A 56,179-nucleotide genomic window follows, 5' to 3' on the forward strand; every position below is an offset into this window, starting at 1 on the left:
ACGCACCTGCCGATTTCATGGAACTTGCCGAAAAGGCCAGAGACGGAAAAGTCGGCAAGTGGCAATCGGAATGGCTGAACGAGTTGCCGACGAGCGAACTGGAAACAGAAGTGCCGTCTGCCTTGCCAGGCCTTGAGGAACTTGCCCCGGAAATCATCGAATGGAGCCTGAGGACCGAACCGGAACAGCCGGGGGACGGTCAACCGGCAATCGAGGATTACCCGCAAGCAGATCGCCCCCTGCGCTGAAGCTGAATTCACGGACTGCTTGTCGGCACATTATGCATGTCCCAGGCGCGCTCATACCTTTGGCGAATAGGGTAAATACATAGAATTTCAGGCGCCTACGATTAGAACTATATTTACGCCCTTAAGGGAAAGTGGCTCAAACATTATCAGTCCGTGACGAGGACCAAAGAAATATGAGCGCACCTGCCCCCAAGAACACTGTCGAAACTGACAATATCGCAAAATATATCAAGTTCATGTCCAGTTCCGGAAGCAATACAGCTTCTGCGCAGACGGCTTGGAACACTCTTCAAAAACACCTTCCAGCCATTCTGGATCGCTTCTACGTAGAGCTCCTTTCGCAAGAAGAGCTGCGCCAGAAAATGGGAACGCATGAGAAGAACACCGTTCCTCTCAAAAACGCGCAAACCAAACACTGGGAATACATCTTCAATCACGACCCGGACCTGGAGTTCATCGGACAGGCTGCGCGTATCGGTCAAGCTCACGTAAAGATCGGGCTGAAGGCCGAATGGCTGATGTCCGCGTTTGGCCGGCTGTTGAACGAAATCCTTCCTGTCATCGTCAAGAAGCACCGGTTCTCGCAAAAGGCCATGGTTTCCGAGATGCAGGCCGTGGTGACACGGTTCTTTCTGGACATGATCCTTGCACAACGCGCGTTCGAAACTGAACAGCGCCGTATTGAAGACGCTGAAATGCGGGATACGATCGGGCTGGAGAACCTTCGCACGACCGCAAACACCATCAGCGAGCTGAATGAAATCGTGATGTCGATGGCGTTGTTGTCGCGCAATACCCAGGAAGCCAACGCGAACGGCCAGTCGATTTCCGCCGCGGCGGACCAGCTTGTCGCCTCCATCGGCCAGATTTCCGAAAACAGCGAAGGCGCGGCCAACGAAGCCGTTCAAACAAACAACGCCGCCAAGGATGGTCTGGACAAGATGTCGGCCGTATCGAGTGCTATCGGCGATATTTCCTCAACGTCCCGGCAAACCGCGCAGAGCCTGTCAGACCTCAGCGAAGCTGCTTCGCAGATCGGCGAATTCCTGTCAGTCATTCAATCCATCGCAGACCAGACCAATCTTCTGGCGCTGAATGCCACCATTGAAGCCGCCCGTGCAGGAGAAGCCGGCAAAGGCTTTGCCGTTGTTGCATCGGAAGTCAAAACCCTCGCCTCGCAGACCGGCAAGGCGACGGAAGACATCGCACAGCGGATCGAAGCACTGACCGCTGGCATGGAAACAATCCAGACAGCCATCCAGAGCTCCGAAGGCGCCATCCAGAATGGCGAGGATGCCATCGCGGCCGCCAATGAACTCATGCAATCCATCGACGGGATGGTTGGCAATGTCTCCGAACGGGTCACCCAGATAACGGGCATCCTGCACCAGCAGAAAGAAGCCAGTCACGAAATTGCACGCAATGTCGCCAATGTCGCTGAATCGAACCGGAATACGGATCAGCAACTCGGTGCCATGCAGCGCGTTCTGAAGCAGAGCAACGACAGTTTCAGCGGAGCAGCGAAAAACTTCTTTGATGCCAACTCTGACAAGTCCTTGCTGGAAATGGCTCGGATCGACCACGTCCTGTTCAAGAAACGTGTCGTCGATACGGTGACCGGCCACGACGACTGGGCAACTTCCGGCATGCCCGACCATCATCATTGCCGTCTTGGCAAGTGGTACGACTCGATCAAGAACGAGAAGATCAAATCACATCCAGCGTTCCGCAACCTGATCGCTCCTCACAAGGCGGTTCACGAAGCGGGTCACCGGGCGCTGCATGCCACTGAACAAGGCAATACCACGGAAGCTTTCGCGGCACTCGTTGACCTAGACAAGGCCAGCAAGGAAGTTCTCAAGGGCCTTACAGTTCTTGCCGCCGCCATGGAAACCGATCTGGCGGATGCCGAACCCCGCAAGTCGCCAAGACAGGACGTCGGCAAGAAGGCCGAAGTTCTGCTGGACGGGGGAGCCCAGACGGTGGAGCTGGAAAACGTGTCCGTGACCGGTGTGGGCTTGAAGGGCATAAGGGATGCCAAGGCAGGCAAGACCGTTTGCATCCGATGCGATGGCAAGGAGCGCCTTGGCCATATCATCTGGGTGGACGGCACCAGGGCGGGCGTCCAGTTCTTCGACGAAAACAAATGATCTTCGCGGGACACGCCTGCTGACAACTAGGATAAGGTGCACCCTTGGGCACCTTATCCAGCTTTATCGCCATGCACGTTTGAATGAACGGCTGCTACAGCCATTCACACCACTGGATGCAGGCAGACCTGCTGACAGACCTCTGCTCAATTGCGATCAGCCGGTTTCTTATTTTTCCTGATTGGTATTAGGCTTCGGAGTTCGGAAGTCCCGGAGCTGGAGTATTCATGACTGGAGAAATCAAGGTCGGCATCATCGGTGGAACCGGGCAACTCGGCAGCGCCATCGCAACGGCTTGGCTGGAAAGCGGCTGTGTCGAACCTCGCCAGCTCTGGATATCCAATCGCTCCGGAACCGCCGCGGGCTTCGAAAGCTGGCCGGAGATCACCTTCACCGCATCCAATCAGCTTCTGGCTGACGGCTGTGATGTCATCCTTCTGTCGGTTCCACCAGCGCTTGTCGATACGGTCAGGATTTCGGCGCCCGGCAAACTGATCCTATCGGTCATGGCGGGTGTCTCGCGTGAGAGGCTCAAAGCCCTCACAGGCTCGGAAAAGGTCGTTCGTGCCATGTCGAGCCCGGCGGCGGGCAAGCAGCTGGCCTACTCCCCCTGGTGTGCGGCTTCGTCGCTTTCGCAGGAAGACAGGGACCTCGTCCAGTCGCTGTTGTCGGCCTGTGGCCCGAGTGATGAAGTCCAGGACGAACAGCAGATCGAGGTCTTCACCGCCATAACCGGTCCGGTACCGGGATTTGCGGCCTTCTTCGCCGACTGCATTGTTGACTATGCAAGGTCAAACGGTATCGACAGGCATATTGCCGAACGCGCCGCAAAACAGCTGATCCTGTCGGCCGGGCAAATCATGGCCGGTGACACCAGATCTCCGGCGGAACATGTTCAGGAGATGGTCGACTACGCCGGAACGACCGCCGCCGGTCTCATCAAGCTGAAGGAACTGGGTGTTTCGGATCTGATCAGTGAAGGGCTGGATGCCAGCACGGAGCGCGTCAGAACGATTGCCGGCAAAGACTGATACCGCGCTTCTTCCGCCGGAGAGCAAAACTGAAAACAAAAAAAGCGGCGCTGGTGCGCCGCTTTTCCTGAAGTCTGATAATCAGGCTGTCAGTTCGCCAGCCAGTGCCTTGCGGATCATCTCACGCGTTTCGGCAATGCCGTAAAGAGCAACGAAAGACCCGAAGCGCGGTCCCTTTTCCTGCCCGAGCAGAAGCTGGTAAAGCGCAGAGAACCAGACGACGGATACGCCAGGACCACCATCGGGACCCTTTTTGGACGGGTCCTGATAACGCTCGATGGACCGGGCAACGTCCAGCACCGCATCCTGGATGGCACCGCCATCCGCATCGGCCGGCAGGGCTGCCAGGGTTTCGTCCAGCTTTTCCAGCGCGGTACGCTCGACATCGTCCGGCACCTTGAACGACTTGGCGGGTTTGACGAAATCGTCGAAGTAGCGGATCGCATAGCCGACAAGCGCATCCAGTTCCGGATGGGTCGACGCCGTCACGCCCGGAGCGTAGCGGGAGATGAATGCCCACAGCACGTCCTTGTTTTCCGCGTTGGAGGCGGACACAAGGTTCAACAGCATGGCGAAGGGCACCGGCATGTCGATCTTCGGAATGTTGCCCGAATGAATGTGCCAGGCCGGGTTCTGCAGCTTCTGCTCCACCGGCATCTGCTCGTACTTCTGGACGAAGGTGTAATACTCGTCCACCGCCTTCGGAATGACGTCGAAATAGAGCTTCTTGGCCGTCTTCGGCTTCTGGAAATTGTAGAGCGCAAGGCTTTCCGGTGCAGCGTAGGTCAGCCACTCGTCGATGGTCAGACCGTTGCCCTTGGATTTGGAGATCTTCTCGCCCTTTTCGTCCAGGAACAGTTCGTAGACGAAGTGTTCCGGAGCGGTCCCGCCCAGGATGTTGCAGATCTTGTCGTAGATCGGCGCATTGGTCATATGATCCTTGCCGAACATCTCGAAATCGACGTCAAGCGCAGCCCAGCGCATGCCGAAGTCGGGCTTCCACTGCAGCTTCACCTTGCCGCCGGTAACCGGCAGCGTGATGTCCTCGCCCGTCTCGTCCGCAAAGGTGATTGTGCCGTCCTTCGAGTTGACGTCCTTCATGGGCACGTAGAGCACACGGCCGGACGTCGGCGAGATCGGCAGGAAGGGCGAATAGGTCGCCTGACGTTCCGCGCCGAGCGTCGGCAGCATCACGTCCATGATCTTCTGGTACTTCTCGGTCGCCCGGAGCAGCACGTCATCGAACTTGCCGGCCTTGTAGTATTCGGTCGCGCTGGCGAATTCATAATCGAAGCCGAAGGTATCCAGGAACCGGCGCAGCATGGCGTTGTTGTGCTCGGCAAAGCTTTCATAGTCGCCGCCGAAGGGGTTCGGCACCGCCGTCAGAGGCATCTGCAGATATGGCTCAAGCGCTGCGCGGTCCGGCACGTTTTCCGGGATCTTGCGCATGCCGTCCATGTCGTCGGAGAAGCACAGCAGCCGCGTCGGAATCTTGTCTTCGGTCAGCAGCCGAAACGCCGTGCGCACCATGGTGGTGCGCAGAACTTCGCCGAAGGTGCCGATGTGCGGCAGGCCGGACGGGCCATAGCCCGTTTCGAACAGAACCGGTTTGTCCGTTCCCCGTTTCTCGATCCGTTTGACCAGTTTTCGCGCTTCTTCGAACGGCCACGCTTTCGATTTCGTGGCCGCCTCGACAAACTCTTGCGAAAGGTCAAGCGGAGGCAGGGATTGATCGGTCATTTTTCAAGTCGTTCTGTTCATGAGAATGGATGGAATGCAACCGGGTCGGTTTTTTGACTTTTCGGCCGGTTGCTGCGGCGCGACACTAGATCAACGCGCCTCTATGTGCAATCACATGAACACAGCTAAGTTGACCGAAATCTCGGGCTTTGCGAACTCTTTCCGCCCGCGGAGATATCGCGCCGGAAAAAAGCGGTTAACTCCGGTCAATCGATTGTCTCGTAGCGGTGACTTGAAGCTTGTCTTCCAACCCGTTACATCGGGCGCACGATCAAGAAGAAATTTTCCGTCTTTTGGCGCTACGGGAGAATGAATAGTGTCTATGAACGAGCCGATCAGCGTACAGGAAGCCCTTATCTACGTGATGGTTATCGTCTCGGCGTCGGACAACCAGATGACCGACAACGAACTGGCCACCATCGGCGACATGATCAAGATGCTGCCCGTTTTCAATGGCTATGACGGCAACCGGATCATCCCGGCAGCCCAGCGCTGCGGCGACATCCTGCAGGAAGACAACGGCTTGCAGCTGGTGCTGGAGCTGGTTGGCGACGTCCTGCCGGCAAGGCTTTACGACACCGCATATGCGCTTGGGGTTGAAGTCGCGGCTGCCGATCTCCACGTCGAGAAGGAAGAATTGCGCATCCTTCAGCTTCTGCGCGACCGCTTCAAACTCGACAAACTCACCGTTGCCGCAATCGAGCGCGGTGCGATTGCCCGTCACCGGACCATCTGATCCTCTCGGAGCAGGTATTTGAAAGCAACGAAGGCCCTCGCCTGGGCCGGGGCGGTATCGATTACCGTCCTGGCAGGTGTTTTCCTGATTTTCCAGGGCCTTCAGGATTTCGATCTTTCTGAATACGAAACCCGGCCGATAGCCTTTTCCTTCGACGGATATTCCGTCGCCGGAACGTTGCATCTGCCCCGCCTGCAAGATCCTCGACCCGCAAACCCGCCTCTGGTCCTGATCGTTCACGGGGACGGGCCCGCCGACCGCTATTCCGGCGGTGGGTACATGCCTCTCATCAGCCGTCTTCTGGACAGTGGTCTTGCCGTCTATTCCTGGGACAAGCCGGGCGTCGGCGAAAGCCAGGGCGACTGGCTGTCCTTTTCCATGGAAGAGCGAGCCCGCCTTGCGGCAACGGCCCTTGCGACCGCAAAAGAACAGCCCGAATTGAAGACGTCTCCAGCCGGATTTCTCGGCTTTTCCCAGGCGGGGTGGGTTTTGCCCATTCTGGCGGAAGAGCCAGCGCAGGGCGATTTCTTCGTGATTGTCGGCGGAGCCGTCAATTGGCTGCGGCAGGCTGTGTATTATACTCGGCGCAGGCTGGAGCTTGCAGGTGCGGACAGCAAGACGATCGACAAGGCCCTCGCGCAGGACGCAAAAGACGGACAAAAGTTTCTAGACAGGGATTTTTCCTATCAGGACTATCTCGACAGCGGCATGGACAGGGTTCCGATGTCGGAAGATCGCTTCACATTTGCGCGCCGGAATGCGGCTTCCGACTCGACCGCCTCCCTTGTCCGTATCTCCTCGCCCGTTCTGACACTGCACGGAGCAGAGGACCTCAATGTCGATCCTCGTTTCAATTCCGGCATCTATCGAAAGATCCTGACGGACAACAATCCCGCCAACCGCTTCGTGATCGTCCCGGAAGCAACCCATGCGCTGCTGCGGGCGGAAGCCTTCAACTACCAGCTCGAGGGGCAAATGCCATCCTGGTCAAAGGCCTTGTTCATGGTCCTGGGGCGCCGTGCCTACGCACCGGGCGCGCTGGACACCATGACAATCTGGATCAAGGAACAGGCCTCAACAGCAAACACCCTTTCAACTTCACCAGATCGTTCAAATTGAACCCTTTTTGTTTTCGGTCCTTCAATCCGCCGCACCTTATCACCGGTGCGGGGACAGCACGCTTGTGGGCTGCCGGGACCTGTAGGTCCTTCAGTGCGGAGACGGGGACATGAGCAATCAGGCAATCGGAGAGCGGACAAGTGTGCGCTATCCACTGAGGCGGCGCCGCCAGAGGCTGCGCGTACAGCGCCCCATGCCTTATGCTGTCCGGTACGTGCAGGTTCGCACCGCTCCAAAGCAGGCGAACTGGGGCACGCGAATGATGATTGCCTTTGCAGGTTTCATCTGCGGCCTTGCAGCTGACGCGCTGGTGATGTTTGCCGAAGACCATTTCCATCTGGCAAAGAACCGGGATCCGGATCTTTTCGCATGGGTGCTCGGCACCGGCTTTGCCGGCCATATCCTCTATCTGATCTTCGGAATACTCGCGGTCACGTTGCTGACGGCCTTCAACCGCCGCAAGTGGATCTTGTGGCTGCTGATCGGCTTTGTCGGCGGACTTCTCAGTATCTGATCGGTTGATAGCCTCAATTCAGGCTGTGGATCGCATCCGGCAGATCGAGTGAAAACGCCGGAATGACGACGTCGAACATGGAGCCGTCCGGACGTTCCATCGAGTAGGACCCGGCCATGATGCCGCTGTCGGTCGAAAGCGGGCAGTGCGACGAATATTCATAGGTCTCGCCGGGCTCTATCACCGGCTGTTCACCGACTACGCCCTCGCCGCTGACTTCTTCCTGGCGCCCCCTGGCATCGGTTATCTGCCAGTAACGCGTCTTCAGCTGCACCGGTTCGCTGCCACCGTTGTGGATCTCGACCATATACGCCCAGATATACTCGCTCTCTTCCGGACGCGATTCATCGTCCAGATAAAACGGCTCGACGGAGACTTCGATCCCTTGGGTGATGGCGGTGTAACTGCCAGACACGGCTTTTCCTTAATTTCAGAACTGCGAACCTTGAAATAGACCGGTCCGAAGCGACTTCCACGGGTGGTGCCCGCTCGTTCAGGAGGGGCTTATAGGGCGAATGACGCAAGCGTGAAAGAGGGTTGTGACATATGAGGCCGGAATTGCTTGAGATTTGAGGCCGGATTTTGCAAGAACACCATCTGTCAGACCCAAAACAGTGATCTCTACATGTTCGATGCCCACCTGCGCCCGCTGATCGATCCGCCGCTGAACCGGTTGGGCCTGATCCTTGCCGGCACGGGGCTTACTGCCAACAGCGTGACCTTGGCGGGCTTTGCTGCCGGCATGGGGGCAGCCATCGCTATCGCAACGGGTCATACCCTGATCGGCTTGTTCCTGATCGTGGTCAACCGATTTGCAGACGGTCTCGATGGCGCATTGGCCCGGGCAACGGCCAAGACGGATCTTGGCGGCTACCTCGACATCACACTGGATTTCTTCTTCTACAGCGCAATCCCTCTGGCCTTTGCCATACAGGACCCGGCCAGCAACGCGTTGCCGGCGGTGGCACTTCTTGCCAGCTTCTACGCCAACGGATCGGCCTTTCTGGCCTTTGCCATCATGGCGGAGAAGAACAAGCTGACCACCGACGCTCAGGGCTCCAAATCGCTCTATTACATAGGCGGGCTGGCCGAAGGCACCGAGACCATCGCGCTATTCCTGCTGATGGCCCTGGTTCCCGCCTGGTTTCCTGCGCTTGCCTACGGTTTTGCCGCGATATGCTTCGTGTCCGCCGGCGCCCGGGTGCTCATTGGCGTGAAGGCGTTGCGGCAGACAGGCCGTTAGATCGCCTGGAGTGCCTTCTCGATATCTTCCAGCAGATCCTGCGGATCCTCCAGACCGATTGAAAGCCGCAGGATACCATCGGTGATGCCGAGTTCCTCCCGGGCTTCCTCGCCGATCGACTGGTGCGTGGTCGTCGCCGGATGGGTGATCAGGCTCTTGGCGTCGCCCAGGTTATTGGAGATCTTGACGATTTCCAGCGCGTTTGTGAAACGGAACGCCGCTTCCTTGCCGCCTTCGATTTCCATCGCCAACATGGTGGACCCACCGCTCATCTGGCGTTTGGCGACATCGGCCTGCGGGTGGTCGTCCCGGCCCGGATAGATCAGCCGCGCGACCTTGGACTGGCTTGCCAGATAGTCGGCAATCCTGCCCGCCGTTTCCGTCTGGCGCGCAACGCGCAGCGGTAGCGTTTCCAGGCCCTTCAACAGGACCCAGGCACTGAAGGGGCTCATGTGCGGACCGGTATGCTTGATGAAGGGCATGACCTCGTCGTTGATCCATTCCTCGTCCGACAGGATCACACCGCCGAGGCACCGGCCCTGGCCATCGATGTGCTTGGTGGCCGAATAGACGACCACGTCGGCACCGAGCTGAAACGGCGACTGATAAAGCGGGGTCGCAAACACGTTGTCGACGATCAGACGGGCACCGGCTTCCTTGGCGATCTGTGCCACGGCCTCGATGTCGATGACTTCCAGCGTCGGGTTGGTCGGGCTTTCCAGGAACAGGGCCTTGGTGTTCGGCCGTACAGCCGCCTTCCACTGCTCGATGTCCGTTCCGTCTACCAGCGTGCTTTCAACGCCGAAGCGCGGCAGCAGTGTTTCGCAAATATAGCGGCAGGAGCCGAACAGGGCCTTGGCGGCAATCACGTGATCGCCTGCCCTTACCGCTGCCATCAGCGCCAGATTGACGGCCGCCATGCCGCTGGCGGTTGCCCGCGCAGCCTCAGCCCCTTCCAGTGCCTTGATGCGGTCCTCGAACATGGTGACGGTCGGGTTGGCATAGCGGGAATAGACATAACCCGGATCCTCGCCATTGAACCTGGCCTCGGCAGCTTCGGCACCGCTGTAGGTGAAGCCCTGGGTCAGGTAGATGGTCTCCGAGGTCTCACCAAACGGTGACCGCATGGTGCCGCCATGAACCAGGGTGGTTGCAGGGCGCCAGTTCTTGTTTCCGGTCTTGGTGGTCTCAGTCATGTCTTTCATTCGCTCCAAACGCAAAAAACCCCAGCCTCAAGACCGGGGTTCTCACCTCCGGCCTTTTTAGCAACTTGTTTAACGTGGCTGCAAGCCGGCCGGCCCAAATCACCACGAAGTGAGCCTGTCCTACGGGAAAAGCAGGCACAGGTCAATTGTCTTGCGCACGTTCGCCTCAAAAGCCCCGTTCTGCCAGAATGCCTGTTGGCGCGGGCGGCCCGATCCTTTAATGACCATAGACCAGCATAATGCGGAACATCTTCATGAACGTCACAGCGGGTCAGGTCTTGAACGGAAGCGCACTTCTCACAGCAAACGGCATTCTGCCGGAACGGGTAATCCAGGCCATGTTCGCCGCCGGAGAGATTTCAGCGGACGCACCGCCTGTCACCGGTCAGATACAGCCTGCCAGCCTCGACCTGCGCCTGGGCAAGGAAGCCTACCGGGTGCGTGCCAGCTTCCTGCCGGGCCCCGACATCCAGGTAGCGGCTCGGCTTGAGCAGATGAAACTGCACACGGTCGACCTGAGCGAAGGTGCCGTCCTTGAAACTGGCTGCGTCTATATCGTGCCGCTGCAGGAAAGCCTCGCCCTGGCTCCCGACATTTCCGCAACTGCCAACCCGAAAAGCTCGACCGGTCGCCTGGACGTCTTCACGCGTGTCATCACAGACAACGGTCTTGCCTTCGACACCATTCCGGCCGGCTACACCGGTCCGCTTTATGCCGAAATCTCGCCGCTGACCTTTCCGATCCTCGTGCGGTCCGGGTCCCGCCTCAGCCAGATCCGCTTCCGGCGCGGTCAATCGCTCATTCCCGATGCGGAACTGGAAGAGGTCCACAAGGCCCACACGCTGATGAGCGGCGGCAACGAGCGCATCGGCAATGGTGTGCAGCTCTCCATCGATCTGGAAGGGACCGGACCCGACAGCCTGATCGGATATCGCGCCAAGCAACACTCCGGACTGATCGATGTGGATGTCGTCGGCGCGCAGGACGTCCTCGATTTCTGGGAGCCTATCTATCGCCGCCAACGGGCGGAGCTGATCCTCGATCCGGATGCATTCTATATTCTGGTCAGCCAGGAAGCGGTGCATGTGCCGCCGGACTATGCCGCCGAAATGGTGCCGTTCGATCCGCTCGTCGGCGAATTCCGCGTCCATTACGCTGGCTTCTTCGACCCCGGTTTTGGCCACGCCAGCGCCGGTGGTGTCGGCTCGCGTGCGGTTCTCGAAGTCCGCTCGCATGATGTCCCGTTCATCGTGGAACATGGCCAGACCATTGGCCGTCTGGTCTATGAGCACATGGCGGAGCGCCCGGCGACGCTCTACGGTGAAGGCATCGGCTCCAACTATCAGGGCCAGGCACTCAAGCTGTCCAAGCACTTCAAGGCACCCGCCTGACCGCCGATGGCCCTGAATACCGTCACCCGTGAGTTTGAAGGATTTCTGGAAGACCGGAAGTCCCGCTTTCTGGCGCATCTGGTGCCGGTGGACATGTTCGACCAGCGGATGGAAGAGCTGCGCAAGGAGCACAAGAAAGCCAATCACATCGTCACGGCGCACCGGAGACTTCTGGAGGACGACCGGATTGAGGAGAGCGGCAAGGACGACGGCGAACCCGCTGGCACCTCCGGCATGCCAACATTGCGCGTGCTGCAAGGCGCCGAACTGATCAACTGCGCTGTTCTGATCGTGCGTTATTTCGGCGGAACGAAACTCGGCGGTGGGGGCCTCGCCCGGGCCTATTCCGGCGCGGCGCAGGATGCGATCAACAACGCCGACCTGATACCGTTTCGAAAGATACTGTCGAAAACAGTTCGCGCAGATTTTGCTTCCGGATCGGAACTGGAACGGCGGATCGAGACCCTCGGCCTGACGGTGATGACCCGCGACTACACCGAAGACGGAGTGACGCTGACGGTCGAAGGGCCCGAAGAGGTTCTGGCAGAGCTATAAGGTCTCCAAGTCGGGAAGTTCTTTCCAACTTTTCCGAATGAGGCTGATTGCCCCCCTCAAATAGCCGACAGTCGCTTACGTCATCCCATGGCGAGACCATGGGATCCATGCCGTTTCCTCACCAAACAGCCTTGTGCCGTTCGACCGAAATCACGGCTTGGATTGCCGGATCAAGTTCGGCAATGACGAACGGATGGTTGGATATCCCGGGCCGACGTCGCATCAGCGGGAGTTGAGAGCCGGATCTGTTAGACAAAGCAATTGCACTACTCGCCAAGTAGCCGACCGACTACGGCTCTCCTCACCCATGCGGGATGCACGCCCCCTCCTGCCCGTTGCTGGAGAGCAAAACCGCGCCGATAGGTCACCCGAATGATCACCAGCATCAAGCGTCGCAGGTCTTACGTCCGCGTCTTGCCGGCTTCCGCCTTCAGCTCTTTCAGTTCTGCTCGAAGCGCCCTGACCTCTTCCAGGATCAGGCCTGTGTCGTCATGGATCGCCTGGCGGTTGGCGTCTGCTTCGGCCTCGTGCTCCTCCTGCATGGCAGAGACGATAATACCGATGAAGAGGTTCAGAACCGTGAAGGCCGTGCACAGGATGAAGGGGACAAAGAACAGCCAGGAATAGGGATAGACATCCATGACCGGACGCACGATGCCCATGGACCAGCTTTCCAGTGTCATGACCTGGAACAGCGTGTAGAGCGATGCGCCGAGATTGCCGAACCATTCCGGAAAGGCTTCGCCATAGAGCTTGGTCGCCATGACGGCGAAGACGTAAAAGACCAGCGCCATCAGCACGACGATGGAGCCCATACCCGGCAGGGCGGCCACCAGCCCGCCGATAACACGGCGCAGGGACGGTACGACGGAAATGAGGCGCAGAGCCCTCAGGATTCGCAGCGACCGCAGAACGGACAGGTTGCCTGTTGCCGGCATCAGCGAGATTGCAACGATGCTGAAGTCGAAGAGGCTCCAGGGGTCCTTGAAGAACTTCAGGCCATGGGCATAGAGCCGCAGAGCCAGTTCAACGACGAAAATGCCCAGGATCACCTGATCGACCAGCCTGAGGAAACTGCCTACCTCTGCCATGACAGCAGGACTGGTCTCCAGACCGAGCGTCACCGCGTTCAAAACGATAACGCCGATGATGCAGACTTCCCAGTTGCGTGAGGTGACCAGCGCCCTGACCTGATTTCGCATATATATGACCCGGTTTGATGTCTTTTCGTGCGTACCGCACTGCCCGGGCCGGAACATGGCGATTTCAGCGTCGCAGCGCAAGATCGCAGCGCTTTGGAAAAGCATCTACCCATCAGAGAAGCGTGCTTGACAGGTCGGGCAAGTCGGCGCAGAAAGCTCATCAGGTTCGGCGGGTGTAGCTCAATGGTAGAGCAGAAGCTTCCCAAGCTTAAGACGGGGGTTCGATTCCCCTCACCCGCTCCAAACAACCAATCCAATTCCCGAATTTTTCAGTGACTTTTCTTCAGCGCAGCGTTTCGCCGACCTGTGGGGGGGTCCGGACATCTGCACGGCTGAGGCCAACATCCTTCAGGAGGTAGTCGGGCAGATCCGCCAGGTGGGCCATATCGCGCCGACGGCGCAGGCACTTCAGCGCAAAGTGCAAGACGGCAGCACCGAGACCGGCTCTACGGACGCGTGCCAGGTGCAGGGGTACAAGGTGATCGGTCATCTGTTTTGCTCCTTTCCAACGGGACAGGTGCAAGCTTAGAAAAAGTCCTCGACGGACAGTGCGCGAAATTCTCGAACTTCAGCGATAGTTTCGCGAAAATTCAGATTTTTTGATAAACTTCCGCACAATTGTACCGAACAGGACTTCTCATCATGGATCTGGACGATTTCGATCATCAGCTGCTGCATCTCCTCAGTCTCGATGCCCGCCAGACCGGCAAGGAGCTTTCCGAGAAGGTTGGCCTGTCGTCTGCCGCCTGCCTGCGCAGGGTGCAACGCCTGAGAGAAGTCGGGGCAATCGAGCGGGAAGTGGCCATCGTGTCACCGGAGGCAACTGGCGCTTCCGTCACCTTGCTCGTGATGCTCATGCTGTCGCGTGGACAGCCGGAGCGTATGGCGAAGTTGCGACAGAAGTTACTGAAGCTTCGGGAAGTGAAAAAGATCTACCACGTCACAGGTCCGGCCGATCTGGTACTAACCGTGCAGTGCTCTTCCATGGAAGCCTATGCAACTTTCACCGAAGCGCATTTCTATGAAGACGACATCAAGGGTTTCGACACGATCGTCGTCCTGCGCTCCTATGATCCGGAACCGGAAACCTGACCGCACTTCGCGGAATTCAGCCGACGCTGTGCCTGTCAGAGTTCACGCGTTTGTTTTCAGGAATGCCTCGTGCCATCTTCGACGGAGCGGGCTGACAAGCGCTGCCGGTTCGCGATATTCTGTCTGCACGATTCCCGGCGCGTATTGCCGACCATGACCTGATATGGAACGAGACGTCCGCGTGCCTGCTTCACTGCCACCACTCAAGACTATCTGCCGCGTTGCAGCCGGGCTGCTGACGCTTGGCACTTTGGCGCTCGGGACTTTGGCGCTCGGCATCCTGTCGGCTTCAGCCCAGGAGGCTTCGGTCCGCGTTCCCAATTTCTGGGATCCGAAAGCCGTCCACGACCGGCCGAATGCCATTCCGGACAAGATCCAGTTTCTGGCGACCGACGGATATCCGCCCTTCGTCTTTCGTGACCAGCATGGCCGTCTTACCGGCTTCAATGTCGATCTCGCGCGGGCTCTCTGCCAGGAGCTGGGAAGTTCCTGCGCCCTGCGCATCAAGGACTTCGAGGTTCTTCTGCCTGCACTGGACGAAGAAGAAGGTGACGCGATCATCTCCGGCCTGTCGCGCAGCCTCCCCTCCACGCGCCGCCTCAACTTCACAGAAGACTATCTGAAGCTGCCGGCGCGGTTTGTGGTTCGAGCGTACAACGCGTCCGATTTCAACGAGCAGGCTCTCACCGGCAAGCGGATAGCCGTTGAAGCCGGGTCCCGCTACGAGGCGTTTGCCAAGCGCTTCTTTCCCGATGCCGAGATCATCAGTCTGGAAACCGCAGAGGCGACACGTGAGGCGGTCAAGGGCGGGTCGGCCGATGCTTTGTTCGGCGATGGCCTGAACCTGTCGTTCTGGCTGCCGAGCGAAGCTGCAGATGGCTGCTGTGCCTTTGCCGGCGGCCCGTGGCTGGAGCCGGGCTATTTTGACGAAGGCATGGCTATTGCGACGCGTCAGGACGACCCGGAACGGGCTGCGGCCCTCACCTATGCCTTGCGCCAGCTGCACCAGAAGGGCATCTACCGCGAGCTTTACCTGCGCTATTTTCCCATGAGCTTCTTCTGACTTTTCCGGCCATTCCCGACAAGGGACCAGGTCAGCTTTGGCCTTTCGCGTCCTCGACGCGCGCCTCCTTCTGGCGGTCCGGATTTTTCAGGAACGGGATCGCCAGGCTGAAGGGAAACGAATGCGCACGCGGTGTGAGCGCGGCGCCGAGCCCGATTTCCATCGTTTCCTGTCCCTGCTCGGGATCTTCCACGTAGGTTCCGAACAGACGGTCCCAGACCGAAAGGTAGAATCCGTAGTTGGAATCCGTCTCGTGCGGTAGCACCGAGTGATGAATGCGGTGCATGTCCGGAGTGACGATCAGAAACCGCAAGGGGCGGTCCAGCCAAAGCGGCAAGCGGACATTGGCGTGGCTGAAAACCGCAGAACCGTTGAGAACGATCTCGAAGATCAGCACGGCTTCAACAGGACCGCCGAGGGCGATGATGACCACCCCTTTCCAGAGGAAGGACAGCAGAATTTCGATCGGGTGGAACCTGAGCGCGGTTGTTGCGTCCACCTCACTATCTGCATGGTGCATGCGGTGAATGCGCCAGAACAGGGGAACCTTGTGCGACACCAGATGCTGAAACCACACCGCAAGATCGAGCACGACAAAGGTGATCAGACCGGCCACAACACCTGACCAGCCGAGCAATGCAAAGAGACCCCAACCGTTTTCCTGTGCCAGCATTGCAAGGCCGACACCGCCGATGGGGAAGATCAGCCGCACCAGAAGGGCATCAAGCAGAACAATGCCCCAGTTGGTCGGCCAGCGCTTCAAACGGCTGCTCTTCAGGCGCCGCCGTGGCAAGCCCGCCTCCAACAGCGCCATTATCAGAAAGATGCCGCCGAAACAGGCCATGCGAACCTGGTTGATGTCGATCTGGTCAAACATGGGGTCTTTTGAAACGTCCTGACTAATGCTGCTTGCCACGGTCCCGATGGCACGATAGGGCGATACGACAATACTCCTGATATCATTCCTTGCCGCCGCGACAGATCACATCATCATGACCGACTTTCTCTGGACCCGCCCCGAAACGCCACCTGTGGCAACCCTGCTGCTGGCCCATGGCGCTGGCGCTGCCATGGACTCAGCGTTCATGAACAAGCTCGCGGCAGCCCTCTCGAGCCAAGGCATTGCGGCCGCACGCTTTGAATTTGCCTATATGGCCGGCCGCCGGACGGGAGGCCCGAAAAAGCCGCCGCCCCGGGCCGACAAGCTGATTGCCGAGTTCCAGACCGCCCTGCAATCTGTCCTCAGCCAGAGTGACGGCCCTCTGCTGATCGGCGGCAAATCGATGGGTGGTAGGGTCGCCGCGATGCTGGCGGGCGGCGGCTCGTTGCCTGGTCGCGCCAAGGGCGTTGCCTGTTTCGGCTACCCTTTCCACCCGACCGGCAAGGCCGATGCCGAGTGGCGGCTCCAGCCGCTGCAGGACGCCAAACGGCCGGTTCTGGTGCTCCAGGGCGACCGGGATCCGTTCGGCTCGAAGGCGGAACTCGATGAAGTCGCCCTGCCCGCTCACGTCAGCCTGACCTATCTGGAAGATGGCAACCATGACTTCGGCCCGCGCGGCAAGTCGCCGGCGACACTCGACGGCAACATCAAGCTGGCAGCCGAAGCAGTCAGGGCATTCGTGGATCGGCTCACGAGTTAGGACCCACTACGTGCCCGGACAAGCGCAGCGCAAGTCCAGGGCTTACGCGCAAGGCAGCAAGGAAAAAAGCCCGGACCGTTTCCGATCCGGGCTTTTTGAATTTCACGACAGGCCGGCTTACTGGCCGGGCTTGCCGTCGAATTCGTAGCTGGTGCAGCAGAACTCGCAGGTGACGATGATCTTGCCGTCGACAGTCATGTGGTCGACGTCGTCGTCGCTGAACCCGGCGAGAACATTCTCGATCTTCTCGCGAGAGCAGCTGCACTTGTCGACCAGCGGCTGCGGCTCGAAAAGGCGGACGCCGCGTTCGTGAAACAGGCGGAAGAGCAGCATTTCCACGCTGACTTCCGGATCTGTCAGTTCGACATCCTTGACCGTCTCGACAAGTACCTTGGCTTCCACCCAGGCATCGTCCTCGTCAATCTCGTGCGGGCTCGTGCCTTCCGGGGCATTGCCCGGGTCGATGTCAGCCTGGCGCATGCGTTCCGGCGCTTCCGGCAGGAACTGGATCAGGATCCCGCCGGCTGTCCAGGTTTTCACGTGACCCTCGCCTTCCTGGCGGGTGAACAGTTCACCGACACCAAGACGAACTTCTGTCGGGATCTGCTCGGATCGCTCGAAGTACCGGCGTGCGACTTCTTCCAGCGACACACCATCCAGCTCCACCAGTCCCTGGTAGCGCTGCATGTGCATTCCCTGGTCGATGGTCATCGCCAGATGTCCGTGGCCGAGAAGGGCCTCCTGCGTCGCCTTGCCGTCAGCCATCAGCGCCGCGACTTCTGCAGCATTGAAGGTTGCGCAGGCGCGGATTGCGTCGGGTGACTTGAAGTCGACGACCAGCATGGACACCGGCCCCTTCGTCTGCGTCTGCAGCGTGAAGCGACCGTCGAATTTCAGCGACGTGCCCAAGAGGCTGGTCAGAACGATCGCTTCCGCCAGCAGGCGCGAGACCGGTTCCGGATAGGCATGCCGGTCCAGAATTTTTTCCAGGACAGGACCAAGCGCGACCGCCCGGCCGCGCACATCGAGCCCTTCCACGGCAAAGGGCCGGACAGCGTCCAGCCCTGCAGGCGTAATGCCCAGTTCATCAAGATTAAGTGCCACTTGGCTTGCCTTATGCTGCGCCGAAGCACCAGGCCAGAATGCCCTTTTGGGCATGGAGCCGGTTTTCGGCTTCGTCAAACACAACGGAGTTGGGACCGTCCATGACGTCCGAGGTGACTTCCTCACCCCGGTGGGCCGGCAGGCAATGCATGAACAGGGCGTCCTGGTTTGCCTCAGCCATCAGGCGCTTGTTGACCTGATAGGCGCTGAGGAGATTGTGACGCGATTCCGCATCATCATCACCCATGGACACCCAGCAGTCGGTCACGACACAGTCGGTCCCCTTGACTGCCTCATATGGGTCCGTCGTGACCTGAATGGAACCACCCTTGGCACGAGCAGTTTCAATCAGGTCCATCGGCGGCGCCAGTTCGCCCGGCGTCGCGATGCGCAATTCGAAATCGAAGCGCGGCGCGGCATGAATCCAGGAGGCGAGCACGTTGTTGCTGTCACCGGTCCAGGCAACGCTCTTGCCCTTGATCGAACCGCGATGCTCTTCAAAGGTCAACAGATCCGCCATGATCTGACAGGGATGCGAGAGCTTGGTCAGGCCGTTGATCACCGGCACTGTCGCATTTTCGGCAAGTTCACGCAGGTCGTTGTGATCGAGGATGCGGATCATGATCGCGTCGACGAAGCGTGACAGAACCCGCGCCGTATCGGCGATTGTCTCGCCGCGGCCGAGCTGCATTTCCGCACCGGTCAGCATCAAGGTCTCGCCGCCAAGCTCACGCATGCCGACATCGAAGGAAATGCGCGTACGGGTGGACGGCTGTTCGAAAATCATGGCGAGCACCTTGCCCGCCAGAGGACCCTGGCCGCGATGCACGCCGTTACGGCTCGACTTGATCTTCCGGCTGGTGTCCAGGATGGCGCGCAGTTCTTCGCCTTCGAAGTCCGTCAGATCCAGAAAGTTCCGGTAGGTTCCGTTTGCGGTCATCAGGCCGCTCCTTCCGCCAATTTCGCTTCCACGGCGACAGCAGCCTGTTCCAGGCGCTCGACAGCAATGGAAATTTCCTCTTCGCTCATGGTCAGCGGCGGCATGATGCGCACCACGTTATCGCCGGCAGGAACTGCCAGCAGACCGGCTTCACGGGCTGCAAGCACATAATCTGCTACCGGCACCACGCATTTCAGACCGAGCATCAGGCCGTTGCCGCGCACTTCCGCCAGAACGTCCGGATGGCTATCCACCAGTCCGGCCAGCTTCTGCTTGAAGCTGAGCCCCTTCTGACGGACACCTTCCAGGAACCCGTCTTCCAGAACGACGTCCAGAACGGCATTGCCGACTGCCATGGCCAGCGGATTGCCGCCAAAGGTGGTGCCGTGGGTCCCGGGTGACAGCGCCGCTGCCGTTTCTGCCGTTGCAAGACATGCGCCCATCGGGAACCCGCCGCCGATACCCTTGGCGATTGCCATCAGGTCCGGTTCCACGCCCGCCCACTGGTGAGCGAACAGCTTGCCGGTCCGTCCGACACCGGTCTGGATCTCGTCGAAGATCAGCAGAATGCCGTTGTCATCACAGATCTTGCGCAGCGCACGCAGGAAATCGGCCGGAATTTCGCGGATCCCGCCCTCGCCCTGCACGGGCTCGATCGCGATTGCGGCCGTTTGCGGACCGATGGCATCTTTCAGCGCATCCAGGTCTCCTGCCGGCACCTGATCGAAACCGGGAGCCTTCGGGCCGAAGCCCTCAAGATATTTCGCCTGGCCGCCAGCCGCGATGGTCGCGATGGTCCGGCCATGGAAAGCGCCTTCGAAGGTCACGATGTGGAACCGCTCGGGGTTGCCGTTGTCATAATGATAACGGCGCGCGCATTTGATGGCAGCTTCCATCGCTTCCGCGCCGGAATTCACGAACAGCACCTTGTCGGCAAAGGTTTCCGCGCACAGGCGCTGCGCCAGCCGTTCGCCATCCGGGATCTGGTGCAGGTTGGAGGTATGCCACAGCTTGGCTGCCTGATCCTGCAATGCCTTGACCAGATGCGGATGGGCATGACCGAGTGCGTTGACCGCGATGCCGGAACCGCAATCGAGGAATCGTCGGCCATCGGTGGTAACCAGCCAGACGCCTTCCCCATGATCGAAAGAAAGGTTCGATCTTGCGTAATTTCCGAATAGTGCAGTCGCGGACATAACCTCGTTTGTCTCCTTTAAACGCCCCTGCTGTCCCTGCGTCGCCCCGACGCCGAGCCGTCACCTTGAAAAGATGCCGAAGGGCCAAAACGCAACGTGCCGCCCCGATGAGGCGGCACGCAGCGGCTTTCTTATACACTGCCGGTACCATGCACTGTCAATGGAAATGGCGCACAAGACATTTCATGTGCCGCAGAGGGCGGATTTCATAAAATTCTCAATGACCTCGCCATAATTGGGGAAAAGTCGTTTCATCCCCAACTGGTTTGGGTCGAGTGGTTGCCTGACAAATTAACGTTATTGTAACCTCTCAGCAATCAGACACGAGATCTCGTGAGGCAAATCACCAAGAGGCACTAGATCTGCCAGCATTAAGCGTGCTTGCGCATGCTTAACACGGGGTTAATGGCCGCAGGACGGTCAAACTAAAGGGTGCGGCAATGAGTTGGACAAACGAACGAGTTGAGCTTCTCAAAAAGCTTTGGGGCGACGGCTTGAGCGCAAGCCAGATCGCAGGCGAACTGGGTGGTGTTACCCGTAACGCCGTGATCGGCAAGGTGCACCGCCTTGGCCTGTCCGGCCGCGCCAAGTCCACCTCTTCAAGCGCCAAGCCGCGCCGGCCGCGCACCGCAGCTCCTGCCACGGGTGCAGCGCCGAAGAAACCGACGACGTCACATCCGCAGTCGATCGGCGCAACGGCCCTGAAAGCAGACATCTCGCCTGCACCAGTGGTGGCTGCCAAGCCGCGCGTGGAGCCGATTGCAGAACTTGTTCCGATCTCGCAGCGGGCAACGATCCTGACGCTGACCGAGCGGACCTGCAAATGGCCGATTGGCGACCCGGCAACCGACGACTTCTACTTCTGCGGCCGCCAGTCCGATGCCGGCGTCCCCTACTGCGCTCATCACTGCAAGATCGCGTATCAGCCGGTCGCCGACCGCCGCCGCGACCGCAAGACGATGGCTCAGGCAGGCTGATAGCCTCGCACCGAACCAATTCATGAGAAAGCCCGCCATCTGGCGGGCTTTTTTCGTTCCTTGAACACACTTTCGATCGCCAATGACTGGTCGCAAACCCGCTTTCGGAATCTCGCAGGAAGTGTGACTTTCTCTCGCGCTCCCGAGGCTAACGGCATCCGGTTATTCGACTAGTCTATCGACCAGGATCGCGTTCAACCTGGAACCGGAGCGCCGCAGCTTCGCAAGATCTTGAAATTCCGCAGAAGTCCAGAAATCGTTAGCGCTTTCCCGGTCAGGGAACTCGAGGATAAAAGCTGCATCCGGGATCAACAGATCCCCTTCAAGACCGCTGGGATTGCCACCACGGACAAGGAACCGCCCTCCATGTGCCGCAACCAGGTCTGGAATTCTTGCAAAGTACTCCGCCATCCAGTCGCGATTTTGAATTTGCATCTGGCCGATCACAAACGCTGTCATGAGTTCACTTTCAAAACGGGCTGATCTCCACCCCGAAGCTAGCCAATCAACAACAACGGTACAACCGCGCCGCCTGGCATGCTGGTTCCCGGAGGTGTTTCCTCCGTGATGAAAAACTTGAGGGCAAGACAAAAAAGCCCGCCAATGGCGGGCTTCATTCAGGGCGTTGGCCGGTGAAATCAGCCGACTGCCGTGAACTGGTCATTAAAGGCGTATCCGGCACCACGGACGGTACGGATAGGATCCTTCGCCTTGCCCTTGTTCAGAGCCTTGCGCAAGCGACCGACGTGAACATCGACAGTGCGTTCGTCCACGTAGACATCGTGACCCCAGACCCCATCCAGCAGTTGTTCGCGGGAGAAGACACGGCCAGGCGATGTCATCAGGAATTCCAGCAGGCGGAATTCCGTCGGCCCCAGGTGTATTTCCTTGGTGTTGCGGCGAACACGGTGCGTTTCGCGATCCAGTTCGATATCGCCCGACCGCAACATGCTGGACACCACTTCCGGGCTTGCCCGGCGCAGGATGGCGCGCACGCGGGCCATCAATTCCGGTACCGAGAAAGGCTTGACCACGTAGTCGTCGGCACCGGTCGACAGGCCGCGGATGCGCTCTGCTTCCTCACCGCGTGCCGTCAGCATGATGACCGGCAGGCGCTCGGTGTCTTCGCGCGCCCGCAGGCGGCGGCACAGTTCAATTCCGGACAGTCCCGGCAGCATCCAGTCGAGCAGCAACAGATCCGGCAGGCTTTCCCGCAGGCGGATTTCCGCCTCATCACCCCGGACACAGGACTCGACCGAGTACCCTTCCGCTTCCAAATTGTATCTCAATAGAAGGCTGAGCGGTTCTTCGTCTTCAACGATGAGCACCTTCGGCATACATCTCGCTCCAATTACCGCAACCGGCGCCGAAGCGCCGGCCGTTAAGATCTTCTGCAAATCCGACGATTACCAGCAGGTCAGACCGCGCCTGTTTCGTCGACCTTTGCCCGGTCTTCCGGCAAACGCTCGCCAGTGACCATGTAGTAGACGTTCTCGGCGATGTTCGTCGCGTGATCGCCGATGCGCTCGATGTTCTTTGCGCAGAACAAGAGATGGACGCACTGGGTAATGACCCGCGGGTCTTCCATCATGTAGGTCAGGAGTTCACGGAAGATCGACGTGTAGATCGCATCGACCTCGGCATCGGCTTCCTGAACCCGGCGGGCGGCTTCCGCATCCTTCCGGGCGTAGGCATCCAGCACCTGCTTGAGCTGCGAAAGAGCGAGTTCCGTCATGTGCTCCACACCGATCGCGAGCTTCTTGGACTGCAAGTCGCTGTCGATGGCGATGACGCGCTTGGCAACGTTCTTTGCAAGATCGCCAACACGCTCCAGGTCATTGGCAATGCGCGTTGCAGCGGTGATTTCACGCAGGTCCTGCCCCATAGGCTGGCGGCGGACGATCAGCTCGATCAGCTTGACTTCAAGTTCGTTGTAAAGGCTGTCCAGCCGGACATCGCCCTTGATCGTCGCCTTGGCAAGCTCCAGATCCTGCGACACCAGCGCGGACACCGCATCGGCGAAAGCCTTTTCGGCAATACCACCCATTTCGGCAACCTTGCCGGCCATGGCCGTCAGTTCGTCATCGTAAGCCGAGACTGTATGTTCAGACATCCTGTGTCCCCTTCAGAAACCTAAAAAATGCTTAGCCGAAGCGGCCCGTAATATAGTCCTGCGTACGCTTGTCCTTCGGATTGGTAAAGATGTCCTCCGTCAGACCTTCCTCCACCAAAATACCCAGGTGGAAGAACGCGGTACGCTGAGACACACGGGCAGCCTGCTGCATCGAGTGGGTCACGATCACGATGGTGAAGTTTTCCCGCAGTTCGTCGATCAGCTCTTCCACCTTCGCGGTCGCGATGGGGTCGAGTGCCGAGCACGGTTCGTCCATCAGGATCACTTCCGGGCTGACGGCAATCGCGCGGGCAATGCACAGACGCTGCTGCTGACCGCCCGACATGCCGGTGCCCGGCTCGTCCAGACGGTTTTTGACTTCTTCCCAAAGTCCGGCCTTCTGCAGGCTGGAGGCAACGATCTCATCAAGCTCGGACTTGCTGCGGGCCAGTCCATGGATCCGCGGACCGTACGCAATGTTGTCGTAGATCGACTTGGGAAACGGGTTCGGCTTCTGGAACACCATGCCGACCTTGGCACGCAGCTGTACGGGATCGACCTTGGGATCGTAGATGTCCTCACCGTCGATCTTGATCGACCCTTCCACACGGCAGATGTCGATGGTGTCGTTCATACGGTTGATCGTCCGCAGGAACGTTGACTTGCCACATCCGGACGGACCGATGAAGGCAGTCACGGACCGCGGCTGGATCTCGATGTCCACGTCCTTGATGGCGTGGGTATCGCCATAATAGACCTGCACCTTGTTCGCGGAAATTTTGCTGTCGGTCATGGTTTTCGCCTGTTCAAAATTCGGCATCTCGTTCATCGGAGCAATCCTTACCAGCGGCGTTCAAACCTGCGGCGCAGGATGATAGCGATAATGTTCATGGTCATGAGGAAGACCAGCAGCACGATGATCCCGCCCCAAGCGCGTTCATAGAAGGCCGGGTCGGCACGTTTCGCCCACTCGTAGATCTGGGCCGGCATGGCCGAGTTCGGAGAGAAGAAACCGGCAGCCACACCGTCCGGGAAATTGGAGGCGATGAAGCCGACCATCCCGATCAGGAGCAGCGGAGCGGTTTCCCCAAGCGCCTGTGCCAGACCGATGATCGTGCCGGTCAGAATGCCCGGCATTGCCAGCGGCAGGACATGGTGGAAGATCGACTGCATCTTGGAGGCGCCAATGCCAAGGGCCGCATCGCGGATGCTCGGCGGAACAGCCTTCAAGGAGGCGCGGGTGGAGATGATGATCGTCGGAAGTGTCATCAGCGTCAGCACCAGGCCACCGACCAGCGGTGCGGATTGCGGCAGATGCATGAACTGGATGAACACCGCCAGACCGAGAATACCGAAAACGATGGACGGAACCGCGGCCAGGTTGGAGATATTCACCTCGATCAGATCTGTGAACTTGTTCTGCGGAGCGAACTCTTCCAGGTAGATGGAAGCGGCCACGCCGATCGGCAGCGACAGGAACAGCACCACCAGCATCATGAACAGCGACCCGATCATGGACGCCCCGATGCCGGCCTGCTCCGGACGGCTGTCGGAAGCATCGGTCCCGGTGATGAAGGCCCAGTTGAAGCGCTTCTCCAGAATGCCGGCGGACTGCATCTGGTCAGCCAGATCCAGGTGTGCCGCATCCAGATTCTTGTCTTCGGCAAGATCCTCGCGCTTGACGCGGCCCTTCAGGTAGCCGTCGACACGGGATGAGGCGATCAGCTCGAAGGTTACCGTCGAACCGATCTTGTCCGGGTTGGCAAGCGCAAAGTCACGGACCGTGGCGGCAGCACCCGACGAGAACAGCTTTTGCAGGTCTTTTTCCGACATGTCTGTGGTGATGTTTGCACCGGCGAGTTCCTTGGCAAAGGCGTCGTCGATGATGGCCCGGTACTTGGACGTCTTGACCACCGACTTTTCCGCTTCGGCAATCTGCTCCTGATTGAGCGGTACATCCACCTTCAGGAAGGTCTGGCTGAAGGCGCCAAGGCCGTTGGACAGAATTGCCCACAGCAGCGCAACGAGGAAGAACAGGCCGATGCCGATGGCAATGATGCCGTAGAGCTTGAAGCGCGCTTCAGCGGCGTTGCGCTTTCTGGTCAGCGGATCGAGTTCGAGGATCGACGTGGTCTTGTGCGGGGTCGGAGCGCTGGTCTTGCCCGACGGTGGCGTAAGGGTCGTGTCGGTCATTAGTCGTACTGCTCCCGATATTTGCGCACGATGTAGAGCGCGACGATGTTGAGCCCCAGGGTCACGACGAACAGGGTCATGCCGAGCGCGAAGGCGACAAGGGCTTCCGGGGAGGCAAAGTCGGCGTCGCCGGTGAGCTGGCTGACGATCTTCGCGGTCACGGTGGTCATCGCTTCGAGCGGGTTCATGCTGAGGCGGGCAGCCGCGCCGGCCCCCAGAACAACAATCATGGTTTCACCGATGGCGCGAGAGGCCGCGAGCAGGATGGCCCCGACGATCCCCGGCAGGGCCGCCGGCAGAATGACCTGCTTCACGGTTTCCGAATGGGTGGCACCAAGCCCGAGCGAACCGTCACGCATGGCCTGCGGCACAGCGTTGATGATGTCGTCGGAGAGCGAGCTGACGAAAGGGATCAGCATGATGCCCATGACAGCGCCCGCGGTGAACACCGAGGAAGCACCGGACATCCAGCTTACGCCGAGCGCACCGCCGGAGCCGAAGACGTTCATCAGAAGCGGGCCGACTGTGAGCAGCGCGAAGAGACCGTAAACGATGGTTGGAATACCGGCCAGGATCTCGAGCAGCGGCTTGGCAACGGCGCGTACGTGCGGCGTTGCATACTCAGACAGGTAGATGGCAGCGAACAGACCGATAGGCACGGCGACGGCGAGTGCGATCAGGGAGATATACATGGTCGCCCAGATCAGCGGCACGATCCCCAGCTCCGATCCACCGCCGAAGCTCGGCGCCCAGGTCAGGCCGAAGAAGAAGTCCGCGGCCGGATAGAGCCGGAAGAACTCGACCGTGTTGAAGATCAGCGAAAGCACGATGCCGACAGTCGTCAGGATGGCGATCGAGGCTGCTGCAATCAGGATATAGCGGACGACCGTTTCCACGACGTTGCGGGCACGGAAATCCTTGTTGGTGCGCAGAACACCGACAGCGAAACCGATCAGGCCGACCGCCAGAACGGCGATTGTCCGTAACAGCAGGCCTGTGCCAGAGATGCTGCGGTATGTCTGCGCGGCCCGCAACGTTTCGGCGGTCACTTCGGAACCGAGCGCGACACCTATCTCGCCGAGACGGCTGCGCACGTCGGTCAGATCGGTACGGATGGAAGACGCCATGTCGGCCGACATGGCACCTTGAGAAACGGCAAGGTCGAGACCCTCGGCAACACGTACGACGTCGCTCATGACGAGGTCGAGCGAACTTGCGGCAATGGTCTCTTCGGAAATCTTGGAGGAAACCTGACTGTCAAGAATGATGGGCTGGAAGATCAGCCACGCAATGAGCAGCAGGAGGGCAGGAACCAGTATCGAAACAACGACGTTCCAGCCGTAATAACCAGGCAGGGAATGGAGCTCTCGCACATCCCCTCCGGCAGAACTTAAGGCTTTTCCGCGGCCGACTATGTATCCGGCGACAGCCAGAACCAGCAGCGCAATAAGAATATATGGAAGTGACATAGGGCGACCCAACCGGCAAAGAAGAAAGAAAGGGCGGCCGAAGCCGCCCTTCCGGAAAGATGTGCTTAGTTGCCCATCGTTTCTTCGGCTTCGATGGAAGCCTGCGTAGCGGCAAGCTCCGGATCGGAAACCAGGCCATACTGGGCCAGCGGGCCGTCCGGGCCAGCGATTTCGTCAGAAACGAAGAACTGAGCGTATTCTTTCAGGCCCGGGATAACGCCGATGTGTGCCTTCTTGATGTAGAAGAACAGCGGACGGGAAACCGGGTACTCACCCTTGGCGATGGTTTCGGTGGACGGAGCGATACCGGCCATCGTTGCCACTTTGAGTTTGTCGGTGTTGTTCTCGTAGAACGCCAGGCCGAAAACGCCAACGCCGTTCGGGTTGGAGTCGATGCGAGCCAGGGTCTCGGTGTAGTCGCCGTCGATGTCGACCGACTTGCCGTCCGTGCGAACTGCGATGCAGGCGTCTTCAGCGTCGTCTTCGGACATGCCGCCGTCGATCATGGCTTTCAGAGCGCCGGATTCTTCACAGCCAACAGCCAGAACTTTTTCTTCGAACACTTCACGGGTGCCGTGCTTGGTGCCCGGGATGAAAGCAGCAATTTCCGCGTCCGGCAGGGAAGCGTCAACTTCGGACCACTTGGTGTACGGGTTGTCGACGATCTGACCGTCCTTCAGGACTTTCGGGGACAGAGCGTTGAACCACTGAACCTGGGTGAATTCGTTGAAAGCCGGGCCGTCTTTCTGGGAAGCGAAGACGATGCCATCGTAGCCGATGCGGACTTCGATGATGTCTTTCACGCCAGCTTCGGCACAAGCCTTGATTTCCTTCTCGCGGATAGCGCGGGAAGCGTTTGCGATGTCGATGGTGTTTTCGCCAACGCCGGTGCAGAACTTTTTCAGACCAGCAGAGGAGCCACCGGATTCAACGACCGGTGTCGGGAAATCGGTGTTTTCGCCGAATGCTTCAGCAACGATGGAAGCATAGGGAAGAACCGTGGAGGAACCAGCAATCTGCACCTGGTCGCGGGCCTGAGCCGAACCAACGAATGCAGTGGAAGCAACGGCAAGAGCAGTTGCGCTAACGAGGGTCGTAAATTTCACTTGACCACTCCCTTTGAATGTCAAGGTTTCTAGATGATCACCGCGCTTGGATGTGCACGAGCGATGCGGGGAACCTAGGCTCCACGGATGAGAGTTCTATGACAGTTCCTTTTCAGTTTTGTGACAATTTAAGATGCTGAAATTACTCAAGAAAACCTGTTCCTTGACGGTTTTATGTCGCAAAGGGTCACAAAAACCCGCCTCGAGGCGCACATGGTGCAGCTCTCGCTTGCCTCGGCAAAGCTGACAGGAATCCCTTTTATCCATCTGGCGAGCCTTACGCCTGATAAGGGAGGCTTTCAGGCACCTGCCGCAGCGGCCGAACGGGATTATGCATTACCCGGCTCGGGTCGGTCAGAGTTGCAAGGCCGGCAACGTCATTGCGTCGGCCGCCTCTTGCGCGCGTTTTTCGGCAGACAGGGGAATCAGTCCCTTGCTCGCCAGATACCCATCGTCACCCCAGGCCTCTTCGCTGGTGAAGGCAGCCACATACTCCTCCATGCCAGGAATAAGGCCGACGTGTTCCTTCTTGATGTAGAAAAACAGCGGGCGGGACACCGGGTATTCCCCGGAGGCAATCTTTTCGAACGTCGGCTCGACCCCGTTGACGCCGACACTCTGGATCTTGTCCCGGTTCTGCATCAGGAAGGAATAACCGAAGATGCCGACCGTCACGGGATTGGCCTCCAGAGCACCGACGATCAGGTCGTCGTTCTCGCCCGCTTCGACAAAGCTGCCGTCCCGGCGAATGCGGGTGCAACCGTCCTTTTCCAGATCCTTGACCGTCTTGCAGCCTTCTTCCATGACAAGTTCCTCGAACGCGTCACGGGTGCCGGAGGTCGGAGGCGGTCCAAGCACCTCGATCTCCTCGTTCGGCAAGTCCGCATCTATGTCAGACCAGGCGAGGTTGCCGTTGTCGACAAGCTGTCCGTCCTTCGGAAGTTTCTCGGCCAGTGCCTCGAAGATCTGCTCCACTGTCAGGGTGAATTTCGGGCCATTGCGCGAATTGGCCAGCACGATGCCGTCATAGCCGATTTCCACTTCGACCGGCGTGACACCGTTTGCGAGACAGGTGTCCAGTTCCGAAGGTTTCATTCGCCTGGATGCATTGGTGATGTCCGGTGTGTGTTCACCAACGCCCTTGCAGAACAGGCTGAAGCCGGTACCCGAGCCCGTGGATTCGACAATCGGGAACTTTACGCCGTTGCTGCCGACCGCTTCTGCGACCGCGGTCGCAAACGGAAATACCGTGGACGAGCCGACGATAAGCAATCGGTCACGCGCTTCGGCGGTCAGGGATGCCAAACAAAAAACGCCACACAACACAGCGCGGGCTGAAAAATACATCGGCACGTTAAAACTCCTGGACAAAAATGCTGGCGCGATCCGGCAAGACAGGCCTTCCTTGCGGCGGATCGCCTGACCGGTCACAAAAGACTTTTCCGATCTTGCAGTGGCAAGTCTCTAGCAGTCTCGCGTCTCAGGAATACGACAGTCGCCAATCCGGCATCAGGCGGAGATCTTCTCGGGCAGACCTTCAACGTTCCCCATGGCTGGCAAACTGACCTTGAACGTTGCCCCCTGCCCCGGCTCGCTCTCCACCTCCAACCGGCCCCTGTGGCGTGTCAGGATGTGTTTCACGATGGCAAGCCCGAGGCCCGTCCCCTTCATCGCCCGGCTCGATTCGACATCGACCCGGTAGAACCTCTCTGTCAGGCGCGGCAGGTGCTCACGCGGAATGCCCTCACCGTAGTCGCGTACCGAAAGTTGCCAGGTCAGTGCATCCTGCGGTGTCTGCGGTCTTTCAAGACCGACGTCGACGAACTTGCCGTCATGGCCGTATTTCAGCGCGTTTTCGATCAGGTTTTCCGTCACCTGGATGAGCTCGTCCCTGTCGCCCCTGATCCGCACGGGGGTGTCCGGGAGTTGAAGCCGGATCTCGACGCCCATGTCCGAGGCCAGCGGGGACAGCGCATCCGTCGTATGCCGGACGATTTCTGACAGATCGACAGCATTTGCGGGACGGACGTGCGCCTTCAGCTCGATCCGCGACAGCGACAGGATATCATCGATCAACCGGCGCATGCGCCCAGCCTGATCCAGCATGATGGACAGGAACCTGTCCCGCGCTTCCGGATCGTTGCGCGCAGGTCCTTGCAAGGTCTCGATAAATCCGGTGAGCGAGGCCAGAGGCGTGCGCAGTTCGTGGCTGGCATTGGCGACGAAGTCCGTGCGCATGCGTTCAAGCCGGCGATTTTCTGTCAGGTCCTGAATGACCACCAGAATGAAGTCCGGCAAGCTCGGCATCTTTTCCAGACCCGCGCTTCCGGGCATGTAGATCGGCGAGATATGAGCCTCGTACCAGGTTTCGGTCGGCACCTTCTCGATCCAGCTGATCTTCTCGGCCTCACCCGTTGTGCAGACGCGGTCGAACGCTTCCAGCAGCGAAGGAGCCCGGAGCGAGAAGGACAGAGGATCCCCCGGTTTCACGCCTTCATAAATCGACAGCGCCTGCTTGTTGACATAGCGGGTGATGCCCCGCCCGTCGGCAACGAAGCAGGGTGTCGGCAACGCATCAACGGTGACCTTCATGCCCGTACCCGGCCACATCCTGCGGATTTCCCGCTGGGCATTCAGCTTGACCCTGCGGCTCGAAGACTTGCGTGGCACGAAACAGGCCACGACAACAATTGCCGCCATGGCGAGCAGCGCCGTCGTCAACGGCACTTCATGGAAGAAGACCGCGCCTGCGGCTGCAGCAAACGCGAACAGCAGAATCCAGCGAGCTTCGCCAAGTCGGGTCAGCGGCGATGCGGCCTGCCGGTCTTCAGCAGGCTCTTCGATTGGCGAAGGCGGTTGGGTCATGGACGGTCGAGCGAATTCGTTTCAGCAGTTAGGTGTCCCGAGTGCAGACACTATTTCGACGTCTCAGTAAATGTGCAAGACCGGAATAGGGAGATCGGGGCAGCGTCGGACCACTCCCCTAACACGGAAAGCATGTCAGCCAAGCGACAGACAAATACACCCCTGAAAACGGGCTCCCCCACCAACACTGTTCGCGTCAGATGAACTGTAACTGCCGAACGGGCGCTAAATACCCGCACCAATCACGAATTTTGAGGCAAGGGATGTCTGGCGGCGGATTTCAGGTTGTCCAGTATACGCGGCCAGCCATCAGGCTGGCGCATGCGTTCCAGATATTCCGCTCCCGCTTCACCATGTCTCAGAAACTCACTGTGAACGATTTCAAGGCGCGTGCTGTCCCCGGCCTCGCGGAAGTTCACCATGACACGGCTTGCCGTCGCAGGATCCGCAACGTCCTCGCCATCCCGGCTAACTTGCCAGGCCAGACGAATGTAAAGTGGCGGCTCCAGTGAGAGGACGGTTCCCCAAACCCTGTGCTGGCCTTCACTGTCGATCTCATAACAGCTACCACCCGCGTAGGGATCGATACCCGCCTGAACCTTGCCGTCGCCCGCATCCTTGAAAGGCGATGTCCACCACAGATCAAGCCGGTCGACAAACAGTGAAAACGCCTGGCTCCGCGGCAGATTCAACATGCCTTCAACCCGGCACTCGGTGTCATGTGTCATGATTTTCCGTCAAATTCGTTCTTTCCAACCCCAAACGCACTGTTTCACATTTGGACCCGGCTTGGCAAAGTACCGCTTCCCTAGCCGATTCAAACGTCAGATACATGACGTACAGACCGAGGCAGAACCCGCCGAGACCGGCGCCCCTGGCGGAACCAACTGGAGACATCATGAAGCACGATCGCGCGTTCGATCCGCAATATGGAACTGCCGTCGAGCTGATGCCGGGCGTGCGCCGGCTGACGGTAAACAACCCGGGGCCCTTCACCTTTCATGGCACCAACAGCTATCTGCTGGGGACCAGTCGTCTGATCTGCGTTGACCCCGGGCCTGCCCTGGAAGGTCAGGTCGACACCATCTTGAAGGCTGCACAGGGCGCAGTCATCGAGGCGATCCTGATCACCCACACGCATGTGGATCATTCGCCGGGCGCACGGCTGTTGAAAGAAAGAACCGGTGCCGAGATCATCGGGTGTGGGCCACACCGGCCGGCACGAGCGCTTCTCGAAAACGAGGTCAATCCGCTCGACGCCAGCGGCGACAAGGACTACGCGCCCGACAGGTTGCTGGAAGATGGCGAGATGTTCGAGGCTGCAGGCATTTCGCTGGAAGCCGTCGCCACCCCCGGCCACACGTCCAACCATCTGTGTTTTGCCCTTGCCGGGGAACCGGTTCTGCTGTCGGCCGATCATGTCATGGGCTGGTCGACATCGGTCGTCGCCCCACCCGACGGCAGCATGCGGGACTACATGGCCTCGATAGACAAACTGCTGGCCCGTTCCGAATCCGTCTATCTGCCTGGACACGGCGGTATTGTTCGCAACGCCATCGACTACGTCCGCGACCTGAAGCAGCACAGGCTCGACCGGGAAGCCTCTATCCTTCATGAACTGGCAAAAGGCGAAAGATCGATTCCGGAAATCGTATCGGTGCTCTATGCAGCGGTTGATCCGGCGCTGCACCCGGCGGCAGGTCTGTCCGTATTCGCGCACCTGGAGGACCTTGCGGACAGGGGCCGCGTCGAAGCCAGTCCGGAGCTGTCTCTTGCCGCCCGCTATCGCCTCACCGGCTGAGCCTGCAAGCGATCAGCCTTCCAGATCGACCGCATCCAGACCTTCGGCAACCGGCGCATCCTCGTCCTCGAAATAGGGTTTGAAGCTCGGCAACGGAATGGTTTCGCGCAAGTCTTCAACCGGTTCGGCCGGCAGGTCTTCTTCCAGCTCGGTCTCGTCGACCGAAAGCCGCGCCAGATCGCCATATGTTTCCAGGAGCACACGGTCGATCTCGCTGAAGACAAGGCGAATCCGGTCCGCATTGTCGGTCAGGTCCTTCAGCGGTGTGCGCGAACGCGAACGAACGTCAAGCAGGGCCCCGACCGAATCCGGCCGGACACGCAGTACGATGTCGTGTTTCAATCCCAGGATCTGCGAAGTGCCCTCGGCCTGCAGATAGGTCGGTGCATCAAGGAGATCGGGCGGCAGTTCGTCAACGACCTGCCAGTTCAGACCTTCAAGCGCCTTGACACTCGCCGCATGCAGTTGAGCGGTAGAAATGCGGTATCGGCGCGGAACGATATCGGGGTAAAGACGGTCTTCCGCCGAATTGGCCATAGCACTCATGCCCGGCGCGGCACCGGTATAAGCGGCAACGGCCGGCCAGACGTCTTCAACAAGCGCGGTGTTCAGCCAGTCGAGAAAAGGCTGTTCGCTTGAAGCCACATTTGTTTCAAGTTCGGGTGGATCGGTTCGGTTGGTGGCCAGGTCGCTCGCTCCCGCGTGCATGACCAGCATTCCGACCACAAGCACAGGCGTCGCAAGCGCCAGCAGCCCCAGGAACAAACCTGTGAGCGCCGCCGGCACGCCGGGTCCGCCATAGGTCCAGATCCGGTGAAAGCCGAACAGGGCGAGCAGAATGGCGGCGAACGCAATCGTAGCCGCTGCAATCAGAGACAGGACAAATACATCCGCGTCGATCAGGCCGAACCGCTTTGCCAGAAAGGCAATTGCCGCGAGCGCCAGCGCCACGGAGCCGGTCGTGCGACTGGCCGGTGCCGAAGCTGTTTTATAGACGGCGTAGCGCTTCATGAGATCCTATCTCGCCTGGCTTGCCGCATTGGCGCGGCAAGGTGTCCACCTGATTGTTTCTTCGTTTACAGCCAATTTGTCAAAAATGAACTTCACTTCGACAGTGAACACATCATACATTCCTTCTGGGCAAACGATAAACGTGCAAGCAAGACACGCCGGAACTACAGTTGCAAATCGGGGTAAGGCATGACCGGATTGCGGTCCCGTCATACGGCGAGCGAACAGGAACACCACGCTGCCGGTGACGGAAAACAAAAGGCGTTTTCACCATTTGGCTTGTTTCGGCCGGGCTCTGCCAATATCTGCCTGTGCCACCTGCTGGTTCTGACGATACTCCTGTCGCCCATCGCCCTGGCATTTGCGATCCTCTATGCCGAACCGGGCGGACGCTGGCTACAGGCCCACTATCACTACCTGCGGACAACCATTGCCCTCTTGGTCATAGGCCTCGGCACTGGTGGCCTGATGATCCTTCTCGGAGCTTCGATCTCTTCTGCATTGATGCTGGCCGGACTGGGGCTTTGTGCCACGACGGTACTGCTCAGCTACGCGCGGTCGCTGCTTGGATTCTTCAGTGCCTTGCGCGGCTCTCCACTACGGAATCACAGAAGCTATTTCATATGAATGGGCAGTCATATACTTACCCAAATGACTGGCAAGCTTAATTCGTAAATAAATCCTTACCGTATTACTTCAAATCCGGCCGGGATTCGTTACATCTTGTTATTGTTTTTGACTGGCCGATTTCCGCCAATAAGCGCATGCTTTTTCACATCCATTGCGAAAACCGGCTGAAAGGCGTGTTTTCTGCCTTCCGTTTGCCGCAATTGGATACGACATGCACACCGCCCGCGAGCCATGAAAACTTTAACCCAGAGAGCGGGCACTGGAAAAGACAACGGACGAGACAAATGTCTGAGCAATCTGCCCGCCCTGCCCCGAAGCAAAGCGCCGACGCGAAACTGGTGAACCTCTACAAGCCCGTCGGCATCGCAGCCCTCAATGCAGCTGCCCTTTGCAAGAATTCGGGCACGGTGGCCAAAAAGAAGAACTGAGCCGCTGCGCCATAGCGTTCGAAGACGCGGCAAGCCGCTGGTGACGGCCAGCTTGCCATGGTGTTTCGAGACGCTGTTTGAATACCGGCATGACCGGTCCAGGATAGCGTTCGGACATGCAATCGGTGACGATTGAATGTCCGCGATCCTGAAGCGGCCAAGCCCCGTCGGGGTGCCGCAAAATCACTTTCTTCAGACGGTTGCCGTCTTCCGATCTGTTGGGCAAACTGCCGCCGAACAGGGCACGCTCCGTGTCCTTCGGCGGAGATTGCCTGCATGATCATTGCCTACTGCCCGACCGTCAAAGGTCTGGAGCGTCTTGAGCTTGCCTCCGGCGCCCCCCTTCCGACCACGTCTGTATGGATCGACCTGGTCGCCCCGACGCAGGAAGAGCAAAAGGCAGCAGAAAAGCTGATGGGCGCGGAAATCCCGACACGGGACGAGATCGCCTCCATCGAAACCTCCGAACGCCTTTATCTGGAGCCCGGCGCCGTGGTGATGACCGCGCAGCTTCCGATCGCCACGCAGATGATCGACCCGGCGCTTTCGTCTGTCACATTTGTCGTCAATGCCAAGCGACTGGTGACAGTGCGCTATGGCGAACCGAAATCCATCGCCCTTCTGTCCCGCAAGGTTCAGGCCGATTCGACGATCGCCCACAAGGGGCCGGCTGTTCTCTTCACGATGCTCGACATCATCGTCGACCGGTGTGCGGATGAAATGGAAAGCGCGTCAGCGCGGTATGACAAACTGGCAGTGCAGGTGTTCGGCGACGGCCTCAACATGCGCAAGACCGCAAGCTATCAGATCGCCATCAAGCAACTGGGACAGATCGGACTGCATGTGTCCAAGATGCACGATGTCTGCACCAGCCTGTCGCGGATGATGCTTTACCTCAGCACACATGCCAAACGTCTGAACCTGAATGAGGAACAGGAAGCCGACTGCAAGATGTTCGGCAGGGACATCCATTCCATCAAGGAACACGGCGACGCACTGGACAACAAGCTGTCCTTCCTCCTCGACGCAACGGTCGGCCTCGTCACGCTGGAGCAGAACCAGATCTCGAAGATCTTTACGGTCGTCAGCGTGATCTTTCTGCCACCGACCTTGATCGCATCGATCTACGGCATGAACTTTGCCAACATGCCCGAGCTGAACTGGCAGCTCGGGTTCCTGTTCTCGTTGGGCCTGATGGTGTCGTCGGTCGGGCTGACGTTCCTGTTCTTCCGCTGGAAACGCCTGCTATAACCGGTCCGGCATCTTGAAACTTTCGACCCCTGTCGCAGGCACGTTACGGATAAAGGCGCGCCTTGGACCATGGCTGATCCGCGCCAGTTCGGGTGAACTGCACGCGGTCATGAAGCCGGAACGGCCGGTCGTGCCAGAATTCGATGGAAACCGGCACCAGGCGCATGCCTGACCAGTGGTCGGGCCGCGGAATGTCGCCGATACCGAACTTGGCGGTATATTTCGCCACTTCCTTTTCCAGCGCGAAACGGCTTTCCAGCGGCCGCGATTGCCTGGACGCCCAGGCACCGATCCGGCTGCCGCGCGGCCGGGAGCGGTAATATTCGTCCGCTTCCTCGTTCGAAACCTGTTCGACCAGACCGCGAATGCGAACCTGCCGGCGCAAGGACTTCCAGTGGAAGCACATTGCAGCCTTGCCGGCGGAGAGCAGCTCCTGCCCCTTGGCGCTTTCGAAATTTGTGTAAAAAACAAAGCCGCGTTCGTCGAAGTCCTTCAGCAGAACCATCCGCACATTCGGCAGGCCGTCTGCGTCGACGGTCGACAGCGCCAGTGCGTTGGGATCGTTGGGCTCAGAAGCCCTGGCGTCCTCAAGCCATTCTGCAAAAAGCTCAAATGGCTTCACTACCTCTGTAAAGTCACCTTTTGTTAACTCTTCAGGGGGATCTTTAAGGTCTGTCATCGGTAACCTGTCGAAGGAAACGACAGCCTTTAAAGCGGCTCGAAAAAGCCGGACCGGGGGGCTGCCTGAAAAATGTATCGTATGCGTTCATATACTGCCGGGCACATAAAGATCCAACCCTTAGCCGCACTTTGCATGGCCATTGCAACCGCACTTGGCGGCTGTAGCCAGTTGTCCGTTCCGGTGGGCAGCAACAACATCGATTCTCCGACAGTCCTGACCGGCTCCATTCCGTCCGCATCCGACGTCGCCTATGCCGATATCAACGAGGACGACCGGTCTGTGATTGCGCAGAACCTCGACACAATCAGCCAGGACCTTGCCGCCGGAAAGCCGACGCAGGCCTTGTCGCTGACGTGGCTCAACGCGATCAGCGGCAATTCCGGCACATTGTCGAACATCAACGCCTCCACCTACAGTGAGACAGGCTGTCTCGGCTTTCAGACGACGGCGAATACCATCGTCGGCATCAAGCTTTACTCCGGCACGGCCTGCCGGGACATCACGCAAAAATTCGCGGTCACCAGCCTGACTGTCGCCGAAGCTTGAACCCCGTCAAAAAACCGCTAAAACCGGAAGGTCCTCAAGACGAATTCGGGGTCTGGAATTTTTTCCTATCCATCCCGATATAGAGGACAAGTCCGGTCAAGCATGACCTGCTAAACTTGCACGCTTGTGTTCGGCTCGCCGAACGGAGCAGTGCGCGGGGCAGCCTGCCGGAAAATCTTAGGAACCTGGTGAGACGAATGCGTGATCCCTATAGCGTTCTCGGGGTGGCAAAATCTGCCAGCGAGAGCGAAATCAAGAAGGCCTTTCGGAAGCTGGCCAAAAAATACCATCCGGATCAGAACAAGGATGATCCGACGGCCGCACAGCGTTTTTCCGAAGCAAATCAGGCCTATGAAATTGTCGGCGACAAGGAAAAGCGTGCCAAGTTCGACCGCGGAGAAATCGATGCGGACGGCAAGCAGCGCTATCAGGCGCATGGTTTTGACGGCTTTTCCGGATATGACGACTTCGGCGGTGCACGCACCCAGAAGACATCCGGTGGCGGCGGTAGTTTCGACGATATTCTGAATGACATTTTCGGCAGTTTCGGCGGTGGCCGTGCACGCGCCGGCGCAGGTGCAGGCGCTGGACCCGGTGCAGGTTTCGGCGGCGGAGCCCGTGCGAAGGCGCCGCCCAAGACAAAAGGCGCCAACGCGGAAATCGTCGCCCGCGCCTCGCTGGAAGACATCGTCAACTCCGGCAAGACCCAGGTAACGCTTCCGAGCGGCAAGACCGTGAATGTTACCCTGCCCAAGGGGGTGGTCGAAGGCGAAAAGATCCGGCTCAAGGGCCAGGGGCACCCGGGGGAAAACGGCGGCCCTGCAGGCGACGCCCTGGTCGAGATCCGCTTCAAGCCCCACAAGCTTTTCGAAGTGAAGGGATCCGACCTCCACCTCGACCTGCCTCTGACACTTTATGAAGCTGTTCTGGGCGCGAAGGTGCGTACGCCGACCCTGTCCGGTGCTGTCAACCTGACCATTCCGGCCAACGCCTCCAGCGGCAAGTCCATGCGGTTGAAGGGCAAGGGCCTGCCGACCAAGACCGGTGGTCATGGCGACCTTCTGGTCAAGCTGCAGATCGTTATGCCGCCGCATGGCGACGACGAATTGGACACGCTGATGCGGGCCTGGAAGGAAATCACTCCGTACCGCGCACGCGGACCGGAATTCGACTAGGCCGCTCCTTCGTCAACTGTTGACCGTCATCTCGCCACGCCAGTGCCACTGGTGGGGCGAGGTTTTTCAACCTTCCACATCTCCACCTCAGGTCAGTCTCCAATTTCTCGACAGCTAGATCTTGCGAATTTACATAACTAGTTATATATCAAGTTATGTAAATGGAGTGACCCATGAGCGAAGATGTCGTCCGCGCGCTTGGCTATGCCACCCTGGGCAGCCGGCTGAAGCGGATCGGGGAAATGCTGCAGGCACAAACGCAGATCGTTGCGGCCGAGCTTGCCGACACCAGTCTGCCGACGCCGCACAACCCTGTTCTTGCCGCACTTGACCGGCAAGGCCCGCTGAGTATCGGCGATCTGGCGAAAACCCTTGGCCAGAGCCAACCGGGCGTTACCAGAACGATCAACAAGATGAAGTCGGACGGACTGGTTGAATCCGTTCCCTCGCAACAGGACCGTCGCGTGACGACTATCGGCCTGACCGACAAGGGAGTCGCCCTCGTCGCCCATCTGAAAGAAACGCTCTGGCCCGCGATCACACTGGCAGTTGCCGATGCCTGCAACAGTCTGGAAGGTCCTTTGCTAGACCAGCTTGCAGGTCTGGAGGACGCCCTTTGCACGAGGCCGCTTTCCGTCCGCTGCAAGGACAGGCCGTTGCAGGACTGGAACTCTCTGCAAACGCCCCCGGAGATTGAACCATGATCAAGCGCATCTGGCACGGCTGGACGGACCCCGGCATGGCCGACACCTATGCTCATGTTCTCACGACACAGGTCATTCCGGGCATCGAGGCGAAAGCCATTCCCGGCTATCTCGGCATCGAGGTGCTTCGAAGGAACCTGGAAACCGAGGTGGAGTTCATCACCATCATGAGTTTCCGCTCGCTTGACGACATCATCGCGTTTCAAGGCCCGGATTACGAGCGCTGTTATGTGCCCGATGCCGCCCGGGAAGTGCTGAAGCGATGGGATCTGATTTCACAACACTATGAGCTCGAAGATGCACGCAGTTATGAATGAACCGAGCCGGGACAGCCTTCTGAAGCGGGTCGTCTGGTCAGCCCTGACCTCCCGGCATGCGCAATTCAGCCAGGGAGGCGACCTTGCCCGCCGTTTCGATCCGGCCATCTCCCCCTTTGCGGCGGCGGCGAACAACTCGCCCGAAGCTCTGGCCGCGCTGGCGAAGCTCATTCAACCCGGTGACGACCGGGCTTTCATACTGCAGGCGGACGACATCGCCCTGCCCCAAGATCTTGAGGCAGAGATTACCACGCTGGGTGTTCTCATGGTGGAAGTTTCCCCGTCAGCAGGCCCATCCCGATCGACTTCAATCGTGCAGCTGGACGAAACCGATGTCCCGGAGATGGTCGAGCTTGCAACGCTGACAAAACCGGGTCCGTTCACCGCACGTACGCCGGAGCTGGGCACTTTCTTCGGCATCAGGCTGGACGGCCGTCTGGCTGCAATGGCGGGTAGCAGGATCAACCTCGACGGCTATACGGAAGTCAGCGGGATCTGCACTCATCCCGATTTCCGAGGCAGAGGCCTGGCATCCGAGCTCTCTCTTCATGTGACTGAAGTCATCAGGAGCCGCGGCGACATTCCATTTCTTCACGCCTACGCGGACAATCACGGAGCAATCGCCCTCTACCGCAAGCTGGGTTTCGAAATATGGCGGGAGGTCAACGTAGCCGTTGTCAGACGCAAGGCTCAGGTCGAACCGGACTGATCACTCACATCTGAATTGCGCCGGTCTCTTTCCTCCTGAAACTGAGCGAGACGTTGGCGAAGATATTTCGAAGCCGACCGGTAATGGCTTGGACCGGCGGCTTCCGCCCACCGTCCCGTCGTCCAATTGTTGTTGGAGCCTTTCATCGGCTCGCCGTAGAGTTCGTCATTCTCCAGACTTTCCACGAGGGCGAGCAGTTCGACGTGGTTTCCCTCCAGAAGGGATCGCACCGATCGCCAGGACAGACCGGATTGCCTTTGCCGCAAGTCGGCATTGTATCTGGGCGTCTCGTTCCACTTGTAGCCTTTGGCCGGAAACCAGACCGGTCTGCCGGCCTGGCCGTCCCGGTACCAGCCCAGAAACAGGTCTATCCAGTGGGCCCGGTGACCGACGATATCCTTTGGCGATATACCGTCCGCATCCTTTTCAAGACGCAGCATCGCCGGCAGGTCATCGAGAAGCGTTTGCAACTTTGAAAACTCGCTCTCGCTTGCGACGAGCAATTCCGTTTTCGAGGTTGCAGGCATTCCGCTCTCCCGTGACCACACCATTCAGAGCGAACTGTGCGGAGCCAAACCCTTGTTGGCCCTTGGCGACTACAAGCTTCGTCCGCACCAGATGGTGCCATGAGATCCGCTGTTGCTGACTGTCAGAACCGGATGGAACTCCCGTGCTGTCCAGAAAGCGAGCCCGGCTTCGTTGGCAGCGCTCACTCCGGCATGAACGGCCGATACGCCCTTCAGTTTTGCGGCCGCAATCCACGCGTCCAGCAGCCTGGTACCAACTCCCCTCCCGCGCGCACGCGACAGGAGGTTCATGTGAATATGCGCCGGATATTCATCGATGACGGCCTGTGGCACGGGCGACGGATTGTGGATCGTGCGGATCCGCTGATCATCGGCTGACTGCACGGTTTCCTGCTGCACCGGTTCCGGGTAACGCTCCCGCAAAGCCGGCCACCATTCCCTCTCCAGTTCGTGCTCGAAAGCCCGTGTATCGCTGACGCCGACGGCATAGCCGAACACGCCAACGTCATCTTCAACGACAAAGCTGATGGGACCTTTCAAAGCCACATAGGGTCCTGCATAGATATGGCCGATCAATGCAGGGTCAGAATAAAGATCCGTCGCATCGCGCCCGGCCTGACCGGTTTTCAGGCAGATATCGTAAACGGCTTCCAGGTCCCGAAGCTCGGCCTGCCGAACGATCATGGTATCAGTCATAAGCATCCGATTTCTGTCTTCAATGGTCCCGGATCATGGCGAATGCAGATCTGCGGTTTACCTGTCCTGCCAGCCGTACCACCAGTAAGCGCCCTGAAGATAGAGTTTGCGCAGTGACGGCAGGGGAAACCTTGCAAAAGGCCGGCGCAGGGCAACCGGCAGATCTTCCGGCTGAAGCTTGCCGAGGATCAGACCCGCGACCTTCTCCCCCGAGATCGACGCCATTGCTATGCCGCTGCCATGCCACCCCATTGCGGCATAGACGCCGCCAAGACCGGGAACCTCCCCAACGAAGGGGGTCAGATTTCGTGCCAGGCACACATGCCCATACCAGCTGTGTTCAGCCTCAATGCCTGCCCAGGCCGGAAACATCTCGTCGAAATCCGACCTTGCACGCTTGTACATTGCCGCGAGCGACTGGGCATTTTCGAAAATGCCGCCGCGCGTTCCAAACAGGAACCGCCGGTCGGGCAACAGGCGGAAATAGTGCAACAGGTTACGAGTGTCGGCAGCCATGGTGTCGGAGGTCCAGCCCTGTGCGGCAAGTTCCCCCTCACTCAAGGGGCGGGTCACCAGGATTGACGACATGACCGGCAGCGTACGCCCGTGCAGCCATCTGGGCGCATCCTCGCGTGCATAGCCATTACCCGCCAGGACAACCTTCCGGGCCCGGATGAAGCCGTGTTCGGTCTCCAGTTTCCAGCGGTCATTGTCCCGGGTCATCCCTGTCACCGGCGACTTGCCGAAGATCTTGCCACCGGCTCGGCGCACCTGATCCGCCAGAGCCTGGACATAGGCCATCGGATTGAGTGCAAAGCCGTAGGGTACCTGCAGTCCGCCGTGGAATGTCGGCCCGCCATAGCCTTCCGCGTCCAGGTCCGTCTTGGAAAGCACCCGGGCCTTGATGCCGAAGTTCTCCTTCAGGAACGCTGCTTCCGCCTGAAAGCCGGCAAAATCCTTCCGCCGGTGGGCAAGATAGATTTCGCCATTGGAATGGCGGTCGGCGTCAACACCCCAGCTGTCGAGCCTCTGGGCAACCAGATTGACGCCCGCGACCTGATAGGCAACGAAACGGCGCGCTTCCTCGAGGCCGAATTTCTTGATGAGGCGGCGTTCATCGAGTTTGGTACCACCCAGGCAACAAAATCCGCCGTTGCGGCCCGAAGCGCCGTAACCAACGTGTTCCGCTTCCAGAACGCACACGGAAACGCCTGCCTGCGCGAGCCGTAGCGCTGCGCTCAGCCCGGCGAACCCAGCGCCGATAATCGCAACATCGAAAAGCGCGTTGCCGATGAGCTGCCGGTCCAACTTGACCTGCGGAACACTGGCTTCCCAATAACTGCCGATCGTCCGGCGCGCTTCTGTACGGCTCTGCGGCATCTCAGAACCCGAGCCTGTCCCGCAGAGAGAACCACGTCATGGCAAGTACCAGAAGCGGGAAGCGCAGCCGGTCACCGCCGGGGAATGCCGGTACGTTCAGTTTTTCGAAAACGTCGAAGCGACCCGCAGTTCCCGTCACGGCTTCCGCCAGCACCTGACCACCAAGGGTTGCCATGGCAACGCCGTGGCCGGAGTACCCACCTGCGGTCAGCATGTTGGGCGCAATCCTTGCGAAATAGGGCATGCGCTTGGGCGTAATCGCCAGCGTACCGCCCCAGCCGTAATCGATGGCCACGTCGCTGAGCTGGGGGAAGATTTCCAGCATCGGTTCGCGCACGAAGGCCTTGATGTCTTCCGGAAAGCGATAGCCGTAATTCTCACCGCCACCGAAAAGCAGCCGGCGGTCTGCCGACAGACGGAAATAGTTGATGACGAACTTGCTGTCGGCCACGGCAACGTTGTTGCGGATGATCTTTTGCGCCTCGTCTTCCGAAAAGGGCTCCGTTGCGACAATGAAATTGTTGATCGGCATGACGTGCGCGGCGGTCTGCCGGTCAAGGCGGCCGAGATAACCGTTGCACGCCAGAATGAGGTGCTCTGCACGAACGTCGCCCTGCCCCGTCCTCACGGTGATCCGTCCCGTGCCCTGGCCGTCAATGCCGGTGACCTTGGTTTCCTCGAAAACCCTTGCCCCTGCCGCTTCGGCTGCCTGCCCGAGACCCAGTGCGAAATTGAGCGGATGCAGATGGCCTGCGCCCGTGTCCAGAGAGCCGCCGTAATACCGGGGACTGCCGACCTGCTCGCCGATTTCATCCGGACCGACAAAGCGAATGTCCTCATAGCCGTAGACGAGCCTGAGATGCTCGACATAGTCCCGGCTTTCCTCGACAAAACTCTTGCGGTGATCGGCATGCAGTATCCCCGGCGTGTAGTCGCAGGCGATCTGGTGCTTGATGATCAGGTCCTTGACCAGCGCCTTGGAATCCTCGGCAAGGTCCCACAGCAATCTGGCGTGAGACTTGCCATGGCGTTCTTCCAGAACCGTCTGGTCCATGCGTTGGCCGGAACCGACCTGGCCGCCATTGCGGCCCGAGGCGCCCCACCCGATCCGGTTGGCTTCCAGGAGGATGACGTCAACACCCCGTTCAGCCAGATGCAATGCAGCCGATAGCCCCGTATAACCGCCACCGATGACGCAGACAGTGCAGGTGTGTGAGCCATCGAGAACCGGGTGAGCCGTTTGCCTGTTGGCAGTTGCAGCGTAATAGGAAGGTGGGTGTTGACCTGGCGTGTCATTAGCTGTCAGGAGATCAAGCGCAGTCAGCATGTCGGAAGCCAGGCTCCTCTTATCAACATGAATTTCCGTGGCCGGGAGTGGTACGCCACATTCCCTTGTTCAGCAGCCAGTTTCAAGGTGTAATCAGGTGATGGCAGACAAGTTTTGCCTGATTTTGCAAGCTCTTGAGGCTCCCGCTACGTCAGCAAGCCCGGGCAGCTCGGCTCAGATGACGCAAAAGGAAGGCAAAACTGTGTTTGGTCCCGTAGAACATCCCTGGTTCGATGCGCTTTGGCGCAGAATTGTTCTGGTCGCTTTTTGCGCCGGCTGGACCGGTGTGGAATATGCGTTCGGCAATATCACCTGGGTCTACATCATGGCGGCAATCACCGCCTATGCCGCCTGGGCGTACCTGTTCAACTACAAGGGGCCTGACGATCCGAGCCGGGTGACCCGTCCACGGATGGAAGACGATGAAGGTTGATGCCTCCGGCATGATTGCGGCCGGCCGCCTTCAGGCTCTCTGGTCCCGGATCCTGAAACAGGCGTTTCGCGCCATACTTCTGATTTGCTGTGCCGGTGCTGCATCGGCGCAGGAAGATACGTCAGCTCTCGATGTCCTCAACAAGCGCTGCGTCGTCTGCCACGGCTGCTATGACGCGCCCTGTCAGCTCAAGCTGTCATCCGCCGCGGGCTGGATGCGCGGAGCAAGCAAGCAGAAAGTCTACGATTCCTCGCGTCTGGAAGATGCTCCGATGACACGCCTGGGGATCGACGCAAAATCTGTTCCGGGCTGGCGCGCCAAGGGTTTCTTCGACGTTGTCGGTGCGCAGGACGGGCCATCCGTTCTGGAACAACTGCTGCTGGCCGGCCGCAAGAATTCGTTCAAGCTCGGAGCGCCGCTTCCTGACGACATCGACATTTCGACGCTGCGGGCCAACACCTGCGCCATGCCCGGCAAGATGAAGGACTACCTCGAGGAACACCCGCAGGGCGGCATGCCCTTTGCCATGGCGCCGCTTGCCGATGGCGACTACGAGACCCTGCTGTCCTGGGCCAGGGATGGGGCACCTGCACCGGACGCCGGCAAAGGATTGCCACAGAGTGTCGAACAGTCGGTCCACACCATCGAAACGTTCTTCAACCGCGGCGACAAACGGTCGAAACTTGTCGCGCGCTATATCTATGAACACCTGTTCCTGGCCCATCTGCACCTGGAAGGCGATGACCAGAACCGTTTCTTCCACGTGATCCGTTCCAGAACCGCGTCCGGCTCGCCTCCGGATGAGATTGCCTCGCGCCGCCCCTTTGACGATCCAGGTGGCCCCTTTCATTACAGGCTCATCCCGATCGACGGCACCATCCTGCACAAGGAGCACATAGTCTATGAGATCGGCCCCGAACGCCTGAACCGCTATGAAGACCTGTTCCTGAAAAGCGACTGGGAGATTGCGAACCTGCCGCCCTATTCAACGGCTGCAGGCGGCAACCCGCTGTCGACCTTCCGCGCCATTCCTGCCCGCAGCCGCTACCAGTTCCTGCTGGACGAAGCGCTTTATTTTGTCCGCTCTTTCATTCGTGGTCCGGTCTGCTACGGCCAGGTCGCGGTGAACGTGATCGAGGATCGTTTCTGGGTCTCCTTCCTGACGCCCAACGCCGATCTCTCCGTCACCGACCCGAGCTTCCTGGAAGCCGCAACCCCGATCCTCGAACTGCCGGTTGCCCAGTCAAACGGAAAACTGTCCAAGCGTCTGGAAGGGTTCCTGTCGCTCGGACCGGTCAAGTATCAGGAGTTTCGCAAGGGACGGTATGAACGCAAGTTCCTGGCGGAAGGCGGCCCCGACTACGGTGACATCTGGCAAGGTGATGGCTCCGAGGTCGATGCCCGTCTGACCGTCTACCGTAATTTCTCTTCCGCCTCGGTGGTGACAGGCTTCGTCGGCGCGGTGCCCGAAACCGCCTGGGTAATCGATTTCCCGCTGTTCGAGCGGATCTACTACAATCTCGTTGCCGGGTTCGATGTCTTCGGCAACGTGGAACACCAGCTCACGACACGCCTTTATATGGACAGCCTGCGCCGTGAAGGGGAGCGAACCTTCCTGTCGTTCCTGCCGCCACAGGTACGCAAACCCATGCATGAAAGCTGGTATCAGGGTCCGCTTGTCAGCATGGTCGACCTCTGGAAGGAAAGCGCGCTCGACACCAGGTCTCCGACGGGTATCGCGTTTTCCACCAGCGATCCCAAGGAGGAATTTCTCACCGAGCTGCTGCGCGAACCTGCTGGCCTGTGGGCTGAACAAGACCCCATCAACCGCTGCACCGCAAATGCCTGTGCGGCCAGTGACACGCCAGCAGGGCAATTACGCCCGCTTGCCCGGAAACCTGCGCCATACGCAAAGTTCCTGCCCGATATCTCGGTTCTGCTCGTGGAAACGGAACGGGACACGCAGGTCTTTACCCTGGTGCATGACATGGCCCACAGCAACGTTGCCTTCATCTTCAACGAGGATCTGCGCCGCGAACCCCAGAACGACAGCGTGACGGTCGTGCCCGGCCAGTTCAGCAGCTATCCGAATTTCATGTTCAAGGTGAAACAGGATCACCTGCCGGCCTTCGTGGAGACGGTTCGGGAGATCAGGTCACAAGATGATTTCCTCAAGCTCGTCGACCGTTTTGGCGTCCGCAGAACCGACCCGGAATTCTGGGCCGACTTTGACCGGATCCAGACCGCCCTGAAAGAACAGAATGAACTTCAGGCAGGCTTGCTCGATCTCAACCGCTACCGCGATCCCAAACCGCTCGATCCGATCGATCGCCTGTTCGAGTTCACCTTCTCGCTGGATTGATCTTGCAGCTCGATCGGGTGAGCTTTCGCTCAGTCAAACTCACTTCCTCATCCTGAGTGTCTGATCCGAAAGTGGTTCCCGCGGCGACTGCCACAACCACATTTGTCATTCCCGCGAAAGCGGGAAACCAGCGCGCCATGAGGTAAGAATTAAGTTTCCAAAGCAAATTCATGAGGTTACTGGATCCCCGCTTTCGCGGGGATGACAACTGAGAAGGGCGCAAGATCGTTGCACGACCCACGTCAACTGCGTCCTCTGACACTTTCAAACCAATCTCTGAAGAGCAGCGTCTCGAAGAATGAGCCGGAATTTGTTGCGATCAACCAGGCAAGCAGTTCGTATCCCTGGACAAATTCCTCACGCCGCTTCGCCGCCAAGTTCCCGGAACATCCAGTCGCAAAAGATCTGGGCGTCGGGGCCGAGCGCCTGACGCGAGCCGTCGGTGACGAGATAGTAGCTGTGCCGGCTCTTTATCTTCTTGTCCGATGAACGGATCAGTCGGCCGCTGTCGAGATACGGCTGGGCCAGCGTTTCCAGAACCAGAGCGTGTCCGTGGCCGAGAGCAGCCAGTTCCAGCGCCGAGAGGGTCTGGTCGACCTGCAGGCCGTTGCGTTTTGGGACCGCATGCCCGTGGCTGCGAAAGAAGCTCTCCCAGGTGTCGATCACGCCCATGATGTCGAGCCGGGTTGCTTCCGCAAGCGCCTCGATTTCACGCTTGCCAGGGTCAAGCGCCAGATCCAGATGGCAGACCGGAATGATCGGGTCGTTCAACAGAAACGCCACCACTCCGTCAGTCCAGCTGCCGTCGCCGAAGCGGATATCGATGTCGAACAGTTCCGGGCTGAGAGTTTCCGCCCAGGAGGCCGAGATCATCTGCAGGTCGATGCCCGGGTGTGCCTCCTGAAAAGCGCGCAGGCGCGGGATCATCCAGAGCTGGCCGAAGCTGTTGAGGCAGCGAAAACGAACCGGCTGCCTGTCCCGCTCGCCAAACACCGAGACGGTGGCGATGGAAAGATCCGAAAACGCCTTCTCGACCGTCGGCAGGTAAGTCTGCCCCAGTCTGGTCAGGGCCAGTTCCCTGTGAACACGGTCGAACAGCGGGTAGCCGAGGAGCTGTTCCAGCTGGCGAACCTGGTAGCTGACAGCAGCCGGAGTGATCAGCAGCTCCTCCGCCGCCCGGGTGAAGTTCCCCAGGCGCGCAGCCGCTTCGAAGGCGCGCAGCCAAGTGAGCGGTGGCAGGCTGTAGGCCATTTCGTCTTCCTTCCGTCATCAGGTGCGAAAGCTGCTTTCAATTTCTGAAACGAATTCGCACCTGTGCAACAAGCTTCTCCTTCAAATTTTTTCAAAGCTATACCAAATATTTTTTCGTTTCAGGAAATTTCCATCCTCGCAGACACTTCTCCGAAACAGCGGTCAACCGGCAGCGCATCATGGATAAGGTCGATTACATCATCGTGGGAGCCGGCTCGGCCGGATGTATCCTGGCGGAGCGCCTGAGCGCAGATCCGCAGACGCGTGTCCTGCTGCTGGAGGCCGGTGGGTCCGATGCCTCGCCCTGGGTGTCGCTGCCACTCGGCTATGGCAAGCTGAATTCCGACCCAAAACGCACGTGGCGGTTCATGACCGAACCAGACGAAGGCCTGGGTGGGCGCAGTGTCTACTGGCCCCGTGGTCGGTTGCTGGGTGGCTCCGGCTCGATCAACGCCATGGTCTATTGCCGAGGTCTGCCTGGCGATTTCGAAGACTGGGAGGCCTCCGGCGCGGCAGGTTGGGGCTGGGCGAATGTGAAGGCAACTTACGAGCGCCTTGAAACCCGGGTGACCTGCGAGGGTGTGAAGCAAGGCGAGGGACCGATCCATATCCAGAATGTGTCGGACCAGATCCACAGAGTGAACCGGCACTTCTTTGCCGCGATCCGTGAAGTGGGCCTTCCCTGGAGCGACGACTTCAACGGTGATGCTCCCGAAGGTGGCGGCATTTACCAGATCAACACGCAAGATGGCCGCCGGTGCTCGTCCGCACGCGCCTTTCTCCATCCGGCCCTTGCCCGCAAGAACCTAAGCGTCCGGACACAGGCCCAGGTTGCCCGCATCCTGTTTGAAGGAAGAACGGCTGTCGGCGTCGAACTCCTGAGCGGGGAAACCCTGCTTGCCAGCCGAGAGGTCATCCTGGCGGCAGGCGCAATCGGTTCGCCGCAACTGCTTCAGGTATCCGGCATCGGCCCGGGAAGGTTGCTGAGCGAGCTCGGCATTCCGGTGATCCAGGCCAATGACAATGTCGGCGGCAATCTGCAAGATCATCTGGCTGCGAATTTCACCTTCCGGGCCAGGGAACCGACACTCAATGCGATCCTGCGCCCCTTGCTGGGTCAGGCGCTGTCCGCCATGCAATACGCAGCAACCCGCAAGGGTCCTCTGGCTCTATCCGTCAACCAGTGCGGCGGCTTCCTGCGCTCGCGTCCGGAGCTGAGCCGGCCGGACCAGCAGCTCTATTTCAATCCGATCAGCTATCGCCTGAGGCCTTACAAGGACAAGACACGGCTGAGCATCGATCCGTTCAACGGCTTCATCATTTGCGCACAGCCGGCCCGCCCGACGAGCCGCGGCCGCATCGACATCAAAAGCGCCGATGCCCGTGCGGCGCCCTCGATCCGGCCCAATTCGCTGGCGACCGAGGAAGATCGCCAGACCGTGATCGATGGCGGCAAGCTCTGCCAGAAGCTGATGGCAAGCCAGGCCTTGAGCGCGCTTGTCGAGCACCCCATCGCTCCGAACCTCGGAGACCTTGACGGCGACGGCATCCTGGCGGACTTCCGCGCCCGGGCCAGCACCGTCTTCCATCCGGTATCGACTTGCCGCATGGGCGAGAACCGCGAGACAACCGTCGTCAACAGCCGGCTGCAGGTGCACGGAATTGAAGGGCTTCGCGTTGCCGACGCCTCCGCCTTTCCGAACATCACCTCCGGCAACACCAACGCCCCGACCATGATGCTGGCTCTCAAGGGAGCCGATCTCATTCTAGAAGACCAGAAGCGAGCCCTCTCATGACCGTTCAGGACATCGCCCAAGACTATCTGACCACCGGCAAGCTGGATGCCTTGCCCGACGGACATTTCATCGCCGGCAAACGCACTCCTGCCTCGAACAGGAAGATGGAAAGCTTCGATCCGGGCCGGGCAGAAGCCTTTGCCGAATTTTCTCTCGGGTCCGACACCGATATGGATAACGCCATCGACGCTGCCGAGAAAGCAGCCTTGCATTGGCGGCAAGTCTCCCCGGCGGAGCGCTGCCGTATCCTCAACAATGTCGCCCGGGTCTTCCGCGACAACGCAGACCGGCTGGCCGTGATAGAGGTGGTCGACAGCGGCAAGACGCTGGCCGAGGCCCAGGGTGACGTTCAGTCCTCCGCGCGCCTTTTCGAATACTACGCCGGCGCAGCCGACAAGCTCGATGGCCGATCGGTCAATCTTGGTCCGGCCTATACCGCCTTCACCGCGCGCGAACCGGTCGGCGTTACAGGACACATCATTCCCTGGAACTATCCCACCTCGACCTTCGCGCGCGGTGTCGCCCCTGCCCTTGCCGCGGGCTGTTCCGTTGTTGCCAAGCCGGCCGAGACCACGCCCTTTACCGCACTTGTCATGGCGGAACTGCTTTGCGAGGCCGGGGTGCCGGAAGGGCTGGTGAATGTGGTCACCGGCCTGGGCAGTGATGTCGGCGCGCAGATGGCACGCGATCCACGCATCAAGCAGCTGACCTTCACTGGCTCCGTCACCACCGGTATCAATGTTGCCCAGATGGCTGCCCCGAATGTGACCCGCCTGACGCTGGAACTTGGCGGCAAGTCACCGCTGATCGCCTTCGCCGACGCCGATCCGGAAAAGGTCGCCGACGGAGCCTACTGGGCAATCTTCTCGAACTCCGGTCAGATCTGTTCGGCCGGATCCCGGCTGATCCTGCATAAATCGATCCGCGACGAAGTGCTTTCCATCCTTGCCGAACGAGCCGCCAAGATCAGGACCGGTCACGGACTGACGGCTCCGGACATGGGCGCCATCAATTCCGAGCTGCACCTGTCCCGTATCAAGGCCCATGTAGATGCAGCAAAGGCGCGCGGTGCCAACATCCTGACCGGCGGCGACGCTACCGGCGACGCGGAGACGGGCAAAGGCTGGTTCTTCCAGCCAACGGTAATTGCAGACCTCGCACCGAACGATCCGGCGGTTCAGGAAGAGATCTTCGGCCCGGTCCTGTCGGTGCAACTGTTCGAAAGCGAGGAAGAAGCCGTCGCCCTTGCCAACGGCACGGACTTCGGCCTGATTGCCAGCGTCTATACCAATGATGTAGGGCGGGCGATGCGGGTTGCCGGCGCAATGGATTGCGGCCAGGTGTCGGTCAACGATTACTGGGCCGGGGGGCTTGAGCTGCCTTTCGGCGGCAACAAGAAATCAGGTTACGGCCGCGAAAAAGGCTGGGAAGGCCTCGACGCCTATACCAAGGTAAAGTCCATCACGATCAGCAACGCGAGCTAAGCGGACCACCATGAAACTCGACCAAATCGAGACCTTCGTCGTCGAAAACGCCCCGCCGCGCCATGGCGGGCGCTACTTCATCTTCGTCAAGCTGGTGACCGCTTGCGGTATCATAGGCTACGGCGAGATCTACAACGCCACCTTCGGCCCGCACCTGGTGGCCGAGATGGCGAAGGACGTGTACCAGCGCCAGTTCGAGGGCGAAGATCCGCATCAAATCGAAAAGCTGTGGCACAAGACCTATGGTGCCGGATATACGCAGCGTCCCGATGTTACCGTGATGGGCGTTTTATCAGGCCTGGAAATGGCTTGCTGGGACATCATCGGCAAAGCCGCCGGCAAGCCGGCCTATCAGCTTCTGGGCGGTAAGGTGCATGAGCGCCTGCGCTCCTACACCTACCTTTATCCCTCCGATGGCGATGTCTATCCGGACCCGTCGAAACCCAATGTCTACAACGATCCGGATATGGCGGCCGAAGCAGCGGTCAAGGCCGTCGATCAGGGTTTCACGGCGGTGAAGTTCGACCCGGCCGGTGCCTATACGATCTACGATGGCCACCAGCCGAGCCTTGACGATCTGGAACGCTCGGAAGCCTTCTGCCGGCAGATCCGCAATGCCGTTGGCACGAGGGCCGATCTTCTTTTCGGTACCCACGGACAGTTCACCGTTTCCGGGGCCAAGCGGCTTGCACGCCGGATCGAGGGCTATGATCCGCTCTGGTTCGAAGAACCGATCCCGCCCGAAAAGCCGGAAGACATGGCCGAGGTTGCGCGGTTTACTTCCATGCCAATTGCGACAGGTGAGCGTCTGTGCACCAAGTATGAATTCGCCCGCGTGCTTGAAACCGGTGCGGCCAGTATCCTGCAGATGAACCTTGGCCGCGTCGGCGGCCTTTTGGAAGCCAAGAAGATTGCCGCCATGGCGGAATGCCGGTCAGCGCAGATCGCCCCTCACCTTTATTGCGGACCGCTGGTGGCGCTCGCAAACATCCAGCTGGCAACCTGCAGCCCGAACTTCCTGGTGCTGGAATCGATCCGGACCTTCGACGGTTTCTATGCCGACCTCTTGAAGACGCCGATCTGCTGGGAAGACGGCTATGTCATTCCTTCAAGCGAACCGGGCCTCGGTCATGATCTGAACGAAGACGTCGCGCGGACCCATCCCTATACCGGCAACGAATTGCATCTCGGGTTTCAGGAAAGCCCGGCTTTGCCGCTGTAAGGGGATCAGTGTCGGCAAAGCGGTATTCCTTTGCCCGGCCCATGCCTTTGTCATCCCATGGTCAAGCCATGGGGTGACGGGAAAGAAGGCTGGTGTCTTTCTTCAGACCGACGCCGCCTCAGGCCACCTTGCTGATCAGGGTCATGTCCTGCGCGGGCTCAGCGGGCGGAACCGGTTCTTCGACCCGGATGGCGGTTGAGGTCATCAAGGCACGGCGAACGTCGGCCACCGGCATGGGCCGGCCAAACAGGAAGCCCTGAACCTCGTTGCACCCTTGCGAAGCAAGAAAGCCGAGATGGTCTTCGGTTTCCACACCTTCGGCCAGCACCGGAATATTGAGACTTTCACCCAGAATGATCGTTGCCTTGACGATCGCTTCTGACTGCTTGTTGCCCCCAAGATCCTTGACGAACTCCCGGTCGATCTTGATCTTGTCGAACGGAAAGGCCTGCAGTGTGGCAAGCGACGAATAGCCGGTGCCGAAGTCGTCCATGGCGATGCGAATTCCGAGACGTTTCAGCTGGTGGATGATCTGAAGCGCGTGCGATGTGTCGGCGATGATGCCGGTCTCGGTGATCTCCAGTTCGAGACGTTCCGGTGACAGGCCGCTTTCCTTCAAGGCGTGGGCAACGACATCCGGAAAGCTGCTGTCGGCAAGCTGCACTGGCGCCACGTTGACCGCAATCTTGACCCGGTTGTCCCAGGACGCTGCCTCACGGCAGGCGGTGCGAATGATCCAGGCGCCGATTTCACGGATCTGGCCGGTCTCTTCCGCAATCGGGATGAACTCGAACGGCGGGATCATGCCGCGCTGCGGATGGTTCCAGCGCAGCAGAACTTCCGTGCCGGTGACTTCCCGGGTCATGACATCGTTCTGAAGCTGATAATAAAGCTCGAACTCGCCGTTCTTCAGGGCATTGCGCAGGTCCATGGCAAGGGCGCTGCGCTCGCGGGTCTGTTGATCCAGCTCGACGTCATAACAAAGCGCGGCATTGCCGCCGGCAGCCTTGGCACGGTGCATGGCCCGCTCCGCGGCTTCGATCAACTGCACACCCGACGACGCGTGATCGGGATAGTTCGCGTAGCCGACACTACAACTGACGCGGATTTCTTCGCCCTGCCAGAGCAGTGGCTGAGCGACCGTCTTCTGGATGCGCTTGCAAAGGTCAAGTATGTAGCCCCGGTAATAGACCGGCTTGCCGACGATCACGAATTCAACGCCGCCATTCCTGGCGATGTATTCATCGGCCTCGAGGTTCTCCGACAGATGCTTGGCAACGTGCCGTAGCAGGGCATCTCCGCACGCATGGCCGTGCACTTCGTTGACTTCCTTGAACCGGCTCAGACTGCAGTTGAGCACGACGACCCGGGCATTGTCGGCAGCATACCTGGTCAGGAAACTATCGAGATGGCGGTCGAGTGCCCGGCGGTTCGGCAGACCGGTCAGCGGGTCGTGATGAGTAATGTGGTTGACCCTGCTTTCGGCAACCTGGGAGTTCGCACTGTCGATCGAATAGGTGATCATCGCCGACAGCAACAGGACGCTCATGGTGAAGACCACCGAGATGCCGATCAACTGGTTGGAGACAAGGTCCTTGACGCTGCCATCCAGCCGCAGGGGCAGAATTTCGACACCAGCCATGGCAACAAAGTGCAGGCTGGCCACGGCCAGGATCAGGCTGAGGACAGCCCCGTATTTGCAGTAGCGTGTCACCGGGCGGGCGACACGGCTGGTGGCAATGAGGCAGAAGACGCAAGCCAATACGATGGAAACAACCACGTAAGGCGTCGACAACATCATGATGCCGGATATCTGAAGCGCCTTGATCCCGATGAAATGCATCGCCGCAATAGAGGCACCGAAAATGACACCCCCGACCTCGATAAGTGCCGAGCGCTGCGAAATACTGCTGACGAGAAGTCCTGCTGTCGTCCCTGCAATGGCGATAACCAGCGAGAAGGCCGTCAGTTTGAGATCGTAACCCAGGATGAACGGGCTCTTGTAGGCGATCATGGCAACGAAGTGCGTGCTCCAGATCGTACCGCCGGCGATCAGGCCGGACAACAGCAGCCAGAGATACTTGAGATCGCCCTGTGTCCGCCGGACACGCGCAAACAGCCGCATAGTCAAAACGGCACCGACCGTCAGGATTATTACCGCCAGGGCAACAAACAACGGGTCGTGCTCGAAAGCTATGCAAGACAGGACGGTTAGCATCATCAACTCCAGATGATGCAAGGTACCGTTTTTCTGCTCTAAAGTCGTAAAAACACCTATATCCCCCGCAACATGGATAACGGTTGGTAAATCGCTTTAACCGATTGTAAATGCTTGAGATTTTTTGAGATGACTGCGTCTCTTCGATCGTCGACAGTTTGCTTCGATTTTTACCCGTTTACCATTCCCGTATTGCGCAGCACAAAACGAAGAAACACGCTCTGCGGGAACAGGGGATCATAACGATTTCGGCCGCCGGGATCGCTCCCGGCGGCCGAAACTTCAAGACCTGGTGACAAATGTCAGGCTGCGGTTTTCGCCTTGAACTCGATCCTGCGGCGATGCAGCACCGGCTCGGTGTAGCCATTTGGCTGGCTGGTGCCTTCGAACACCAGTTCGCAAGCTGCCTGGAAGGCGACCGAACCGTCGAAATCCGCCGCCATCGGCCGGTAGAGCGGGTCGCCTTCATTCTGGCCGTCAACGACAGCGGCCATGCGTTTCATGGTTTCCAGAACCTGCTCACGGCCGACAACGCCATGGTGCAACCAGTTGGCGATGTGCTGCGAGGAAATGCGCAGCGTTGCGCGGTCTTCCATCAGGCCGACATCGTTGATGTCCGGCACCTTCGAACAGCCAACGCCCTGCTCAACCCAGCGAACGACGTAGCCCAGAATTCCCTGGGCGTTGTTGTCGAGTTCTGCCTGAATGTCTTCCGGAGCCCAGTTGGGACGTTCGGCAACAGGAATGGAGAGAATGTCTTCCAGCTTGGCGGAAGCGCGGCTCTTCAGCTCGTTCTGACGATCCTTCACGGCAACCTTGTGATAATGCAGCGCGTGGAGCGTTGCGGCGGTCGGTGACGGAACCCAGGCCGTGTTCGCTCCGGACATCGGATGGCCGATCTTCTGCTCCAGCATGGCATTCATAAGGTCCGGCATCGCCCACATGCCCTTGCCGATCTGCGCGTGGCCCGGCAGGCCGCAGGCAAGTCCGACATCGACGTTGTTGTTCTCGTAGGCACTGATCCAGGTCGCGGCCTTCATGTCGCCCTTGCGGATCATCGGGCCGGCTTCCATGGACGTGTGCATTTCATCGCCGGTCCGGTCGAGGAAGCCGGTGTTGATGAAGAACACCCTGTCCTTGGCCTGGCGGATGCACTCCTTCAGGTTCACCGTGGTGCGACGTTCCTCGTCCATGATGCCCATCTTGAGCGTGTTGCGCTCAAGGCCCAGCGCATCTTCAACGCGGTTGAAGATCTCGCAGGCGAATGCCACTTCTTCCGGTCCGTGCATCTTCGGCTTGACGATATAGACCGAGCCCGCCCGGCTGTTGAGCTCCCG

At 59.3% G+C, this 56,179-nt stretch carries 55 protein-coding genes, 1 tRNA gene and 1 riboswitch (2 of these 57 cut by a window edge); of the genes, 28 read left to right on the forward strand and 28 right to left on the reverse strand.

The annotated features are described in order from the left end of the window. From FIV03_RS27370 to FIV03_RS27380, 3 genes are all read left to right on the forward strand, one after another. Positions 1-248, forward strand: partial view of a thermonuclease family protein gene (locus FIV03_RS27370; RefSeq protein ID WP_152511694.1) — the 3' end only. Its footprint begins 694 nt before the window's first position; 248 of the gene's 942 nt are visible here — the last part of the coding sequence; its start codon lies beyond the left edge, outside the window; it ends in the stop codon at positions 246-248. A gap of 173 nt (positions 249-421) precedes the next feature. Next, positions 422-2,398 carry a methyl-accepting chemotaxis protein gene (locus tag FIV03_RS27375; protein ID WP_152511695.1) on the forward strand — a complete coding sequence of 659 codons (1,977 nt, stop codon included), beginning with the start codon at positions 422-424 and terminating at the stop codon, positions 2,396-2,398. Positions 2,399-2,625: 227 nt separating this feature from the next. Next, complete coding sequence (locus FIV03_RS27380) at positions 2,626-3,429, forward strand: pyrroline-5-carboxylate reductase dimerization domain-containing protein (RefSeq protein ID WP_152511696.1); 804 nt, start codon at positions 2,626-2,628, stop codon at positions 3,427-3,429. An 81-nt stretch (positions 3,430-3,510) separates the two neighbouring features. Here FIV03_RS27380 and FIV03_RS27385 read toward each other — a convergent pair whose 3' ends face one another. Continuing rightward, entirely contained in the window at positions 3,511-5,169 is a 1,659-nt protein-coding gene (locus FIV03_RS27385; protein ID WP_152511697.1) for a lysine--tRNA ligase, read from the reverse strand. A 322-nt stretch (positions 5,170-5,491) separates the two neighbouring features. Between FIV03_RS27385 and FIV03_RS27390 the strand changes: the two genes are divergently transcribed. From FIV03_RS27390 to FIV03_RS27400, 3 genes are all read left to right on the forward strand, one after another. Then, positions 5,492-5,905 (forward strand): tellurite resistance TerB family protein, encoded by a 414-nt coding sequence (locus tag FIV03_RS27390; RefSeq protein WP_152512098.1) that lies wholly within the window; start codon positions 5,492-5,494, stop codon positions 5,903-5,905. A gap of 18 nt (positions 5,906-5,923) precedes the next feature. After that, entirely contained in the window at positions 5,924-7,024 is a 1,101-nt protein-coding gene (locus FIV03_RS27395; protein WP_152511698.1) for an alpha/beta hydrolase, read from the forward strand. A 109-nt stretch (positions 7,025-7,133) separates the two neighbouring features. Beyond that, positions 7,134-7,538: a hypothetical protein gene (locus tag FIV03_RS27400; RefSeq protein WP_152511699.1), complete on the forward strand. Its 405-nt coding sequence runs from the start codon at positions 7,134-7,136 to the stop codon at positions 7,536-7,538. 13 nt (positions 7,539-7,551) lie between these two features. Here the strand turns inward: FIV03_RS27400 and apaG are convergent, their stop codons facing one another. Continuing rightward, positions 7,552-7,953 (reverse strand): Co2+/Mg2+ efflux protein ApaG, encoded by a 402-nt coding sequence (apaG, locus tag FIV03_RS27405; protein WP_023001798.1) that lies wholly within the window; start codon positions 7,951-7,953, stop codon positions 7,552-7,554. Positions 7,954-8,163: 210 nt separating this feature from the next. Here apaG and FIV03_RS27410 point away from each other — a divergent pair, with 210 nt between their 5' ends. Next, positions 8,164-8,781 carry a CDP-alcohol phosphatidyltransferase family protein gene (locus FIV03_RS27410; protein ID WP_152511700.1) on the forward strand — a complete coding sequence of 206 codons (618 nt, stop codon included), beginning with the start codon at positions 8,164-8,166 and terminating at the stop codon, positions 8,779-8,781. On the opposite strand, the gene FIV03_RS27415 is transcribed toward FIV03_RS27410, so the two are convergent. Continuing rightward, positions 8,778-9,977 (reverse strand): O-succinylhomoserine sulfhydrylase, encoded by a 1,200-nt coding sequence (locus FIV03_RS27415; protein ID WP_152511701.1) that lies wholly within the window; start codon positions 9,975-9,977, stop codon positions 8,778-8,780. The genes FIV03_RS27410 and FIV03_RS27415 overlap by 4 nt on opposite strands. A gap of 45 nt (positions 9,978-10,022) precedes the next feature. Next, a riboswitch (SAM riboswitch) is annotated at positions 10,023-10,102 on the reverse strand. 138 nt (positions 10,103-10,240) lie between these two features. On the opposite strand from FIV03_RS27415, the gene FIV03_RS27420 reads away from it, so the two are divergent. Together FIV03_RS27420 and FIV03_RS27425 are read left to right on the forward strand one after the other, a co-directional pair. Next, positions 10,241-11,377, forward strand: coding sequence for a 2'-deoxycytidine 5'-triphosphate deaminase (locus FIV03_RS27420; protein WP_062491861.1), 1,137 nt, complete (start codon positions 10,241-10,243; stop codon positions 11,375-11,377). 6 nt (positions 11,378-11,383) lie between these two features. Further along, on the forward strand, positions 11,384-11,932 hold the full coding sequence (locus tag FIV03_RS27425) for a YigZ family protein (protein ID WP_152511702.1): 549 nt from the start codon (positions 11,384-11,386) through the stop codon (positions 11,930-11,932). 401 nt (positions 11,933-12,333) lie between these two features. Here FIV03_RS27425 and FIV03_RS27430 read toward each other — a convergent pair whose 3' ends face one another. Further along, on the reverse strand, positions 12,334-13,134 hold the full coding sequence (locus FIV03_RS27430; RefSeq protein ID WP_031269660.1) for an ion transporter: 801 nt from the start codon (positions 13,132-13,134) through the stop codon (positions 12,334-12,336). A 169-nt stretch (positions 13,135-13,303) separates the two neighbouring features. On the opposite strand from FIV03_RS27430, the gene FIV03_RS27435 reads away from it, so the two are divergent. Continuing rightward, positions 13,304-13,377: transfer RNA gene (locus tag FIV03_RS27435), tRNA-Gly, on the forward strand. Positions 13,378-13,417: 40 nt separating this feature from the next. Here the strand turns inward: FIV03_RS27435 and FIV03_RS27440 are convergent. Further along, positions 13,418-13,624 (reverse strand): DUF1127 domain-containing protein, encoded by a 207-nt coding sequence (locus FIV03_RS27440; protein ID WP_152511703.1) that lies wholly within the window; start codon positions 13,622-13,624, stop codon positions 13,418-13,420. Positions 13,625-13,776: 152 nt separating this feature from the next. On the opposite strand from FIV03_RS27440, the gene FIV03_RS27445 reads away from it, so the two are divergent. Together FIV03_RS27445 and FIV03_RS27450 are read left to right on the forward strand one after the other, a co-directional pair. Beyond that, positions 13,777-14,226 (forward strand): Lrp/AsnC family transcriptional regulator, encoded by a 450-nt coding sequence (locus FIV03_RS27445; RefSeq protein ID WP_031269661.1) that lies wholly within the window; start codon positions 13,777-13,779, stop codon positions 14,224-14,226. 181 nt (positions 14,227-14,407) lie between these two features. Beyond that, positions 14,408-15,289, forward strand: coding sequence for a transporter substrate-binding domain-containing protein (locus FIV03_RS27450; RefSeq protein WP_209009807.1), 882 nt, complete (start codon positions 14,408-14,410; stop codon positions 15,287-15,289). A 31-nt stretch (positions 15,290-15,320) separates the two neighbouring features. Here the strand turns inward: FIV03_RS27450 and FIV03_RS27455 are convergent, their stop codons facing one another. Next, a complete protein-coding gene (locus FIV03_RS27455) occupies positions 15,321-16,166 on the reverse strand; it encodes a sterol desaturase family protein (protein ID WP_152511704.1) in 846 nt (281 codons plus the stop codon). Positions 16,167-16,281: 115 nt separating this feature from the next. Between FIV03_RS27455 and FIV03_RS27460 the strand changes: the two genes are divergently transcribed. Further along, positions 16,282-16,929 (forward strand): alpha/beta family hydrolase, encoded by a 648-nt coding sequence (locus FIV03_RS27460; protein ID WP_152511705.1) that lies wholly within the window; start codon positions 16,282-16,284, stop codon positions 16,927-16,929. Positions 16,930-17,046: 117 nt separating this feature from the next. Here the strand turns inward: FIV03_RS27460 and FIV03_RS27465 are convergent, their stop codons facing one another. The 3 genes from FIV03_RS27465 to FIV03_RS27475 are packed head-to-tail and all read right to left on the reverse strand — an operon-like array spanning position 17,047 to position 20,169. Next, on the reverse strand, positions 17,047-18,033 hold the full coding sequence (locus tag FIV03_RS27465) for an Hsp33 family molecular chaperone (protein WP_152511706.1): 987 nt from the start codon (positions 18,031-18,033) through the stop codon (positions 17,047-17,049). 10 nt (positions 18,034-18,043) lie between these two features. Next, positions 18,044-18,973, reverse strand: a complete 930-nt coding sequence (gene argF / locus FIV03_RS27470) for an ornithine carbamoyltransferase (protein ID WP_152511707.1) — start codon at positions 18,971-18,973, stop codon at positions 18,044-18,046. After that, positions 18,973-20,169 (reverse strand): aspartate aminotransferase family protein, encoded by a 1,197-nt coding sequence (locus FIV03_RS27475; protein WP_152511708.1) that lies wholly within the window; start codon positions 20,167-20,169, stop codon positions 18,973-18,975. Before FIV03_RS27475 ends, argF begins: the two co-directional genes overlap by 1 nt. Positions 20,170-20,609: 440 nt before the next feature. Here FIV03_RS27475 and FIV03_RS27480 point away from each other — a divergent pair, with 440 nt between their 5' ends. Then, positions 20,610-21,146: a GcrA family cell cycle regulator gene (locus FIV03_RS27480; RefSeq protein ID WP_023001812.1), complete on the forward strand. Its 537-nt coding sequence runs from the start codon at positions 20,610-20,612 to the stop codon at positions 21,144-21,146. A 162-nt stretch (positions 21,147-21,308) separates the two neighbouring features. Here the strand turns inward: FIV03_RS27480 and FIV03_RS27485 are convergent, their stop codons facing one another. The 10 genes from FIV03_RS27485 to FIV03_RS27530 all read right to left on the reverse strand — a co-directional run bounded on the left by FIV03_RS27485 (position 21,309) and on the right by FIV03_RS27530 (position 31,620). Beyond that, entirely contained in the window at positions 21,309-21,605 is a 297-nt protein-coding gene (locus FIV03_RS27485; protein ID WP_152511709.1) for a DUF1330 domain-containing protein, read from the reverse strand. 179 nt (positions 21,606-21,784) lie between these two features. After that, positions 21,785-22,483, reverse strand: coding sequence for a phosphate regulon transcriptional regulator PhoB (gene phoB, locus FIV03_RS27490; RefSeq protein ID WP_152511710.1), 699 nt, complete (start codon positions 22,481-22,483; stop codon positions 21,785-21,787). Between the two features lie 80 nt (positions 22,484-22,563). Then, complete coding sequence (gene phoU / locus FIV03_RS27495) at positions 22,564-23,259, reverse strand: phosphate signaling complex protein PhoU (protein WP_023001814.1); 696 nt, start codon at positions 23,257-23,259, stop codon at positions 22,564-22,566. Positions 23,260-23,290: 31 nt separating this feature from the next. After that, positions 23,291-24,088 carry a phosphate ABC transporter ATP-binding protein PstB gene (gene pstB, locus FIV03_RS27500; RefSeq protein ID WP_152511711.1) on the reverse strand — a complete coding sequence of 266 codons (798 nt, stop codon included), beginning with the start codon at positions 24,086-24,088 and terminating at the stop codon, positions 23,291-23,293. Between the two features lie 11 nt (positions 24,089-24,099). Next, a complete protein-coding gene (gene pstA, locus FIV03_RS27505) occupies positions 24,100-25,452 on the reverse strand; it encodes a phosphate ABC transporter permease PstA (RefSeq protein ID WP_152511712.1) in 1,353 nt (450 codons plus the stop codon). Next, entirely contained in the window at positions 25,452-26,921 is a 1,470-nt protein-coding gene (gene pstC, locus FIV03_RS27510; RefSeq protein ID WP_152511713.1) for a phosphate ABC transporter permease subunit PstC, read from the reverse strand. Before pstC ends, pstA begins: the two co-directional genes overlap by 1 nt. A gap of 65 nt (positions 26,922-26,986) precedes the next feature. Next, a complete protein-coding gene (locus tag FIV03_RS27515) occupies positions 26,987-28,027 on the reverse strand; it encodes a substrate-binding domain-containing protein (RefSeq protein ID WP_023001818.1) in 1,041 nt (346 codons plus the stop codon). 354 nt (positions 28,028-28,381) lie between these two features. Then, positions 28,382-29,374: a substrate-binding domain-containing protein gene (locus FIV03_RS27520; RefSeq protein ID WP_152511714.1), complete on the reverse strand. Its 993-nt coding sequence runs from the start codon at positions 29,372-29,374 to the stop codon at positions 28,382-28,384. A 162-nt stretch (positions 29,375-29,536) separates the two neighbouring features. Beyond that, a complete protein-coding gene (locus FIV03_RS27525) occupies positions 29,537-30,892 on the reverse strand; it encodes an ATP-binding protein (protein WP_152511715.1) in 1,356 nt (451 codons plus the stop codon). 242 nt (positions 30,893-31,134) lie between these two features. Then, positions 31,135-31,620: an SRPBCC family protein gene (locus FIV03_RS27530; protein WP_152511716.1), complete on the reverse strand. Its 486-nt coding sequence runs from the start codon at positions 31,618-31,620 to the stop codon at positions 31,135-31,137. A 170-nt stretch (positions 31,621-31,790) separates the two neighbouring features. Between FIV03_RS27530 and FIV03_RS27535 the strand changes: the two genes are divergently transcribed. Continuing rightward, positions 31,791-32,693, forward strand: a complete 903-nt coding sequence (locus FIV03_RS27535) for an MBL fold metallo-hydrolase (RefSeq protein ID WP_152511717.1) — start codon at positions 31,791-31,793, stop codon at positions 32,691-32,693. Between the two features lie 12 nt (positions 32,694-32,705). Here the strand turns inward: FIV03_RS27535 and FIV03_RS27540 are convergent, their stop codons facing one another. Beyond that, the gene (locus tag FIV03_RS27540; RefSeq protein ID WP_152511718.1) at positions 32,706-33,704 is read right to left on the reverse strand and encodes a DUF1499 domain-containing protein; all 999 of its coding nucleotides are present in this window, start codon (positions 33,702-33,704) and stop codon (positions 32,706-32,708) included. Positions 33,705-33,893: 189 nt separating this feature from the next. Here FIV03_RS27540 and FIV03_RS27545 point away from each other — a divergent pair, with 189 nt between their 5' ends. The 3 genes from FIV03_RS27545 to FIV03_RS27550 all read left to right on the forward strand — a co-directional run bounded on the left by FIV03_RS27545 (position 33,894) and on the right by FIV03_RS27550 (position 36,013). Then, positions 33,894-34,331 (forward strand): hypothetical protein, encoded by a 438-nt coding sequence (locus tag FIV03_RS27545; RefSeq protein WP_152511719.1) that lies wholly within the window; start codon positions 33,894-33,896, stop codon positions 34,329-34,331. A gap of 287 nt (positions 34,332-34,618) precedes the next feature. After that, positions 34,619-34,762 (forward strand): hypothetical protein, encoded by a 144-nt coding sequence (locus FIV03_RS31700; RefSeq protein ID WP_023001827.1) that lies wholly within the window; start codon positions 34,619-34,621, stop codon positions 34,760-34,762. 276 nt (positions 34,763-35,038) lie between these two features. Beyond that, positions 35,039-36,013, forward strand: a complete 975-nt coding sequence (locus FIV03_RS27550) for a magnesium transporter CorA family protein (RefSeq protein WP_023001828.1) — start codon at positions 35,039-35,041, stop codon at positions 36,011-36,013. A gap of 43 nt (positions 36,014-36,056) precedes the next feature. Here FIV03_RS27550 and pdxH read toward each other — a convergent pair whose 3' ends face one another. Further along, a complete protein-coding gene (gene pdxH, locus FIV03_RS27555) occupies positions 36,057-36,692 on the reverse strand; it encodes a pyridoxamine 5'-phosphate oxidase (protein ID WP_075281437.1) in 636 nt (211 codons plus the stop codon). Positions 36,693-36,827: 135 nt separating this feature from the next. Here pdxH and FIV03_RS27560 point away from each other — a divergent pair, with 135 nt between their 5' ends. The 5 genes from FIV03_RS27560 (at position 36,828) to FIV03_RS27580 (ending at position 40,146) form a co-directional block, all read left to right on the forward strand. After that, positions 36,828-37,241, forward strand: coding sequence for an RT0821/Lpp0805 family surface protein (locus tag FIV03_RS27560; RefSeq protein WP_055658077.1), 414 nt, complete (start codon positions 36,828-36,830; stop codon positions 37,239-37,241). A gap of 197 nt (positions 37,242-37,438) precedes the next feature. Beyond that, positions 37,439-38,416: a J domain-containing protein gene (locus FIV03_RS27565; protein WP_152511720.1), complete on the forward strand. Its 978-nt coding sequence runs from the start codon at positions 37,439-37,441 to the stop codon at positions 38,414-38,416. Between the two features lie 173 nt (positions 38,417-38,589). Beyond that, a complete protein-coding gene (locus FIV03_RS27570) occupies positions 38,590-39,120 on the forward strand; it encodes a MarR family transcriptional regulator (RefSeq protein ID WP_152511721.1) in 531 nt (176 codons plus the stop codon). After that, positions 39,117-39,437: an antibiotic biosynthesis monooxygenase gene (locus FIV03_RS31950; RefSeq protein ID WP_152511722.1), complete on the forward strand. Its 321-nt coding sequence runs from the start codon at positions 39,117-39,119 to the stop codon at positions 39,435-39,437. Before FIV03_RS27570 ends, FIV03_RS31950 begins: the two co-directional genes overlap by 4 nt. Further along, on the forward strand, positions 39,418-40,146 hold the full coding sequence (locus FIV03_RS27580; protein WP_286202239.1) for a GNAT family N-acetyltransferase: 729 nt from the start codon (positions 39,418-39,420) through the stop codon (positions 40,144-40,146). The genes FIV03_RS31950 and FIV03_RS27580 overlap by 20 nt, the downstream gene beginning before the upstream one ends. Here the strand turns inward: FIV03_RS27580 and FIV03_RS27585 are convergent. The 4 genes from FIV03_RS27585 to FIV03_RS27600 all read right to left on the reverse strand — a co-directional run bounded on the left by FIV03_RS27585 (position 40,128) and on the right by FIV03_RS27600 (position 44,076). Beyond that, positions 40,128-40,673 (reverse strand): ClbS/DfsB family four-helix bundle protein, encoded by a 546-nt coding sequence (locus FIV03_RS27585; protein ID WP_152511724.1) that lies wholly within the window; start codon positions 40,671-40,673, stop codon positions 40,128-40,130. The two genes, FIV03_RS27580 and FIV03_RS27585, sit on opposite strands and share 19 nt — an antisense overlap. 69 nt (positions 40,674-40,742) lie before the next feature. After that, positions 40,743-41,369, reverse strand: coding sequence for a GNAT family N-acetyltransferase (locus FIV03_RS27590; RefSeq protein WP_286202240.1), 627 nt, complete (start codon positions 41,367-41,369; stop codon positions 40,743-40,745). Positions 41,370-41,426: 57 nt separating this feature from the next. Next, positions 41,427-42,749 (reverse strand): FAD-binding oxidoreductase, encoded by a 1,323-nt coding sequence (locus FIV03_RS27595; protein ID WP_152511725.1) that lies wholly within the window; start codon positions 42,747-42,749, stop codon positions 41,427-41,429. A 1-nt stretch (position 42,750) separates the two neighbouring features. Beyond that, a complete protein-coding gene (locus tag FIV03_RS27600) occupies positions 42,751-44,076 on the reverse strand; it encodes an FAD-binding oxidoreductase (protein WP_152511726.1) in 1,326 nt (441 codons plus the stop codon). 202 nt (positions 44,077-44,278) lie between these two features. Between FIV03_RS27600 and FIV03_RS27605 the strand changes: the two genes are divergently transcribed. After that, complete coding sequence (locus FIV03_RS27605) at positions 44,279-44,509, forward strand: hypothetical protein (protein WP_208984440.1); 231 nt, start codon at positions 44,279-44,281, stop codon at positions 44,507-44,509. Beyond that, positions 44,499-46,871 carry a fatty acid cis/trans isomerase gene (locus FIV03_RS27610; protein ID WP_152511727.1) on the forward strand — a complete coding sequence of 791 codons (2,373 nt, stop codon included), beginning with the start codon at positions 44,499-44,501 and terminating at the stop codon, positions 46,869-46,871. The genes FIV03_RS27605 and FIV03_RS27610 overlap by 11 nt, the downstream gene beginning before the upstream one ends. A 357-nt stretch (positions 46,872-47,228) precedes the next feature. Here the strand turns inward: FIV03_RS27610 and FIV03_RS27615 are convergent, their stop codons facing one another. After that, positions 47,229-48,122: a LysR substrate-binding domain-containing protein gene (locus FIV03_RS27615; RefSeq protein ID WP_152511728.1), complete on the reverse strand. Its 894-nt coding sequence runs from the start codon at positions 48,120-48,122 to the stop codon at positions 47,229-47,231. A gap of 179 nt (positions 48,123-48,301) precedes the next feature. Between FIV03_RS27615 and FIV03_RS27620 the strand changes: the two genes are divergently transcribed. The 3 genes from FIV03_RS27620 to FIV03_RS27630 are packed head-to-tail and all read left to right on the forward strand — an operon-like array spanning position 48,302 to position 52,624. Then, positions 48,302-49,918, forward strand: coding sequence for a GMC family oxidoreductase N-terminal domain-containing protein (locus FIV03_RS27620; RefSeq protein ID WP_152511729.1), 1,617 nt, complete (start codon positions 48,302-48,304; stop codon positions 49,916-49,918). Beyond that, positions 49,915-51,402 (forward strand): aldehyde dehydrogenase family protein, encoded by a 1,488-nt coding sequence (locus tag FIV03_RS27625; RefSeq protein WP_152511730.1) that lies wholly within the window; start codon positions 49,915-49,917, stop codon positions 51,400-51,402. Before FIV03_RS27620 ends, FIV03_RS27625 begins: the two co-directional genes overlap by 4 nt. Before the next feature lie 10 nt (positions 51,403-51,412). Beyond that, complete coding sequence (locus FIV03_RS27630) at positions 51,413-52,624, forward strand: mandelate racemase/muconate lactonizing enzyme family protein (RefSeq protein WP_152511731.1); 1,212 nt, start codon at positions 51,413-51,415, stop codon at positions 52,622-52,624. A 118-nt stretch (positions 52,625-52,742) separates the two neighbouring features. On the opposite strand, the gene FIV03_RS27635 is transcribed toward FIV03_RS27630, so the two are convergent. Further along, positions 52,743-54,845: an EAL domain-containing protein gene (locus FIV03_RS27635; protein ID WP_152511732.1), complete on the reverse strand. Its 2,103-nt coding sequence runs from the start codon at positions 54,843-54,845 to the stop codon at positions 52,743-52,745. 299 nt (positions 54,846-55,144) lie between these two features. Next, positions 55,145-56,179 carry the final stretch of a malate synthase G gene (locus FIV03_RS27640; protein WP_152511733.1) on the reverse strand. Its footprint extends 1,128 nt past the window's final position, so only the last 1,035 of its 2,163 coding nucleotides appear in the window; the start codon falls outside the window, past its right edge — the gene reads right to left on this strand; the stop codon is at positions 55,145-55,147.

Origin of the sequence: Labrenzia sp. THAF187b (genome assembly GCF_009363375.1) — a bacterium.
Classification (GTDB): domain Bacteria; phylum Pseudomonadota; class Alphaproteobacteria; order Rhizobiales; family Stappiaceae; genus Roseibium; species Roseibium algicola.

Bases quoted from the DNA above. Each gene is read 5' to 3' on its own strand.
- FIV03_RS27375 (WP_152511695.1), top strand. From the start codon at position 422: ATGAGCGCACCTGCCCCCAAGAACACTGTCGAAACTGACAATATCGCA.
- FIV03_RS27380 (WP_152511696.1), top strand. From the start codon at position 2,626: ATGACTGGAGAAATCAAGGTCGGCATCATCGGTGGAACCGGGCAACTC.
- FIV03_RS27385 (WP_152511697.1), bottom strand. From the start codon at position 5,169: ATGACCGATCAATCCCTGCCTCCGCTTGACCTTTCGCAAGAGTTTGTC.
- FIV03_RS27390 (WP_152512098.1), top strand. From the start codon at position 5,492: ATGAACGAGCCGATCAGCGTACAGGAAGCCCTTATCTACGTGATGGTT.
- FIV03_RS27400 (WP_152511699.1), top strand. From the start codon at position 7,134: ATGAGCAATCAGGCAATCGGAGAGCGGACAAGTGTGCGCTATCCACTG.
- FIV03_RS27410 (WP_152511700.1), top strand. From the start codon at position 8,164: ATGTTCGATGCCCACCTGCGCCCGCTGATCGATCCGCCGCTGAACCGG.
- FIV03_RS27415 (WP_152511701.1), bottom strand. From the start codon at position 9,977: ATGACTGAGACCACCAAGACCGGAAACAAGAACTGGCGCCCTGCAACC.
- FIV03_RS27420 (WP_062491861.1), top strand. From the start codon at position 10,241: ATGAACGTCACAGCGGGTCAGGTCTTGAACGGAAGCGCACTTCTCACA.
- FIV03_RS27425 (WP_152511702.1), top strand. From the start codon at position 11,384: ATGGCCCTGAATACCGTCACCCGTGAGTTTGAAGGATTTCTGGAAGAC.
- FIV03_RS27430 (WP_031269660.1), bottom strand. From the start codon at position 13,134: ATGCGAAATCAGGTCAGGGCGCTGGTCACCTCACGCAACTGGGAAGTC.
- FIV03_RS27440 (WP_152511703.1), bottom strand. From the start codon at position 13,624: ATGACCGATCACCTTGTACCCCTGCACCTGGCACGCGTCCGTAGAGCC.
- FIV03_RS27445 (WP_031269661.1), top strand. From the start codon at position 13,777: ATGGATCTGGACGATTTCGATCATCAGCTGCTGCATCTCCTCAGTCTC.
- FIV03_RS27455 (WP_152511704.1), bottom strand. From the start codon at position 16,166: ATGTTTGACCAGATCGACATCAACCAGGTTCGCATGGCCTGTTTCGGC.
- FIV03_RS27460 (WP_152511705.1), top strand. From the start codon at position 16,282: ATGACCGACTTTCTCTGGACCCGCCCCGAAACGCCACCTGTGGCAACC.
- argF (WP_152511707.1), bottom strand. From the start codon at position 18,973: ATGACCGCAAACGGAACCTACCGGAACTTTCTGGATCTGACGGACTTC.
- FIV03_RS27475 (WP_152511708.1), bottom strand. From the start codon at position 20,169: ATGTCCGCGACTGCACTATTCGGAAATTACGCAAGATCGAACCTTTCT.
- FIV03_RS27480 (WP_023001812.1), top strand. From the start codon at position 20,610: ATGAGTTGGACAAACGAACGAGTTGAGCTTCTCAAAAAGCTTTGGGGC.
- FIV03_RS27485 (WP_152511709.1), bottom strand. From the start codon at position 21,605: ATGACAGCGTTTGTGATCGGCCAGATGCAAATTCAAAATCGCGACTGG.
- phoB (WP_152511710.1), bottom strand. From the start codon at position 22,483: ATGCCGAAGGTGCTCATCGTTGAAGACGAAGAACCGCTCAGCCTTCTA.
- phoU (WP_023001814.1), bottom strand. From the start codon at position 23,259: ATGTCTGAACATACAGTCTCGGCTTACGATGACGAACTGACGGCCATG.
- pstB (WP_152511711.1), bottom strand. From the start codon at position 24,088: ATGAACGAGATGCCGAATTTTGAACAGGCGAAAACCATGACCGACAGC.
- pstA (WP_152511712.1), bottom strand. From the start codon at position 25,452: ATGACCGACACGACCCTTACGCCACCGTCGGGCAAGACCAGCGCTCCG.
- pstC (WP_152511713.1), bottom strand. From the start codon at position 26,921: ATGTCACTTCCATATATTCTTATTGCGCTGCTGGTTCTGGCTGTCGCC.
- FIV03_RS27520 (WP_152511714.1), bottom strand. From the start codon at position 29,374: ATGTATTTTTCAGCCCGCGCTGTGTTGTGTGGCGTTTTTTGTTTGGCA.
- FIV03_RS27525 (WP_152511715.1), bottom strand. From the start codon at position 30,892: ATGACCCAACCGCCTTCGCCAATCGAAGAGCCTGCTGAAGACCGGCAG.
- FIV03_RS27530 (WP_152511716.1), bottom strand. From the start codon at position 31,620: ATGACACATGACACCGAGTGCCGGGTTGAAGGCATGTTGAATCTGCCG.
- FIV03_RS27535 (WP_152511717.1), top strand. From the start codon at position 31,791: ATGAAGCACGATCGCGCGTTCGATCCGCAATATGGAACTGCCGTCGAG.
- FIV03_RS27540 (WP_152511718.1), bottom strand. From the start codon at position 33,704: ATGAAGCGCTACGCCGTCTATAAAACAGCTTCGGCACCGGCCAGTCGC.
- FIV03_RS27545 (WP_152511719.1), top strand. From the start codon at position 33,894: ATGACCGGATTGCGGTCCCGTCATACGGCGAGCGAACAGGAACACCAC.
- FIV03_RS31700 (WP_023001827.1), top strand. From the start codon at position 34,619: ATGTCTGAGCAATCTGCCCGCCCTGCCCCGAAGCAAAGCGCCGACGCG.
- FIV03_RS27550 (WP_023001828.1), top strand. From the start codon at position 35,039: ATGATCATTGCCTACTGCCCGACCGTCAAAGGTCTGGAGCGTCTTGAG.
- pdxH (WP_075281437.1), bottom strand. From the start codon at position 36,692: ATGACAGACCTTAAAGATCCCCCTGAAGAGTTAACAAAAGGTGACTTT.
- FIV03_RS27560 (WP_055658077.1), top strand. From the start codon at position 36,828: ATGGCCATTGCAACCGCACTTGGCGGCTGTAGCCAGTTGTCCGTTCCG.
- FIV03_RS27565 (WP_152511720.1), top strand. From the start codon at position 37,439: ATGCGTGATCCCTATAGCGTTCTCGGGGTGGCAAAATCTGCCAGCGAG.
- FIV03_RS27570 (WP_152511721.1), top strand. From the start codon at position 38,590: ATGAGCGAAGATGTCGTCCGCGCGCTTGGCTATGCCACCCTGGGCAGC.
- FIV03_RS31950 (WP_152511722.1), top strand. From the start codon at position 39,117: ATGATCAAGCGCATCTGGCACGGCTGGACGGACCCCGGCATGGCCGAC.
- FIV03_RS27580 (WP_286202239.1), top strand. From the start codon at position 39,418: ATGCACGCAGTTATGAATGAACCGAGCCGGGACAGCCTTCTGAAGCGG.
- FIV03_RS27585 (WP_152511724.1), bottom strand. From the start codon at position 40,673: ATGCCTGCAACCTCGAAAACGGAATTGCTCGTCGCAAGCGAGAGCGAG.
- FIV03_RS27590 (WP_286202240.1), bottom strand. From the start codon at position 41,369: ATGACTGATACCATGATCGTTCGGCAGGCCGAGCTTCGGGACCTGGAA.
- FIV03_RS27595 (WP_152511725.1), bottom strand. From the start codon at position 42,749: ATGCCGCAGAGCCGTACAGAAGCGCGCCGGACGATCGGCAGTTATTGG.
- FIV03_RS27600 (WP_152511726.1), bottom strand. From the start codon at position 44,076: ATGCTGACTGCGCTTGATCTCCTGACAGCTAATGACACGCCAGGTCAA.
- FIV03_RS27610 (WP_152511727.1), top strand. From the start codon at position 44,499: ATGAAGGTTGATGCCTCCGGCATGATTGCGGCCGGCCGCCTTCAGGCT.
- FIV03_RS27615 (WP_152511728.1), bottom strand. From the start codon at position 48,122: ATGGCCTACAGCCTGCCACCGCTCACTTGGCTGCGCGCCTTCGAAGCG.
- FIV03_RS27620 (WP_152511729.1), top strand. From the start codon at position 48,302: ATGGATAAGGTCGATTACATCATCGTGGGAGCCGGCTCGGCCGGATGT.
- FIV03_RS27625 (WP_152511730.1), top strand. From the start codon at position 49,915: ATGACCGTTCAGGACATCGCCCAAGACTATCTGACCACCGGCAAGCTG.
- FIV03_RS27630 (WP_152511731.1), top strand. From the start codon at position 51,413: ATGAAACTCGACCAAATCGAGACCTTCGTCGTCGAAAACGCCCCGCCG.
- FIV03_RS27635 (WP_152511732.1), bottom strand. From the start codon at position 54,845: ATGATGCTAACCGTCCTGTCTTGCATAGCTTTCGAGCACGACCCGTTG.